Source organism: Cochlodiniinecator piscidefendens (genome assembly GCF_011326755.1).
Classification (GTDB): domain Bacteria; phylum Pseudomonadota; class Alphaproteobacteria; order Rhodobacterales; family Rhodobacteraceae; genus Cochlodiniinecator; species Cochlodiniinecator piscidefendens.
The window spans coordinates 56,482-113,373 of sequence record NZ_JAAOIE010000007.1; the positions used below are offsets into that span (position 1 = coordinate 56,482).

At 51.7% G+C, this 56,892-nt stretch carries 57 protein-coding genes and 1 tRNA gene (2 of these 58 cut by a window edge); 28 read left to right on the top strand and 30 right to left on the bottom strand.

The window, feature by feature from the left end:
- Positions 1-711: the 3' portion of a DeoR/GlpR family DNA-binding transcription regulator gene (locus G9C99_RS15485; RefSeq protein ID WP_166418431.1), read on the top strand. It extends 48 nt beyond the left edge of the window; 711 of the gene's 759 nt are visible here — the last part of the coding sequence; its start codon lies beyond the left edge, outside the window; it ends in the stop codon at positions 709-711.
- Here G9C99_RS15485 and G9C99_RS15490 read toward each other — a convergent pair.
- Complete coding sequence (locus G9C99_RS15490) at positions 708-1,358, bottom strand: GntR family transcriptional regulator (RefSeq protein ID WP_166418432.1); 651 nt, start codon at positions 1,356-1,358, stop codon at positions 708-710. The two genes, G9C99_RS15485 and G9C99_RS15490, sit on opposite strands and share 4 nt — an antisense overlap.
- Before the next feature lie 31 nt (positions 1,359-1,389).
- A complete protein-coding gene (locus tag G9C99_RS15495; RefSeq protein WP_331460019.1) occupies positions 1,390-2,124 on the bottom strand; it encodes a M48 family metallopeptidase in 735 nt (244 codons plus the stop codon).
- Between the two features lie 121 nt (positions 2,125-2,245).
- Here G9C99_RS15495 and G9C99_RS15500 point away from each other — a divergent pair, with 121 nt between their 5' ends.
- The 5 genes from G9C99_RS15500 (at position 2,246) to G9C99_RS15520 (ending at position 6,400) form a co-directional block, all read left to right on the top strand.
- Positions 2,246-2,575, top strand: coding sequence for a TIGR02300 family protein (locus tag G9C99_RS15500; RefSeq protein WP_166418434.1), 330 nt, complete (start codon positions 2,246-2,248; stop codon positions 2,573-2,575).
- Between the two features lie 78 nt (positions 2,576-2,653).
- Positions 2,654-2,729 (top strand) — tRNA-Ala (locus tag G9C99_RS15505).
- Between the two features lie 457 nt (positions 2,730-3,186).
- On the top strand, positions 3,187-4,158 hold the full coding sequence (locus tag G9C99_RS15510) for an ABC transporter substrate-binding protein (protein ID WP_166418435.1): 972 nt from the start codon (positions 3,187-3,189) through the stop codon (positions 4,156-4,158).
- Between the two features lie 67 nt (positions 4,159-4,225).
- On the top strand, positions 4,226-5,119 hold the full coding sequence (locus G9C99_RS15515) for a TniQ family protein (RefSeq protein WP_166418436.1): 894 nt from the start codon (positions 4,226-4,228) through the stop codon (positions 5,117-5,119).
- 498 nt (positions 5,120-5,617) lie between these two features.
- Positions 5,618-6,400 carry a hypothetical protein gene (locus tag G9C99_RS15520; protein WP_166418437.1) on the top strand — a complete coding sequence of 261 codons (783 nt, stop codon included), beginning with the start codon at positions 5,618-5,620 and terminating at the stop codon, positions 6,398-6,400.
- 683 nt (positions 6,401-7,083) lie between these two features.
- Here the strand turns inward: G9C99_RS15520 and G9C99_RS15525 are convergent.
- Positions 7,084-7,422 carry a carboxymuconolactone decarboxylase family protein gene (locus G9C99_RS15525; protein ID WP_166418438.1) on the bottom strand — a complete coding sequence of 113 codons (339 nt, stop codon included), beginning with the start codon at positions 7,420-7,422 and terminating at the stop codon, positions 7,084-7,086.
- 201 nt (positions 7,423-7,623) lie between these two features.
- Between G9C99_RS15525 and G9C99_RS15530 the strand changes: the two genes are divergently transcribed.
- On the top strand, positions 7,624-8,589 hold the full coding sequence (locus G9C99_RS15530; RefSeq protein ID WP_166418439.1) for a permease: 966 nt from the start codon (positions 7,624-7,626) through the stop codon (positions 8,587-8,589).
- 102 nt (positions 8,590-8,691) lie between these two features.
- Here the strand turns inward: G9C99_RS15530 and G9C99_RS15535 are convergent, their stop codons facing one another.
- Genes G9C99_RS15535 through G9C99_RS15555 form a run of 5 tightly spaced genes read right to left on the bottom strand, consistent with a single transcriptional unit; the run spans position 8,692 to position 14,476 of the window.
- Positions 8,692-9,702, bottom strand: a complete 1,011-nt coding sequence (locus G9C99_RS15535) for an Ldh family oxidoreductase (RefSeq protein ID WP_166418440.1) — start codon at positions 9,700-9,702, stop codon at positions 8,692-8,694.
- Positions 9,703-9,712: 10 nt separating this feature from the next.
- Positions 9,713-10,360, bottom strand: a complete 648-nt coding sequence (locus G9C99_RS15540) for a DUF3726 domain-containing protein (protein WP_166418441.1) — start codon at positions 10,358-10,360, stop codon at positions 9,713-9,715.
- A complete protein-coding gene (locus G9C99_RS15545; protein ID WP_166418442.1) occupies positions 10,357-12,045 on the bottom strand; it encodes a hypothetical protein in 1,689 nt (562 codons plus the stop codon). Before G9C99_RS15545 ends, G9C99_RS15540 begins: the two co-directional genes overlap by 4 nt.
- Before the next feature lie 5 nt (positions 12,046-12,050).
- A complete protein-coding gene (locus tag G9C99_RS15550) occupies positions 12,051-13,025 on the bottom strand; it encodes a membrane dipeptidase (RefSeq protein WP_166418443.1) in 975 nt (324 codons plus the stop codon).
- Entirely contained in the window at positions 13,025-14,476 is a 1,452-nt protein-coding gene (locus tag G9C99_RS15555; RefSeq protein ID WP_166418444.1) for an aldehyde dehydrogenase family protein, read from the bottom strand. Before G9C99_RS15555 ends, G9C99_RS15550 begins: the two co-directional genes overlap by 1 nt.
- Before the next feature lie 95 nt (positions 14,477-14,571).
- On the opposite strand from G9C99_RS15555, the gene G9C99_RS15560 reads away from it, so the two are divergent.
- Both G9C99_RS15560 and G9C99_RS15565 read left to right on the top strand, forming a co-directional pair.
- On the top strand, positions 14,572-15,468 hold the full coding sequence (locus G9C99_RS15560; protein WP_166418445.1) for a LysR family transcriptional regulator: 897 nt from the start codon (positions 14,572-14,574) through the stop codon (positions 15,466-15,468).
- A gap of 41 nt (positions 15,469-15,509) precedes the next feature.
- Positions 15,510-16,505, top strand: a complete 996-nt coding sequence (locus G9C99_RS15565) for an aminoglycoside phosphotransferase family protein (protein ID WP_166418446.1) — start codon at positions 15,510-15,512, stop codon at positions 16,503-16,505.
- Between the two features lie 49 nt (positions 16,506-16,554).
- Here the strand turns inward: G9C99_RS15565 and G9C99_RS15570 are convergent, their stop codons facing one another.
- From G9C99_RS15570 to G9C99_RS15595, 6 genes are all read right to left on the bottom strand, one after another.
- A complete protein-coding gene (locus tag G9C99_RS15570; RefSeq protein ID WP_166418447.1) occupies positions 16,555-18,774 on the bottom strand; it encodes a DEAD/DEAH box helicase in 2,220 nt (739 codons plus the stop codon).
- A 125-nt stretch (positions 18,775-18,899) separates the two neighbouring features.
- Entirely contained in the window at positions 18,900-22,310 is a 3,411-nt protein-coding gene (locus tag G9C99_RS15575) for an efflux RND transporter permease subunit (protein WP_231704097.1), read from the bottom strand.
- Positions 22,282-23,607, bottom strand: a complete 1,326-nt coding sequence (locus G9C99_RS15580) for an efflux RND transporter periplasmic adaptor subunit (protein ID WP_166418449.1) — start codon at positions 23,605-23,607, stop codon at positions 22,282-22,284. Before G9C99_RS15580 ends, G9C99_RS15575 begins: the two co-directional genes overlap by 29 nt.
- 69 nt (positions 23,608-23,676) lie before the next feature.
- On the bottom strand, positions 23,677-24,207 hold the full coding sequence (moaB, locus tag G9C99_RS15585; RefSeq protein WP_166418450.1) for a molybdenum cofactor biosynthesis protein B: 531 nt from the start codon (positions 24,205-24,207) through the stop codon (positions 23,677-23,679).
- On the bottom strand, positions 24,207-24,830 hold the full coding sequence (locus G9C99_RS15590) for a LysE family translocator (RefSeq protein ID WP_166418451.1): 624 nt from the start codon (positions 24,828-24,830) through the stop codon (positions 24,207-24,209). Before G9C99_RS15590 ends, moaB begins: the two co-directional genes overlap by 1 nt.
- A gap of 4 nt (positions 24,831-24,834) precedes the next feature.
- Positions 24,835-25,617, bottom strand: a complete 783-nt coding sequence (locus G9C99_RS15595; RefSeq protein WP_166418452.1) for a uracil-DNA glycosylase — start codon at positions 25,615-25,617, stop codon at positions 24,835-24,837.
- Positions 25,618-25,718: 101 nt separating this feature from the next.
- On the opposite strand from G9C99_RS15595, the gene G9C99_RS15600 reads away from it, so the two are divergent.
- The 5 genes from G9C99_RS15600 to G9C99_RS15620 all read left to right on the top strand — a co-directional run bounded on the left by G9C99_RS15600 (position 25,719) and on the right by G9C99_RS15620 (position 29,382).
- Positions 25,719-26,669 carry an aspartate carbamoyltransferase catalytic subunit gene (locus G9C99_RS15600; protein WP_166418453.1) on the top strand — a complete coding sequence of 317 codons (951 nt, stop codon included), beginning with the start codon at positions 25,719-25,721 and terminating at the stop codon, positions 26,667-26,669.
- A 102-nt stretch (positions 26,670-26,771) separates the two neighbouring features.
- Positions 26,772-27,188: a hypothetical protein gene (locus tag G9C99_RS15605; RefSeq protein ID WP_166418454.1), complete on the top strand. Its 417-nt coding sequence runs from the start codon at positions 26,772-26,774 to the stop codon at positions 27,186-27,188.
- Positions 27,189-27,192: 4 nt separating this feature from the next.
- Positions 27,193-28,461 carry a dihydroorotase gene (pyrC, locus tag G9C99_RS15610; protein WP_166418455.1) on the top strand — a complete coding sequence of 423 codons (1,269 nt, stop codon included), beginning with the start codon at positions 27,193-27,195 and terminating at the stop codon, positions 28,459-28,461.
- On the top strand, positions 28,461-29,066 hold the full coding sequence (gene plsY, locus G9C99_RS15615) for a glycerol-3-phosphate 1-O-acyltransferase PlsY (protein WP_166418456.1): 606 nt from the start codon (positions 28,461-28,463) through the stop codon (positions 29,064-29,066). Before pyrC ends, plsY begins: the two co-directional genes overlap by 1 nt.
- A 4-nt stretch (positions 29,067-29,070) precedes the next feature.
- Positions 29,071-29,382: a hypothetical protein gene (locus G9C99_RS15620; protein WP_166418457.1), complete on the top strand. Its 312-nt coding sequence runs from the start codon at positions 29,071-29,073 to the stop codon at positions 29,380-29,382.
- Between the two features lie 157 nt (positions 29,383-29,539).
- Here the strand turns inward: G9C99_RS15620 and G9C99_RS15625 are convergent, their stop codons facing one another.
- The 3 genes from G9C99_RS15625 to G9C99_RS15635 form a co-directional block, all read right to left on the bottom strand.
- The gene (locus G9C99_RS15625) at positions 29,540-30,910 is read right to left on the bottom strand and encodes a glutamate--cysteine ligase (protein ID WP_166418458.1); all 1,371 of its coding nucleotides are present in this window, start codon (positions 30,908-30,910) and stop codon (positions 29,540-29,542) included.
- Between the two features lie 70 nt (positions 30,911-30,980).
- Positions 30,981-31,481: a hypothetical protein gene (locus G9C99_RS15630; protein ID WP_166418459.1), complete on the bottom strand. Its 501-nt coding sequence runs from the start codon at positions 31,479-31,481 to the stop codon at positions 30,981-30,983.
- Positions 31,478-32,203, bottom strand: coding sequence for a 16S rRNA (uracil(1498)-N(3))-methyltransferase (locus tag G9C99_RS15635; protein WP_166418460.1), 726 nt, complete (start codon positions 32,201-32,203; stop codon positions 31,478-31,480). Before G9C99_RS15635 ends, G9C99_RS15630 begins: the two co-directional genes overlap by 4 nt.
- A gap of 12 nt (positions 32,204-32,215) precedes the next feature.
- Between G9C99_RS15635 and ubiA the strand changes: the two genes are divergently transcribed.
- From ubiA to G9C99_RS15650, 3 genes are read left to right on the top strand one after another with little or no spacing between them, the layout of a single operon-like run.
- Positions 32,216-33,178 (top strand): 4-hydroxybenzoate octaprenyltransferase, encoded by a 963-nt coding sequence (gene ubiA / locus G9C99_RS15640; RefSeq protein ID WP_166418461.1) that lies wholly within the window; start codon positions 32,216-32,218, stop codon positions 33,176-33,178.
- 59 nt (positions 33,179-33,237) lie between these two features.
- Positions 33,238-35,154 (top strand): OmpA family protein, encoded by a 1,917-nt coding sequence (locus G9C99_RS15645; protein WP_166418462.1) that lies wholly within the window; start codon positions 33,238-33,240, stop codon positions 35,152-35,154.
- Positions 35,141-35,467 carry a hypothetical protein gene (locus G9C99_RS15650; protein WP_166418463.1) on the top strand — a complete coding sequence of 109 codons (327 nt, stop codon included), beginning with the start codon at positions 35,141-35,143 and terminating at the stop codon, positions 35,465-35,467. Before G9C99_RS15645 ends, G9C99_RS15650 begins: the two co-directional genes overlap by 14 nt.
- A gap of 30 nt (positions 35,468-35,497) precedes the next feature.
- Here G9C99_RS15650 and G9C99_RS15655 read toward each other — a convergent pair whose 3' ends face one another.
- Positions 35,498-36,016 (bottom strand): alkylphosphonate utilization protein, encoded by a 519-nt coding sequence (locus G9C99_RS15655; RefSeq protein ID WP_166418516.1) that lies wholly within the window; start codon positions 36,014-36,016, stop codon positions 35,498-35,500.
- A 130-nt stretch (positions 36,017-36,146) separates the two neighbouring features.
- Here G9C99_RS15655 and ttcA point away from each other — a divergent pair, with 130 nt between their 5' ends.
- From ttcA to G9C99_RS15705, 10 genes are all read left to right on the top strand, one after another.
- Entirely contained in the window at positions 36,147-37,016 is an 870-nt protein-coding gene (ttcA, locus tag G9C99_RS15660; protein ID WP_166418464.1) for a tRNA 2-thiocytidine(32) synthetase TtcA, read from the top strand.
- A gap of 76 nt (positions 37,017-37,092) precedes the next feature.
- Positions 37,093-38,628 (top strand): putative bifunctional diguanylate cyclase/phosphodiesterase, encoded by a 1,536-nt coding sequence (locus tag G9C99_RS15665; RefSeq protein WP_166418465.1) that lies wholly within the window; start codon positions 37,093-37,095, stop codon positions 38,626-38,628.
- A gap of 152 nt (positions 38,629-38,780) precedes the next feature.
- Positions 38,781-40,580: a membrane protein insertase YidC gene (yidC, locus tag G9C99_RS15670; RefSeq protein ID WP_166418466.1), complete on the top strand. Its 1,800-nt coding sequence runs from the start codon at positions 38,781-38,783 to the stop codon at positions 40,578-40,580.
- A complete protein-coding gene (locus G9C99_RS15675; protein WP_166418467.1) occupies positions 40,577-41,317 on the top strand; it encodes an MOSC domain-containing protein in 741 nt (246 codons plus the stop codon). The genes yidC and G9C99_RS15675 overlap by 4 nt, the downstream gene beginning before the upstream one ends.
- The gene (gene yihA / locus G9C99_RS15680) at positions 41,317-41,967 is read left to right on the top strand and encodes a ribosome biogenesis GTP-binding protein YihA/YsxC (RefSeq protein WP_166418468.1); all 651 of its coding nucleotides are present in this window, start codon (positions 41,317-41,319) and stop codon (positions 41,965-41,967) included. The genes G9C99_RS15675 and yihA overlap by 1 nt, the downstream gene beginning before the upstream one ends.
- A gap of 72 nt (positions 41,968-42,039) precedes the next feature.
- Positions 42,040-42,912 (top strand): acetylglutamate kinase, encoded by an 873-nt coding sequence (argB, locus tag G9C99_RS15685; RefSeq protein ID WP_166418469.1) that lies wholly within the window; start codon positions 42,040-42,042, stop codon positions 42,910-42,912.
- 71 nt (positions 42,913-42,983) lie between these two features.
- A complete protein-coding gene (locus tag G9C99_RS15690; protein ID WP_166418470.1) occupies positions 42,984-43,289 on the top strand; it encodes a hypothetical protein in 306 nt (101 codons plus the stop codon).
- Between the two features lie 40 nt (positions 43,290-43,329).
- On the top strand, positions 43,330-44,121 hold the full coding sequence (locus G9C99_RS15695; RefSeq protein ID WP_166418471.1) for a sterol desaturase family protein: 792 nt from the start codon (positions 43,330-43,332) through the stop codon (positions 44,119-44,121).
- Entirely contained in the window at positions 44,100-44,768 is a 669-nt protein-coding gene (locus G9C99_RS15700; protein WP_331460020.1) for a ferredoxin, read from the top strand. Before G9C99_RS15695 ends, G9C99_RS15700 begins: the two co-directional genes overlap by 22 nt.
- Positions 44,765-45,265 (top strand): SixA phosphatase family protein, encoded by a 501-nt coding sequence (locus tag G9C99_RS15705; protein ID WP_166418472.1) that lies wholly within the window; start codon positions 44,765-44,767, stop codon positions 45,263-45,265. Before G9C99_RS15700 ends, G9C99_RS15705 begins: the two co-directional genes overlap by 4 nt.
- A 96-nt stretch (positions 45,266-45,361) precedes the next feature.
- On the opposite strand, the gene G9C99_RS15710 is transcribed toward G9C99_RS15705, so the two are convergent.
- The 10 genes from G9C99_RS15710 to G9C99_RS15755 all read right to left on the bottom strand — a co-directional run bounded on the left by G9C99_RS15710 (position 45,362) and on the right by G9C99_RS15755 (position 55,286).
- The gene (locus tag G9C99_RS15710; RefSeq protein ID WP_166418473.1) at positions 45,362-46,153 is read right to left on the bottom strand and encodes an amino acid ABC transporter ATP-binding protein; all 792 of its coding nucleotides are present in this window, start codon (positions 46,151-46,153) and stop codon (positions 45,362-45,364) included.
- A 12-nt stretch (positions 46,154-46,165) separates the two neighbouring features.
- Positions 46,166-47,473, bottom strand: a complete 1,308-nt coding sequence (locus G9C99_RS15715; RefSeq protein ID WP_166418474.1) for an amino acid ABC transporter permease — start codon at positions 47,471-47,473, stop codon at positions 46,166-46,168.
- A 1-nt stretch (position 47,474) separates the two neighbouring features.
- Positions 47,475-48,734 carry an amino acid ABC transporter permease gene (locus G9C99_RS15720; protein ID WP_166418475.1) on the bottom strand — a complete coding sequence of 420 codons (1,260 nt, stop codon included), beginning with the start codon at positions 48,732-48,734 and terminating at the stop codon, positions 47,475-47,477.
- A 121-nt stretch (positions 48,735-48,855) separates the two neighbouring features.
- Entirely contained in the window at positions 48,856-49,875 is a 1,020-nt protein-coding gene (locus G9C99_RS15725) for an amino acid ABC transporter substrate-binding protein (RefSeq protein ID WP_166418476.1), read from the bottom strand.
- Positions 49,876-50,116: 241 nt separating this feature from the next.
- The gene (locus tag G9C99_RS15730) at positions 50,117-50,821 is read right to left on the bottom strand and encodes an ATP12 family chaperone protein (protein ID WP_166418477.1); all 705 of its coding nucleotides are present in this window, start codon (positions 50,819-50,821) and stop codon (positions 50,117-50,119) included.
- The gene (locus G9C99_RS15735) at positions 50,814-51,506 is read right to left on the bottom strand and encodes an HAD-IA family hydrolase (protein ID WP_166418478.1); all 693 of its coding nucleotides are present in this window, start codon (positions 51,504-51,506) and stop codon (positions 50,814-50,816) included. The genes G9C99_RS15730 and G9C99_RS15735 overlap by 8 nt, the downstream gene beginning before the upstream one ends.
- Positions 51,503-52,558, bottom strand: a complete 1,056-nt coding sequence (locus tag G9C99_RS15740) for an RluA family pseudouridine synthase (protein ID WP_166418479.1) — start codon at positions 52,556-52,558, stop codon at positions 51,503-51,505. Before G9C99_RS15740 ends, G9C99_RS15735 begins: the two co-directional genes overlap by 4 nt.
- A 79-nt stretch (positions 52,559-52,637) precedes the next feature.
- Entirely contained in the window at positions 52,638-53,966 is a 1,329-nt protein-coding gene (locus tag G9C99_RS15745) for a replication-associated recombination protein A (protein WP_166418480.1), read from the bottom strand.
- A gap of 61 nt (positions 53,967-54,027) precedes the next feature.
- Entirely contained in the window at positions 54,028-54,615 is a 588-nt protein-coding gene (locus G9C99_RS15750; RefSeq protein WP_166418481.1) for an acyl-homoserine-lactone synthase, read from the bottom strand.
- A 59-nt stretch (positions 54,616-54,674) separates the two neighbouring features.
- The gene (locus G9C99_RS15755; RefSeq protein WP_166418482.1) at positions 54,675-55,286 is read right to left on the bottom strand and encodes a helix-turn-helix transcriptional regulator; all 612 of its coding nucleotides are present in this window, start codon (positions 55,284-55,286) and stop codon (positions 54,675-54,677) included.
- A gap of 77 nt (positions 55,287-55,363) precedes the next feature.
- Between G9C99_RS15755 and G9C99_RS15760 the strand changes: the two genes are divergently transcribed.
- On the top strand, positions 55,364-55,546 hold the full coding sequence (locus G9C99_RS15760) for a hypothetical protein (RefSeq protein WP_166418483.1): 183 nt from the start codon (positions 55,364-55,366) through the stop codon (positions 55,544-55,546).
- 63 nt (positions 55,547-55,609) lie between these two features.
- On the opposite strand, the gene rplQ is transcribed toward G9C99_RS15760, so the two are convergent.
- The gene (gene rplQ / locus G9C99_RS15765; protein WP_166418484.1) at positions 55,610-56,029 is read right to left on the bottom strand and encodes a 50S ribosomal protein L17; all 420 of its coding nucleotides are present in this window, start codon (positions 56,027-56,029) and stop codon (positions 55,610-55,612) included.
- 142 nt (positions 56,030-56,171) lie between these two features.
- Positions 56,172-56,892: the 3' portion of a DNA-directed RNA polymerase subunit alpha gene (locus tag G9C99_RS15770; RefSeq protein ID WP_166418485.1), read on the bottom strand. Its footprint extends 296 nt past the window's final position; 721 of the gene's 1,017 nt are visible here — the last part of the coding sequence; its start codon lies off the right edge, out of view; it ends in the stop codon at positions 56,172-56,174.

The window sequence follows — 56,892 nt, forward strand, 5'->3', positions numbered from 1 at the left end:
GGACGCGTAGATGTTGATACATTGGCCCAAAAATTTCGCGTCACGGTACAAACCATACGACGTGATTTGGGGGCATTGTGTGACAGCGGTGTGTTGATGCGCACGCACGGCGGGGCGGTGCTGCGATCTGGTGTTGTGAACATCGGATACGAAGATCGCCGCAGTTTAAACGCACAAGCAAAGGACAAAATCGCCGCAATGGTCGCACAAAAGGTGCCCGACGCGGCATCTGTTTTTCTAGACATCGGCACAACAGCCGAAGCCGTCGCACGCGCCTTACTTTCGCACCGCGATTTAATGGTCGTCACCAATAACCTACATGTTGCCAATATCCTATCTATGAACACCAGCACCGAGGTCATCGTTGCGGGCGGCACGCTGCGCCATGCCGACGGTGGAATGGTTGGCGATTTCACAGCTGAATTCATGAAGAACTTTAAAGTCGATATCGCCATTATCAGCGCATCTGCCTTGGACGGCGATGGGGATCTTCTCGACTATGATATCCGCGAAATTCGCGCCACGCGCGCAGTTTTAGCATCAGCCAGAAGAAAGTTCACCGTTATGGATAACGCAAAGCTTTCCCGTACAGCGCCTGTACGCGTTGCCTCTTTGACTGAGTTTGACATTCTATTCACAGACACTCAGCCGAACGAGGCCATCAGTCAGATTTGCGCAGATGCTCAAACCGACATCAGGCTACCTGACTAGCCCGCCAAAAGCCGCAGGCCTTGCGTCACGTCCGTTCTAATCGCAAGGCGCAAACCTGGCTCGTCCCCTGCTCTCAAAGCCGCCAGAATAAGCCGATGATTGTGAGGCGCATCTGTCTGTCGCAAACGTCCATATAATGCACGCATAGTGGGCCCCAACTGCAACCAAACCGTTTCCACCATCGCCAGCATTGCGGGTGCTTGCGCCCGCAAGTAGAGGGTCCGGTGAAATTCCAGATTTGTCCGGATGTATCCGACCGCATCTTGCTTTACAACGGCCTCTGCGATTGCCCCGTTGATGGTTTGCAAACGATCGATCAATGCTAAATGTGCACGCGGCAGCGCGCGAGAAGACAGCTCAGGTTCCAACAAAGCACGCAACGCCGCCAGTTCCTCAATCCGATCGTGCGACAAGGCCGGCGTTGTAACCCGACCAGATGACGACAGAGTGAGCGCACCTTCTGCAACCAAACGCCGAACAGCCTCTCGCGCTGGTGTCATGGAAACACCATGCACCTCTCCAATACCGCGCAGTGTCAAGGCCTGCGCCGGGGCCAACTGACCGTACATAATTTGGCTTCGCAAAGCACGATACACCCGCTCATGCGCGGATGTCAGTTGGTCAGATGGTTTTGTGGTTGAAAGCATGCGTTATGTGATCACAAATTTTTAACTGGGGTCAATCGCTGAAACGATACCGGTGCAAGGATGAACCGTTTTGCCGCAGCCAGAGTCTATGCGTAGCGTAATCCGGCATGAGCTTTTCCACCACCGCCCAAAACGCAGAAGAATGATTCATTTCCACCAAATGGGCCACTTCATGGGCAGCGACATAGTTTAACACGTCAGCTGGTGCCATCACCAGACGCCATGAATACATCAAATGCCCTTCATGGCTGCACGACCCCCAACGTGATCGTGTGTCGCGCAATGTGATTTTCCCATAAGGCCGCCCAACCTGCGAAGCATAAAAATCGGACGCAGCGACCAACCTATCTCGTGCAAGGGTTTTCAGGTAGCCTTGGACTTTCGCAGCTGTTACTTCACTTGATCCCGGCACGTACAAAGTGTTCTCGTCTCTTACAACGCTTCGTCCGCTCCCCTTAGAGATGAGGCAAGAAATGCCCTCAATATGAACGTGCCCATCAAAAGCAACCTGCTCAGTCACACTTCGCTTTGCCACATGCCCACGTATCCAATCCGCCTTTTCCAACGCAAATGAATCCAAAGCTCTCTGAGCGATACCGTTTGGGGCCGTCAGCGTAACGCGACCATCTAAATGTGACACCCGCAAACTCAATCGCCTCGACCGCGATGACCGTTTAATAGCCACCCGAATCTCTGGCTCTCCAGCCAATACTATGTGATCACGTTTCCCCTTAAACATGGCCCTGTTGTATACGTCACACATCATCAGGAAACCCCAAAACGGCTTGAACTGCGAATTTTGGGCAAAAGCCTTTGACAGCATGGCCTGAGTGTGGCAGTTGGCTTCGACTCTCAGATATGCATATCGACGACGGAAGGGAAATGTAATGCCCAAGGAAGAATGGGGCGTAAAGCGCCTGTGCCCAACAACCGGCAAACGCTTCTATGACCTGAACAAATCACCAATTGTCAGCCCCTATACTGGCGAAGTTGTGAACATTGATGCCGGCAATAAGTCCCGCTCTCTGGTTGCAGATAAACCCGATGCCAACAGCAAGACCGAAGATGATCTGGTCGATGAAGAAGTGGTATTGGACGATGATGAAGACACCGCAGACGTAGATCTCGGTGATGATGTTCTGGACGACGATGATGACGAGGATACAGTATCCTTGGATGAATTGGCTGACGTTCCAGCAAACGACGACGAAAGTTAAGTGAGTTCGGGGATTTTTCACTTGAACTCATCCCCGAACGAACATAGATAGCGGCTCACAGACAGTGACCGCTGTTTTGGGGCCTTAGCTCAGCTGGGAGAGCGCCTGCATGGCATGCAGGAGGTCAGGGGTTCGATCCCCCTAGGCTCCACCAAACACCCTGTGTTAAGCACCCCATAATAGTTCCTCTATGGCAGCATATTCTTTCCTTTTTGAGAAAGTTGCCGCGTAGCGGACGCTCGTACAAACCGCAGCGAATGCGCCTGAAGAGCCCAAATCTACCGATGCTGCAGCTAGTTCGAATGGGCGTGATGATCACAGAACGGACGCCCTCGGGTGTGGTCACTCCACCTGCCGCCTTTTGGGAAGAGTCAAAAATACACACGCATAAACCACCTAGGGATTTACATTTGAGAAGCTTTCGTTGGAACGAAAGTCACTAAATTCGCGCCCGCTTCATCCGCCACCTGTAAGCAATTGTACATGATTCAAAATTCTTTTCAGTTTTTTTGCTCATAAGCCTGTCGGTACAAATCATCCCTACAAACAAGGCGGATTTTGGCTTGGAGCGTTTCTCCGTCCCTGTTTCGCCGATAACAAGGAGGAAAGAAATGTTCAAGATTTCAACGGGACTCGGGTGTGTATTTGCTGCGGCAATCACCGCCTCGGCGGCCCAGGCAGACGACTGCGGTGAAGTATCTATCATGCAAGGCGACTGGGGGTCAGCGCAAATTGTGACCGCGGTCTCGAAGTTCCTGATGGAGCAAGGCTATGGTTGCGAAGTGACGACGGTTCCGCTCTCGAGCAACCCTGCGCTGGCATCCGTATCCGAGACCGGAGAGCCCGATATTCTGACTGAAATCTGGACAAACGGCGCGCCGGCTTACCAAGGGCTGGTTGACTCAGGTGCAATCATTCCTGTGACCGAAGTTCTATCAGATGGCGGTGTCGAAGGGTTCTTTGTTCCGAACTACCTTGTGGAGGAGCATCCGGAACTGGCAACAATTGAAGGCATCGCAGCCAATCCCGAACTTGTCGGAAATCGCTTTCACAACTGCCCCGAGGGATGGACTTGTCTGAATGCCAGCACCAACCTGTTGATGGCAGGCGGGTTGATTGATGCAGGCATTGAGAACTTCGTGCATGGATCAGGCGAAACCCTTGCGGCTTCGATCGCTGCCGCCTTTGAGAACCAAGAGCCGTGGTTCGGCTTTTATTGGGCGCCGACATCGGTACTGGGCAAATACCCGATGACACTGGTCGAAATGGGCCCCCATGACCCTGAAACGCACGCCTGTAACATCACGGCGGAATGCGAGACGCCAGCAATGAGCGCCTTCCCCCGCAGCGAAGTGGTGACAGTCCTTTCTAAGGAATTCATGGCTGAAAACGCAGAAATCTCTGAGCTGATGACAAATCTGTCCTTCACCAACGCACAGATGGGCGAAACGCTGGCGTGGGTCGAGGACAACAATGCCTCCTACGATGAAGGTGCTGTGCATTTCCTGACAACCTACAATGATGTTTGGGGGGCGTGGCTTAACGATGCTGCGCGCGACAGGCTTTCCGCATTGCTACAGTAAACTGCATGGACAGGGGCATCCTCAGCGATGCCCCTGACGCACTGAAGTAGAACGGAAAGTGGGATAAATGGCCTTCTATGACAAGTTATTCAGCGCATTGGGTTTGAGCGAATGGTGTGGCACGTCAGACGATAAAGCGCCTCTTTCGCTGGCGGACCTTGCGGCGCAAGCAGGAGGAGAAGAGGTCTCTGGGCCGTTAGTTCCGATTCCTTCCTTCGATAATCTGCACGAAAGCTGCAACCGCATATGGCAGTCACGTGATGTAACCAACGGGATAGAAGAGGGGTTTCTGGCAGCCAAGCCGGCTCTAAAAACTGTTCTGGACCCGATCACACAGCCACTGAGCTGGATGTTGGATGGCGCACTTTGGCTGTTTGAAGCGATGCCGTGGTTCATCATGGTCCCTCTTCTGGTGGCGATTTCCTGGTACGCGTCGCGTTCGCGCCCTGTGACGATCTTTGTCGCCGTCTCGATTATGCTGCTGGCCCTCGTAGACCACTACGATGTGGCGATGCAGACCCTGTCGATAATTTTTGTATGTACGACGATATCGGTGCTGTTCGGTGTGCCCAAGGCACTAACCAATGGGTGTCCGAACGAAATTGAACGAATGGTAGGACTTGCCGGTTGCAATCCAGAACCAGTTTTATTTTGGACACCACAACTCGACGCAACAGGCCATTTTCGCCTCGGGAAAGAGATACTCAAGTTTACCTGTTTCGACCGTACGCATGTCCGCGCGTGCCCATGCTGTGTCACGGAAGCACGCTCGCGAGACGGAACAACAGGTCCAACCCACCAAGGCATATGGCAATTATCCAGCATGCGTACTTGTCATCGCCACCAATGCTTACTGGTTGACATCCTTGGCCCCGAAAACCAATCCGATGTCTTTGACTACGCCCGCGTTCTAGACGATACGCCAACTGATCGCGTGCTACCCGTAGGGATATCTGACTAAAAGTTGGAACTTTGGTTGTTGGCTCGTCTTAAAAACGGTGCGGCCCATACCTGGCTCGACAACTTGCCAGTGCACGTCGCAACACAGACCTGCGAAAACTTCGGGTTGCTACTTACCCTTGGCCCTCAGATTGCACGGTCAAAAATAACTGCAGAGCAGTGGCTTAAAGCAGGTTCTAAGGGATTTGATGTCCTGCAACACGGCCCGATGCGCTAACAGGTACACTGAAAGAAATTCAGCTACAGTCTCCAGTAGATGTTAAACAGTATCGAGAACGCTACGGGATCTTCTTCAATTGGCTTCGTGATCGCAACAAGGATCCGGCGTTTGACGACATCCGTAATCTGGTTCGCTCGTTCATCTGGTCGAATTTTCCAGTGTCTAAAGGTAGCGTAGTTTTAGGCGAGGTCTGCCCCAAACAGCACGTTTTTTACACCACGAACTGCCGAGAAAAAATTTGGAGTAAGTCGCTGGAAATTTGAACAACGGCTAATCGAAATGGGCTTCGCACCAAAACCTCCGGACGGAAGCCGCCCCGTCTTTCCTGACTATCCAAGTTTGGAACTAATAAAACAGATAGTAAACGATATTGAGAAGCTACAAGATGCAAAAAGTACTGCAAGTTTCTTGGGCATTGAACGCGGGACATTACTTATTCTAGCAAAAGCCGGTGTACTTCACGTTGAGCTGAAACTTGACACAAAAACACCCTACTATGACAGTCGTAAAGTTTCCGCATTTCTTGCTCAACTAAGAAGACAATGCATCCAAAGTGACGGCTCAGTTGGCGCCTGCAGCGATCCATTCTCAAAGGTGGCCGCTAGGTCTCAGTGGGGACTGGGTGAGCTACTAAAGCTCATACTTTCTGAAAAATTACCTCTTCACGCCGACAATCCCAAAACTGCCAAGTTCCATGAATTTAGGGTATCACTTCCGGTGGTGCAAAAAGCAATGGCACGACAACAGGACACCTTTTGCAACCTCAGTGACGCCGCAGAAAGTCTAGCGATTGACACCAAAACTGTTCGCGCTCTGATTAGTTCAGGTTTCATCGACACCGTCTTGCGTTCACCCCAAGAAACACGTCAACGCTGGCATATCGTATCAAAGAAATCCGTTGCCAAGTTCAACAGAAAATACATCTCGTTGAAAAAGCTCTGTTTTTTAAGGGGCGAAAGCGTCCAACGCGTGACACAGGATCTTATCCAAGCCAAGCATTCGCCATTGCCTCTTGGTCCTAAGACACAACGAATTTTTCGGCGGTCCGACGTGCTAAAATGAGATAGCATGTCGCCTATCGCCACGTCGAGACAGAGCCAGCGTTCCGCTGGCTTTTTCTTTGGCGTTGAAAGGAATATTTATGGTGCCGAAAGGGAAGCTTTGCTGCACAGTTCAAACGTGGATGCATTGATTTCATTACATTTTAGGACCTGAAAAAGGAACTATTATGGGTTCCTGATCACCCTATCCAAGCTCAAAATAAGTTACTCTCCTGCTACGGTGGGTTTTACTGCGAATTGAGTATGCTTCGCCCTCATACCGCACCCAAAATATACCGCCAAAATGACACATGGTATATCCGCACTTATGTACCCAAAGCGGTGTGCATTTAGCTGAGGCCAATCGTGGGCAGCACTCAAGGCTGCGATCAGATTTATATGTTTGGCTTAGTGAGCTTCTTGAACAGGATACACAGGTATCACATCGGGTAGGTGGACTAGCTGATGTTGAGACCGCAGAGCTGCCAAATTCCTCATCAATTGAGATACCCGCACAAGAGTAACAGCTTTGAGGTATTAAATCGATGACTTGAGCGCAGTTAACTGCCTCCGTCGCCAAATCAATCCCGATATCCTTCGCTCTTACCCCATTCGGATGCCAGTGAAACAAGATTGTGTAAATAGTCATTTACACAAGAGAGCACCGGCTTAGGCCGGGGCTCTCAATTAGATCTAAGGAACAAACTACCCTGCGCTGAATGTATCAAAGGCATTGAGCGCCTTTGCACCATAAGCCAAAGAAGGCCCGCCGCCCATGTAGGCCGTCATCGAAAGCGCTTCGCAAACTTCTTCCCGGGATGCCCCCAAACGAACAAGAGATTTTGCATGAAACCCAATGCAGCTATCGCAACGTGTAGATACGGCTATACCAAGCGCGATTAGCTCTTTGGTTTTTTCGTCAAGAGCTCCATCTTTTTTGGCCGCTTTGCCCATTTTATCGAAACCTGCCATCGTATCGGGCATTTCTTTTGCAAGAGTGGTGATATTCCCAACAGTTTCGCCTAAAAATTCATCCCAATTCATATTCTTACCTTTTGTCTGCACATATGAACATAAAATATAACTCATTGGCGAGCAGTGCAAGGATGCTAATTAATCTGCATATTTGGATCGTTGAGCAACACCTATTAGCATTTAATAATACTAATATACCGGTAATATGTTGATAATTGAGTTCCTTCACTCTAGATAACCAATAACCGCAACACACAATGGATTAGACACATGTCTCCCGAACTTCTCACAGGCGTCGAGAACGCGCTAAATATGTTCCTTTTCTTAGCTGTCGAACTGACACTTCTATTTTTGCTCATCAGTTATGGTGTTGGAGTGTTGCAAGAATTCATTTCACCCGAACGCATTCAATCAATCTTGAGCTCACGCAACGGGAAAGGTTACATCATGGCCGCATTGCTGGGCGCAATAACGCCATTTTGCTCCTGCTCAACCATTCCATTCTTGAAAGGTCTGTTACGGGCCTGCGCTGGATTTGGTCCAATGATGGTTTTTCTTTTCTCAAGTCCGCTGCTGAACCCAATTATCATCGGCCTCTTTGTCGTTACATTTGGGCTTCAGGTCGCGCTCGTATACTTCACAATTGCTTTGGGGGTTTCGATTATGGCCGGAGTGATATTAGAAAAACTAGGCTTTGAACAATACATTGAACCAAACGCGTACCACCCCCCCGCTGCCAATACTTGTGGGTCAACTTGCTCATCCTCGCTTTCAAAACCTGAAAACCGCTGGGTCCGCATTTGGAAAATCACTTGGAAAGATTTCAAAGGCGTGTTGCCCTTTTTATTGGCCGGCATTTTAATAGGCTCGGCCATCTATGGGTTTTTACCAACCGAGCTTATCAGCAAATACGCCGGTAACGACAACTTAATGGCTATTCCAATATCGGCTGTCATTGGCATACCACTTTATATCCGCGCCGAGGCTGTTATTCCACTTAGCGCAGCATTGGCAGCAAAGGGGATGTCTTTGGGGGCAGTAATGGCCCTGATTATAGGCAGCGCAGGTGCCAGTTTAACCGAGGTAATTTTACTGAGGTCTATCTTCAAAATGAAAATGATCGCGGCATTTCTGTTCGTTATTATCAGCATGGCGATGCTGGCAGGTTTTGTATACGCGTTAACTCCTCTCGGCGATAACATCGCCACCCAATTCGGGTTACCGGAGGCCAGCTAACAGCTGTGTTTACAAACAAAAAAGGGGAAGGACCGTCAAACAGCCCTTCCCTTTGACCTATTCCGTCTGCGCATTACCAATCACAGAAGGATAGAAAGCCCATCAACCGATCAAGGCCTCAATGCGTTGCAAGGTCGCTGTGTTTACAGCGACACCTTCGCTGGCAGAACGAATGCGTTTTTGTCCTCGTCCATCACCAGGTAGGTGCGCACCATCCTGATTATGAATTGCTCCAACCAAATCAGCCATACGCGCAGCAAAATCCCCGCCTGACGTCGCTGCAGGATCAATGGCAATAAAGAACTGACCCGTTTTTGGTGGCCCACCAGCGGTCCCGGAAAACGGTGCCGCATTAATACCAAGTGTTGCGCCTGTCATCGCCGCTGCCAGCATTTCAACCAGCAATGCAACACCAACGCCCTTATAGCCACCTGATGGAGCCATAGAGCCTTTGAGGCCCACATTAGGATCAGTTGTAGGGTTTCCTTGATCATCAAGTGCCCAACCCTCAGGAATCGGCTTACCTTCACGGGCATGTTTCATCACTTCGCTTTTCGCGATTGTGCTTGCACTTTGGTCAATCAAAATTGCAGGCTCGCCCTGTTCATTTGGGGCAGCGATCGAAAACGGATTGGTACCAACAACGGGCTTTGCACCACCAGATGGGGCAATAGATGCCGGGGCGTTGGTGAAACCCATACCCAATAACCCAGCCTGTGCCAGACGGTAGGTATGATACCCAAGGACACCACAGTTATAGCTGTTTTTGATCGCCAAAACGGCTACGCCTTGCTCGCGCGCAAGCGGAATAAGTTTCTCAAATCCGGCATCGATGGCGGCGTGGGCAAAGCCTGTTCCGGCATCAACTGTCAACACACTAGGGCGCGGTTGACTTAGCGCTGATTCAGCCTGGCCATCGACCTTACCACACTGCACGTGTTCGCAATAAATCGGGATATAAGCCAATCCATGGCTCGCCACGCCGTCAGCTTCGGTTGCTGCGGTCGCCACGGCAAGCGGACGCGCATTTTTTTCAGATGTGCCAGAAGCGACAAGCGCACGGAAAGAAATGTCTTCAATTTCCGACAGGCTAAGTGTTTTATATTCGATCATGTGTCCTCGCTTAATCGTTGTCACCAAGCCCAGCACCCGCACCCAAGAGACGGGACTCTTCGGTGGCCGGAGCATATGTGCGCTCAGCAAATTCTGTTATTGTTTTGAAGCTACTTTCTTGGGGAACCGCGAATGTGTGCCGGGTGACGCGTTCACCGCTGGGTAGTGCCACCCGTTGAACCAAGACTTCTGCAGGATTGGCAGAAGTTAAGGCGCCGATTTCACAATTCAACCACAGGTCTGCCCCGTCGGTCATTGCAACAACATCGTTCCATTTCACAGAAACAACGCAATCCATTTCTTTTGCCGCAGCGGCAGCAAACGCCAATAAGAATACGGGGGCCACAACGCCCTGCAACCGGATAGGATCAGCCCGCAACATATAGGCATGATCGGAAAGCGTAGCGCCTGAAAGTAACGGACATAAACGACCCGACTGAGAAGACCAGTTTCCGGCACTATCCTGAACAACCATGTTAGATAGATCCGCCCCGGCTGTTTCGCGCAGATATGACGCAAGCACCTCACATCCACCCAAACCACGGCCGCAAAGCCACCGAACGGCTTTGGCAGATTCTTCGGCTATGCCCCAACTGTGCCCCAAGCCACGCGTTGCGCGTTTGGTTGCCGCCTGAATTTCATTTAATGAAAGGATCATAGCGTGCCCTCCGGATAAACCCACAGATCTGCGTTCTTCTGCGTCAGGTCTTCTGGATACGGCGCGCCAGCATACATACAGATACGCACCCAACGATCCGACCGCGGGTCGAAATGTGTCGCCCCGAAAAACGAAAGCTTTGCGCGCAGCATATCTATTGGCATCACAGTAGCACTAATCGTGTTGTCGTGAATTTCGCTATAGGGTGCCAAAGCACTTTGTTGAGCCCGACGAATGGTATGGCGATACTCCGGGTGCTTAAGTAAAAATGCAGCAATGGGCGTATCATTTGGCCAATCGTTTAACGCCTCGAAGGCCTTTGTAGCATCTCGTGCAGGTGCTAGCGGTTGTTCGTATTCCGTAATTGGTTCATCAAACCGTTCACCGAGACGTGGCTCTAGCTTTTCAGCAGAAACATACCAAGCGCGCGCGCAATGTTCATGATCGTCCCAGTCAAGTTCAAGTGCCCAGCCAAAACTGGATTTAATAAGGTCGCGCACGGTTTCAACAGAAGCAGAACCATCAATGCGAAATGCATCCCGATTGGTGTCGCCCATACAATCGGCTAATCCGTCAACGAGATCGCTGTAGGGTTCTAAGATGAGCGAGGCAACTTTTTCCTGCCCCTCTTCGCTCAGGTTGTCTTGCGACCACACCACGAGCTTATCCCAAGGATATTCGCCTGTCAGATCATTGCTGGCGAAGTATTCATCAAGCGCAACCAAATCTGCGCGCAATCCCGCGACCTTTTCAACCTGCACAGGATGCTGAGACCGCCAAAGAGCAACAGAAATCGCACTGCATTCAAATAACCGTTGAAAAGCGGCGATCTCTTCTGACGTCGCCTTTTCGACGGATCGTACACGCGCGATTGCCTCTTCGCGTGCCATAATCCAGTTACTAAACAACACTGGGTGATTGATAATGAAGGGTGCCATCCCCAAACCGGTAGAGTTGCCGATACCCAAACGACGTGCAATTGCCGGATCTAGCGTCGCTGTTTTATCACCACCAACAGCCTGCGCCATATGCTGAACAAGATCGCGCACAAATGTCCGCGTCAAATAGACAGACAGCATTTCAATCTGGAATGGTGCGTGCATTTCAGGGCGCTGCGCGATTAACTCGCGATCAGCAGCACCAAATTTTCCAGAGCCATAAACCGCTGTGGTGCGCATCAGATACCCGACATCACCAATTTGCGCGGCGTCAGGTTGGCGCCCGCTTGATAGGGCTTCGACCACATGCGCCCATAGACGCACAGATCGATTGGCACGCGACAGAGATAGCTCAGACTGGCTGACCCGCCCTGCTTCTTGGTAAGGTACATTTTTCGACAGGCGTTCGATATCATCCACAGTCGGAATACCATCAAACATCGCAAAGGTGGCATCCCATGCTTCGGCAATCACTCGATCTGACCGTTTATCCGCAGGCAAATCATGTGCAAAGGCGACCAATGAATATGCACGTTCAGGACCGTGAGCGGTATAAACAGCATGGCCAACGCCATTTTCATCGATGTTAAAAACAGGCCTGGAAAAGCTCCATTCCTCATTTGCCATACGACGCATCAATATCCGCATAAAGCTAAGCCGAGATTGATGCAAAGACCCCAACCGCGACAGGCGCATGACCTGTCCTGGTTCTCGTCTCGGGATGTGGGTCTGCGCGCCTGTCGCCATGTAGTTTATCCTTTTGGGGTAAAGTTTTCAGCGTAGAACCGATGCCAGTTCTTGCCCATGATCCCCGCCACTTCGTCAGAGTTCAGGCCGGTCGCGCGCAGCCCGTTTTCTATGTTGCCAAAGTCACGGTTGTCTTTGAACCACTTCGGCATATCCGGGAACCCCGGTGCGCTGGCGGATCCTTCGCCATAGTCGATTTCTTTGCTCCAGCGCCCAACACGCATCCACTCTACAACAGAGTCAGCATGATCTTGGCACAGATCAGTACCGATGCCCAAATGCTGCGCACCGTATTTCTCAGCCGTACGTGCGATCATCTCACAGAAGCCTTCGAGCGTGCAATCGCCTTTGTCTTTCAGATGATGAGGATAGACAGAGAACCCCATCATGCCGCCGTTTTGCGTAACAGCGCGGATGACGTCATCCTTTTTGTTACGCAGGGCTGGGGACCAATCATAAGGGTTGGCATGGGTGATCGCGATCGGACGCTCAGAAATATCTGCCGCCTCAATGGTTGATCTATCAGCCGAATGGCTCATATCAACAACCAAACCAACGCGGTTCATCTCTTTGATAACCTGCTTGCCCATCCGGGTAATACCGGGATCTTCGGCCTCATAGCACCCCGTCGCGAGCAGCGATTGGTTGTTATAAGTCAACTGCATGAACCGCGCGCCGAGGGTGTGCACGATTTCAACCAGCCCAATATCATCTTCGATCGGGCTCGGATTTTGGAACCCAAAGAAGATCGCAGTACGCCCGGTTTCGCGTGCCTTATCGACATCAGAGGCCCATTGCCCCTTCATGATCAAATCAGGATATTGTTCAAACCAGCGGTTCCACTGTTCAAAATTCAGAACAGTTTCACGGAAATTCTCGTGGTATGAAATGGTGACGTGGACAGCGTCCACGCCCCCTTCGCGCATTTGGCGGAAAATCTTTTCCGACCAGTTGGCATATTGCAGGTTATCAATCAGCATTAGAAAGGCTTTCCAGCGCTGATGTATGCTGTTTTCACTGTTGTGTAGAATTCAGCTGCTGCTTTACCCTGCTCGCGCGGACCGTAAGAGCTGTCACCGCGGCCACCGAATGGAACGTGGTAATCTGTACCGGCTGTCGGCAAGTTAACAGTCACAACACCTGTGCGCGCATTGCGACGGAAATGCGTTGCACGTGCTAGGCTTTGGGTCACGATGCCAGAGGTCAGGCCGAAACGAGTGTCGTTCACGGTTGCCAATGCTTCTTCATAGCCTGAAACTTTGATCACGGATGTCAGCGGCGCGAACATTTCTTCGCGGTTGATTTCCATCGCATTGTTGGTGTTCAGGAAAACGCCCGGTGACATGTAGTAACCATCGTGCGGCATATCGAGGCGCACACCACCACAGGCCAATTCAGCGCCTTCAGCTTTGCCTTTTTCAACCCATGCCAGGTTTTCGTTCAACTGAGTTTCGCTCACAACTGGGCCTAGCTGTGTGCCCGCCTCTTGGCCGTGGCCCACTTTCATCGCCTGTGTGCCAACAAGCAGTTTTTCAACAAACTGGTCATGAACAGCCGCATGAACGATCAAACGTGACGATGCAGTACATTTTTGACCTGTACCGCCAAATGCGCCACCCAAGGCAAGCGTAACAGCCAGATCAATGTCGGCATCATCCATAACGGCCAATGCGTTTTTAGAGCCCATTTCCATCTGCACTTTGGTCAGGTTTTGGATCGCAGCAGATGCGATACCTTTGCCCACTGGAACAGAACCGGTGAAAGAAATAGCGTTCACCTTTGGGCTTTCGACCAAACGCTGACCAACAGAGCGACCTGCGCCCATAACCAATGAAAACAGACCTTTTGGGATGTCTTGGCGGTTAATGATTTCTGTCAACGCAACAGCAGAGGCAGGCGTGATGTTTGCCGGCTTCCAAACCACGGCATTGCCGTAGCAAAGTGCAGGTGCAATTTTCCAAGACGCCGTTGCCGTAGGGAAGTTCCACGGTGAAATGATAGCAACAGTACCGATCGCTTCGCGGCGTACGTCGATTTCAACACCTTCGCGCACAGAATCCGCGTTTTCACCAAGCTGACGCAGGCATTCAGCTGCGTAATACGTGAAAAACTGGCCAGCGCGATAAACTTCGCCTTTGCCTTCTGCGATTGGTTTACCTTCTTCGCGCGATAGCAACGTTCCAAGTTCTTCAGCGCGGGACATCAGTTCATTACCAATGTTCATCAGGACCGCTTGTTTGCGCTCCATGCCATAGGCGGCCCATTCAGCTTGCGCCACTTGCGCCTGATCCAATGTCGCCTCAAGCTGATCAGAGCTTGCCTGCGCATAGATACCAACCAGATCGGTCAGGTCAGATGGATTACGGTTTTCGATTTCGCCTTCGCCAGAGAGCCATTCACCAGCGATCAAGTTCAGATTAAGTTCGGACATTTTGCTTCCCACGGTCAGAGTTGAAAAAGAATGGACTCAAGTTACAACATCAGTCAAATTCAAACTTCTGAACAAAATTACAGGAAAATTGAAATATGGCAATAAAGACGGAAATGTTGCGCTGCTTTTGCACAGTGGCGCAAACCGGAAACCTCTCTGAGGCCGCGACCAGATTGGGGCGCACGCAATCAGCCATATCAATGACCCTCAAACAACTAGAGAACCACCTCGGCCAACGACTGTTCGAAAGTGATCGCAAAAACCGGCTAACACCTCTGGGTGAACAGGTCTTTCATCTCGCCCGTTCCGAACTACGCCAATTTGACGATACTATTCGCGCCATTGAGGCGTCCGCGAATGCGCCGCAAGGGCTCATTCGGATTGCGTCTGTACCCTCTGTTGCCAGTTTAATTTTCCCCCGCATCATTACAAATTTTATGGAACAACATCACGGAACCAAAATCGAACTTCGCGACACCCACTCACAGCAAGTCATTGATGCCCTTACCACTGGCCAAGCAGATATCGGCATTGCATCTAGCCAACATCACATCAACGGCGTTCAACAAATTCCGCTGTTCTCTGACCAATTTGGTCTTATCTGTTCGCCTCATCACCCGCTCGCAACGCGGAAGCAACCGCCAACCCTTAACGAAATCACATCCGCAAATTTTATCCAAAACGATCTATGCCATTTAATCGAAGACCCCAACTTTCAAACCGCAATTGAGATGTCCCATTTATCAATCTTCAACACACTGTCCCTAATCGCGATGGTCAAAGCCGAGAACTGGGTCACAGTCTTACCGCAGGCCGTCATTCACATCGCTCAAAACGACCTGATTTTTCGTGAAATCTCTGGCTTACCGGATCGTCGTTATGTCAGCCTGATGATTGCCGAAAAAACACCATTTCGACGCCAAGTGGATGCGTTTTGCGATATGCTTTGTAAAATTAACTGGAATGATGCAATTCATCTTGCAGCCAACTAAGCCATTTCAAAAACTGGGAATATCAACCCAAAGGGAACCACGTGACCTCATCCAACAGACCTGACGACCGGCTTCGGTTTGCACGCAATTTTGGTTTTCGTAACGACCTAACTGCGCTTCCGGCCGACGCATCAGCACGCCAGTATTTCAGACTATCCACATCGGATTTTGGCCCCTGTATGTTGATGGATGTTCCACCGACCACTCCGGGGTTTTCTGAATACATTCAAATCGCAGAATATTTACGTGACAATCATTTTTCTGCCCCTAAGGTTTATGCTACGGACGCAAAAAAAGGCTTTGCCTTGATCGAAGATTTTGGAGACACGACCTACACCAATCTTCTAAAGCGTGGGCACGACGAAACGGAACTATACGAACTGGCCATTGACGTACTGGCCACATTCCACGACATGCCTTGCCCATTGCATCTAGAGGTTCCTAATTACGATGAAACGCGCCTATTAACCGAAGCAATGTTATTGCCTGAATGGTTTGCCCCGACGCTCCCACACGCGCAGGCGCTCCCTGAGTTTCACAATGCCTATCAGGCGCTGTGGCATACGGCTTTGCGGACCATATCAGAACGGCGCGATACATTGGTGTTTCGTGATTTTCATATCGACAACCTCATGCTTCTCGATGCCCGCGATGGTCATTCAAAATGCGGACTGCTCGACTTTCAAGATGCTATGATCGGGGGGGCAGCATACGACGTGATGTCATTACTTCAGGACGCTCGCCGTGATGTTCCGCCTGCCCTCGAAACAAAAATGATCGAACGCTATCTCGCGCAACGACCGAATATAGATGCCGAACAGTTTATGCTCGACTACCACCTATATGCGGCGCAGCGACATTCCAAGATCGCTGGTATTTTTCATCGCCTCAACAAACGGGATGGAAAATCGGTCTATCTGCATCACATGCCGCGCGTCTTGCGACAACTGCAAAATAGCCTGAAGCACGCAAATCTAAACGACATATCGGAACTGTTGGAACATCATTTAGGGGATTGGGCTCGCGCCGCAGATTAGTCCAATCCGTCATAAAAAAAGCGCCTGATCTCTCAGGCGCTTTTGAATTTTATTTCTTGCGGCGCGGCAGCGCATCGCCGCCCTTTGAACGCTTCATTTTTGCCTTTGGCGCAGGTGTCCCTGCAAAATCAATTTTGCCACCCGGCTTCTTTCCACCCGCTTTTGGTGCACGGAAAGATTTGCTCGCAGAAGACGCGCCACTGCGTTGCCCGCCACCTTCTGAACGCTCTGCGCGTTGCGGACGCTCTGAACGGTCAGCGCGTGGTTTGGAAAATGGTTTACCTTCAGAACGCGGACCATCTTTGCGGCCACCCTCTTTGCGCGGGCCACCTTTGCTAAAGCTTGGGCGATCACCGAAATCACGTTTTGGTTTGTCGCCGCGTGGGGCCTTACGATCGTCGCCGCCGCTGTACGGTTTATCACTTTTCGCACGGTAAGGTTTATCACCATCGCGATTTGGGCGATCTGATTTTGCTTTGTAAGGCTTTACGGCACCATCATGATCGCGGCGCTCTGGCTTCGCGTGATATGGTTTGTCACCATCACGTCGCTGAGGGCGCTCAGAACGATCATCGCGGTCACGTTGTGGGCGATCTGATTTCCCACGATGGCCACCACCACGTGGACCGCCACCTTTGAAATCAGGACGACCGCCGCCGCGTGGACCACCAAAGCTGGATTTGTCAAAGGTCGGGGCTTTATCAAGCATCGTAATGCCAACACCATCTTCGAGCTCCATGACAGCACCGATAGAATCGAGGAACCCTTTGACCGCGCCTTCGCGCAATTCAACGAAGGTTTCGTTCTGCTGTACGCGGATCGCGCCAAGATCTTGTTTATCAATCCGGCCTGCACGGCACATCATCGGCAACAACCAACGTGCTTCGGCGTTTTCCGAACGGCCAACAGATAGGGACATCCATTTGCTCGGGCCAAACTCTTCGCGTGGTTTACGCTCAGCTGCAGCATCACCGCTAACCGCTTGAATATCTTCTGGTGCAGACTGGCGTTGTTGATACAGACGCAAGTAAGCCGCAGCCAGTTTTTCTGGGCTGTGTAGCGCCACAAGCTTTTCAGCGAATGAACTTTCGTCAGCGGATACTTCTTGATCCCACAGAGGATCAGACAACAGGCGTTCTTCGTCACGTGCCCGCACTTCTTGTGCGGATGGCGCCGAACCCCAGTCCGCGGTCAATTTAGCGAACTTTAACAAACGCTTTGCTTTGCCTTGCGCCTTGGACGGAACGATCAACGCGCTCACACCTTTGCGGCCAGCACGTCCTGTTCGACCAGAACGGTGCAGCAATGTTTCAGAGCTAGACGGCAGATCCGCGTGTATCACCAATTCCAATTTTGGCAAATCAATCCCACGTGCTGCGACGTCGGTTGCAACACAAACACGCGCACGCCCGTCACGCATCGCCTGAAGCGCATGGCTACGTTCGGCCTGCGACAATTCACCAGACAACGCAACAACCTGCATACCCCGGTTTGAAAGACGCGCAGTCAAACGGTTTACAACAGCCCGTGTGTTACAGAACACAATCGCGTTCGGTGCTTCATAAAAACGGATCGCGTTAATGATCGCATTTTCGATATCACGCTGAGCCACGAGCAATGCACGGTATTCGATATCTGCGTGCTGTTCTTTGTCAGCCACAGTTGAAATACGCACCGCGTCTTTTTGGTAGCTGCGCGCCAGACCTTCGATAGCGCGCGGTACGGTCGCAGAGAACATCAAAGTCCGGCGTGTTTCAGGTGCTTCGCCCAGGATAAACTCAAGGTCTTCACGGAAACCAAGATCAAGCATCTCATCCGCCTCATCGAGCACAACAGCACGAATGTCAGATAGATCAATGCTTTGGCGTTGAATATGGTCGCGTAGACGACCCGGCGTCGCAACAACAATATGTGCACCACGTTCTAGGCTGCGACGTTCATCGCGCATGTCCATGCCACCAACACAAGACGCAACCTGAACGCCTGCAAATTCATAGAGCCAGTCCAATTCGCGTTTAACCTGCATTGCCAATTCACGTGTCGGCGCAATCACCAAACCCAACGGCAGCGCCGCGCGTTCAAAACGGTCGCTATCGCCCAATAGGGTCGGCGCGATAGCCAAACCGAAACCAACGGTTTTACCTGAACCAGTTTGCGCAGAAACCAGAAGGTCAGCTTCTGTAAGTTCGGGGTTTGTCACGGCCTCTTGAACAGGGGTCAACGTGTCATAGCTGCGCTTAGCAAGCGCGTCAGCGAGTGTCTTTATCATTGGAATGCCTCATGGGTCAGCGCATCAGGCTTTATCAGAGCGTCCCAGCTCAAAACCCATGTCGCGCGTTCAGTAAGCCGCCCCAATAAGCCTAAATCGTCCAAAGGGAAAGCAAAATAACTGAATTAACGCTGTTTTCGCGTGGATAGCAGCAATGCGCCTGACACATAGGTAACGATCACACAGCCCACCACCAACAGAATGAACGCACTAAAAGCAGCTAAATTTGGTGACATATTCCCAAGCATCGGCAGTATCGCAACCAAAGGCGCCCACACTGCGCCCGTCACAAACATCGTACCGAAACTCATGGCAAACGCCGCCGCAATTCCCAAACCCGCAATGATGCTCACGCGACCCGCGAGCCCTGTGCGCATAGGGTTTAACACCGCGCGTCGCATAGCTTGCACATGTCGGCGCACATCAAGTTGCATTGCCAAAAGCGCAGGCACCACAACCAACACTAAGAAAAACCCAAACCCGAGACCAAAGACCAACGTGATCACCGTTGGCTTCAAAAATTCTGCTTGGACAGATCGTTCAAACAACAGTGGCGTTAACCCCAAAACGGTGGTCAGTGTCGTCAGCAAAACCGGGCGCAATCGGTCTGCCGTTCCATCAATAATCGCCTGAACGCGCCCGCGATCTTCGGCATATTCGTCTATCGTTGTGACCAAAACGATAGAATCGTTGATGATGATCCCAGTCATTCCAATCAATCCCACGACGCTAAACATAGACAGTGGCACATCAAACAAATTGTGCCCATAGATCGCACCCACCAATCCAAACGGCACAATCGCAAGCACAACAGCCGGGCGGGTCCAGCTGGAAAATATCCACGCCAACACAAGGTAAATCCCAATCATGCACAACCCAAAGCCCACGGCTGCATCGGTCAAGAATTCGCTTTCTTGTTCCGCTAGCCCCGACAGTTGGGTTGCCACGCCAAACCGCGCTTCGATGTCTGGCAAAATCTCTTCTGAAATGGCGGTGCTAATTTCCGCAGCGCGTGTTGGTTCATCTTCTGATAAATCCCCGCTCACGCTTAAGACAACGATCCCGTTTTCCCGCAATACCGTCGAAAACCCAGAGCGGGTTTCGACACTAACAATATCAGACAGCGGGACATAGGCACCAGCAGGGGTCCGCATCAGGCTACGATCCAGAAAATCCGCACTGAGTTCCTGTTCGGGCAGTTCAACCCGAATAGCGGCGGACCGAGGCCCAACAGGGTAAGTCGCTGCCTCGATCCCGCTCAGTCGATCCCGCAGAACGCGCCCCAACCCGTCAATGGTAAAGCCTAACGCCTGGCCTTGTGGCGTGAGGTCAAGCACCAGTTCGTCCTTGTCAAACGCCATTGTATCCTCAAGCGCGGATACTTCAGGATACTGTGCCAGTGCTGTCTGCAATGCCTCAGACGCCGCCTTTAACGTCAAAGCATCAGCACCGTATAACTCAACCGCAATCGCATCCCCGCCCGGCCCGGAACGATGCCCGCGGAAACTGACAATCTCAGCCAACGGATGGCGCCGCACTTCGTCCTGCAGCTCAGCCACCACATCAAACGCGGTATAGGGGCGCAAATCCGCATCAATCAACTCAATCGCGATGGACCCAAGCAAATCCGCATTTTTACCGCTTACGCCCGAAAGGCCACGCCCCGTATTACCTCCAACTTCGGTCAAGACATAAAGCATAGGGTTTTCACCGAACTCATCGGCATAGCGCGCACCAACTGTGTCCGCGGCGCGTTGCAATTCACGCATCATCTCAAGACTATCGCTGCGTGTCGCCCCAGAGAGCATCGCAAAATTCCCCGAAATCGAAGAACGCTCAGGTGCGTTGAAAAACCGCCATCGCACGTCCCCACTCGCGAACACGGACATCTGTATCAGCAACAGCAGCACGGCACCCGCCATCAGAGGATATCGCGCGAACACGACAAACCGCATAAACTTGCGGAAAATATTATCACGGAACCAAGAAAACCCTTTGTTCACCGTACGGCTGGGCCAATCATACCATCGCCCCTCACCGACATGAGAAAGCGCATGAGACATATGATTGGGCAAGATCAAAAAACATTCCATCAGCGACGCCAATAGAACAACGATTACCGTGAATGGGATATCGCGAATTAAATTGCCAAAGGTGCCGCCAACAGCAACCAACCCCCAAAAAGCGATGATTGTCGTGATGGTTGACGAAAACACCGGTGCCGCCATGCGATAGGCTGCGTTTTCAGCAGCCACAACCGGGCCTTCCCCCAGTTGGCGCGCCCGAAAATCTGCGTGCTCCCCCACCACAATCGCATCATCAACAACGATGCCAAGCGTAATAATCAGCGCAAACAGCGACACCATATTAATCGTCAGTCCCGCGGCGTACATCAACGCAATCGCAGCTGTCATCGCAACAGGTATCCCTGCAGCCACCCAAAACGCTGTGCGTGCATTAAGGAACAAAAACAAAAGCAACACCACAAGCCCAAGCCCAACCAGCCCATTGTCGAGCAAGATATCAAGCCGCCCGGTGATCGCAGCCGCCCGCGTGCGGATTAGCTCAACAGTGACCCCATCAGGCAAAACGCTTTGCAACTCTGCGGCAACCTCTTCGACCTGACTTTGGATGCCAATGGCATCCCCCTGCGCAGAACGATCAACACGTACAGAAACAGCCGGGTGTTCCCCCACGAAATAACTGCGCGCACGATCAGCCCCATTCACACGAATGGTCGCAACATCCCCCACCGTTAACTGCGACCCATCAGGGTTTGATCGCAACGTAATCGCCGAGATCGCTTCGGCAGAGCGTTTGGCAACACCCGTGCGAACGCGCTGATTGGCCCCTTCGACATCGCCAGCGGGCGCGGTCGAGACCTCTTCGCCAATCGCAATTGCAATTTCACGCATCGTGACATCATGCCGGATAAGGTCCTGCGGCGTAATTTCAACGACGGTTTCAGGTGCTGCCACCCCCCGAATGCTGGCCCGTGTCACACCTTCGGCGAACAATCGTGTCACGAACTCATCCGCGAAACGGCCCAATTGATCGACGGACACCGGCCCACTGATCACAACATCGGTAACGCGATCTCGCCAGGCACCACGGCGAACCACCGGGTCTTCGGCATCTTCGGGTAAATTGGAAATGGCGCCAACCGCCGTTTCGACTTCATCCAAAGCCCGCGCCATATCCCAGCCCGGTTCAAAGTCCAGATCTATACTGGCACGCCCTTCGCGTGACGTAACAGATGACCCCTCGACACCTTCAACAGACAAAAGCGCAGGTTCCAGCAGTTGAACAATAGCCGTATCGACGTCTTCGGCCCCAGCCCCGGACCAATCCACAGTGACATAGATGTTATCGACAATGACATCCGGGAAAAATTGCGCACGCATACGCGGCACAGAGGCCAATCCCAGAACAATCATCACAACGAGCAATAAATTTGCCGCCGTTTTATGCCGGGTGAAATAGCCGATCAATCCACCGCCCAGCATATCAACCGCCGTTCTGGGTATTTGGGACATCAGCGATAGAACCAACATCCAATGCCGGTTCAGCTTCTATCATCCGTACTTTAATCCCCGCCCCGAGTATTGGCGAAACCTCACGTACGATACGACGTCCATCTAGACCATCGGCACCGATAATCACATCATCCCCTTGTCGGCGTAACAATGTCATCGGAATCGCCTCAAGCCGATCCTCTTCATTGATCGCTAGAACAGTTCCATCCGCACTAACCGCCGCCGAAGGTACAAGCACGACGCCCGCCAAAACAGGTTCGACCACATGAACAGACACAAAATCGCCCGGACGCAAACCACGCGCGTTGCTTAACCCTGCAAACAGCAGCCGCCCGGTCTGCCCTTCGCCGACGGATGCGCTTTCGCGCGAAATCACACCTTGGGCATTTAAATCGGAGCCCCCAACATCAAGGCTGACCGTCACAGGCGATGAAATCAATCCACCCCCGTCCATCAGCAACCGTGCATATTGGGCAGCGGACACACGAAACCGCACTTCTAATTGTAGCGGATCACTGAGCTGGGCCAACCGTTCATTATTGGCAACCAATCCGCCCTGAACCACAACGACATTGGCCAAGACACCTGAAAACTCCGCCCGTATTTCGGTTTCATCCAACGCCCGCTGTGCATCTGCTAGACTAATTTCCTGCCGGATGAGCCGGGTTTGTGCCAAATCTGTGCGCGCCTCGGCCTGTGCAATGGCCTGTCGCCTGCTCAAAACGGCTTGATCCGCCTGCGACGCGGCCAACTCAGCCGTTTCGACGGCAGCTTCTGTCCCAACGCCCCGCGTCCGCAAATCCCGCTGCCGGTCAACGGCCTGCAATCTTAGCCGCGCTTGGGCTTCCGCAGCGGCGCGTTCATCTTGCGCCAGTGAAAGCGCCCGCGCTGCATCTTGAACTTCGGCCTGTGCTTCCAACAAATCCGCCTCTGCGCGTGACAATGCCGACCGCGCTTCAGCTGGATCAATGCGCAGTAATACAGTCCCCTGTTGAACCCGCCCACCTTCAACAAACTGAGGTGCCAGAAAAACAACACGCCCCGATGACGTTGCTCTCACATCTAATGTGCGCTGGCTGGTCACTTCGCCAAACACCCGCAATTCAGGCGCTATGTCCTGCACCTCCACATCCAACGCATTCACCGCAAAAACCCGTTCTTGCGCAGCGCGCTCAAACCCGCCACCACTGCGCTGCGCTTCAATAGCGTTTAGCAAAAGCGATACGCCCAGCGCCAAAAACCCCACTGTCAAAGACAGCAGAAACACACCGGTGAGGCTACGTCCCAGAAACCGCATATCGTTCCTTTCTGAGGGGTCAGTCGTGCTGCACCCGTTGATCTCTACAGGCTTATACGCGCCTGCCGATCATTTCCGTCGCTTATGTTCTTCTAAACGTGGGAATATTTCGACAAAGTTGCAAGGCATGTGCCGATAATCGAGCTGTTTTACCAAAATTTCATCCCACGCGTCTTTGCACGCGCCGGGGCTGCCGGGCAGCGCAAACAAATAAGTTCCTTGGGCCACACCGCCTGTCGCGCGCGATTGCACCGCAGATGTCCCAATTTTCTGGAACGAAACCATTGTGAACAATGTCCCAAACGCATCTATTTCTTTTTCGTAGACATCTCTATGCGCTTCAACCGTTACATCACGACCTGTCAATCCAGTGCCGCCAGTTGAAATCACCACATCGATTTCAGGATTAGCGCTCCAAATCCGCAGTTGATCTGCAATCTGATTACGTTCGTCAGGTAATATTTTACGATCGACGACAACGTGCCCTGCTTTTTCAATACGCTCAACCAATGTGCGGCCTGATTTATCACCGGCTATTGCCCGCGTATCTGACACCGTTAAAACCGCGATACGGTTTGCGATAAATTCACGTTCTGACATTACTGTTTTGCCTCTGTTGCAATTTTAAGCGCCAGCGCACCAAACACCGTCGCTGAGACGAAACGCAGAATGCGATCGACGCGCGGATTTTGCAGCAGCACATGACCGACGCCGCTTGCAAATACCCCGACAAGCCCGTTCACGATAAACCCACCAATGGCCATGACCAAACCCAGCGTCAAAAACTGGGGCAGCACAGCGCGCGTCGGATCCACAAATTGTGGCAAAAACGCCAGAATGAACAAAATCACTTTGGGGTTCATTAAGTTGACCAACAAGCCATCTAAGTAGGCCCGCGCCGGACGCGCCACCTTGCTGCTTCCTCCGCTCAGCGGGGTGCGCAGCGTTTGAACCGCAAGATAAAGCAAATAACAAACGCCCGCCCAACGGATCACTTCAAATATCCATGGCATCGTTGCCAAAACAGCCGAAAGCCCCAGAGCGGCGATTGTCACATGCACGAATCCTCCCGTCGATATCCCAGCTGATGCCGCCAACGATGGACGCACGCCGCCACGCATGCCCTGACCAAGACAAAACATCATGTCCGCCCCTGGCGTCAGGTTTAACGCCAAAGCTGCTGGAATAAACGCAAGTAATACATGGAGCTCTACAGGCGACATTGGCCTATCCTTTTAATTTTTCCCGCAGCATGAGCAAATCATGCCACGCCTCGCGCTTGGCGGCAGGGTTACGCAGTAGATAGGCCGGGTGAAACATCGGAAGGCAAGGTTTGCCAAAGGCTTCTGCCCATTGGCCACGCAACCGCGTAATGCCGCGTTTCCCTAGGATCGCCTGACAGGAAACATTTCCCATCAATACAATCACACCCGGTTGCGCCAGTTCGACGTGCCGTTCGACAAACGGCCGCATCATCGCGATTTCTTCAGGACTTGGGTCTCGGTTTTGCGGGGGCCGCCATGGCAAAATATTGGTGATATAGATTGATTTTTCGGCGTCAACGGCATCGCGGCCCATATCTATCGCGCCGAACATCTTATCCAACAATTGACCAGCGCGCCCAACAAAAGGACGCCCGGCCATATCCTCGTCTCGTCCGGGGGCCTCACCAATGATCATCACCCGCGCCAACGGATTACCATCCGCAAACACAAAATTACGCGCACCACGTTTGATTTCACATAAATCAAACGCCTTTAACGTTGCCGCCAAACCATCCAATGCCCCAACGTTTTCGGCCACTTCCTTAGCGATAACCGCTGGATCGGGGGCCTCGGGTACTGGGGGCGCGGATTCTGTCTTGGCCTTTTGCACCGATGCGATTTTCGGCGCTTCAGCGGGGACTTCATAGCGGTCTACTGGGTCGTCACAGATCGCATCTGTCACCCCCATCTCAACCTGCCAATCGAGCATCGCCTTTAAGGCATAAAAATCCTGAGTCCCATCCATGGCGCAACGCTATGCTTTTGCGACAAGAAGGTAAAGCAGCAAGCCCATTGCCCCGTCCTCTCTCCCCGCCTATAACAGCGCAAATTCAAGGCGAGGCAACCATGACATTTCGCGCGAAACATCTCTTAGGCATTGAACACCTAGGACCTGATGAAATCGACACCATCCTAAATCTTGCTGACGACTACGTCGCGTTGAACCGCTCCAAAAACAAACGCTCTGATGTTTTGGCCGGTCTCACCCAGATCAATATGTTCTTTGAAAATTCAACCCGCACTCAGGCGAGCTTTGAATTGGCAGGCAAACGGCTTGGCGCGGACGTGATGAACATGGCCATGCAAGCCAGTTCCATCAAAAAGGGCGAAACCCTGATCGACACCGCCCTCACACTGAACGCGATGCACCCTGATCTCTTGGTCGTGCGCCACCCGCACTCTGGCGCGGTTGAATTGCTGGCCTCAAAAGTAAACTGTGCCGTGCTAAACGCAGGTGATGGCCGCCACGAACACCCGACGCAGGCCCTCTTAGATGCCCTCACCATTCGCCGTAAAAAGGGACGCCTTCACCGCTTGTCCATCGCGATTTGCGGCGATATCGCCCACAGCCGCGTGGCGCGTTCGAATCTGATCCTGCTTGGCAAAATGGAAAACCGCGTGCGCCTTGTTGGCCCACCAACCCTCATGCCCTCTGAAGTTTCCGAGCTCGGCGTCGAGGTCTATGATGACATGCGCGAAGGCCTTAAAGACGTTGATGTTGTCATGATGCTAAGATTGCAAAAAGAACGCATGGACGGCGGCTTTATTCCTTCTGAACGCGAATACTACCACCGCTACGGGCTGGACGCCGAAAAACTCAGCCACGCCAAACCCGATGCAATCGTCATGCACCCCGGCCCAATGAACCGTGGCGTTGAAATTGACGGCACCATCGCGGACGACATCAACCGCAGTGTGATCCAAGAACAAGTCGAAATGGGTGTCGCCGTGCGTATGGCCGCCATGGACTTGCTGGTCAGAAACATGCGTGCCAGCCGCGCAAGCGTCGAGGTTTAACATGGATGATCCCAAAGACCCCCGCATGAGCGGAAAAATCGCCACCTATGCGCTCCTTGTGATGTTCGCCCTTGTTGCATTGATGATCTGGGTGGCCTGATCATGCTGCACCCCAATCTCAACGAAGACGAAATGCTGACGAAAACCTTTGTGGCGAGTAAAGCGACCTACATCAAAGAACACGTGATGTTGGCCGCCATTGGGTCAGTGATCGCCACTGCCGTTTTGATGTTTATGGGGGACCCTAATCCATGGGTTGGCATTGTAGCCGCAATCATGGCTATCGGCATTCGTGGCTTTTACCTCGCATCTGAGCAGCTAAACCTGCACTGGCACCTCACCGACCGGCGCCTCATCCTGCCAGACGGCAGCGCGCTTGCCCTGCGTGACATTGCCAAAACCCGCACCATTCTATCTGCCGCCCAAGTCGTCGCGACCACCGGTGACAAATACATGATGAAATACATGGCCGACCCCGCCGCGATCTGCGCCGACATCGACCACCAGCGGAAAGCTTGACCTCATGACAACTCTTCTCAAAAATGCCCGCCTGATTGACCCTGAAACCGGCACTGAAACACGCGGGGCTGTGTTGATCCGCGATGGTATCATCGCCTCAGTTGGGCCCGAACTCTCTGCCGATACCGTTATTGATTGCAACGGCAAATGCCTCGCACCCGGTATCATCGACATCGGTGTCAAAATCGGTGAACCCGGCGAGCGCCACAAAGAAAGCTACCGCACCGCCGGGGCTGCCGCTGCCGCCGGCGGAATCACCACAATGGTCACCCGTCCTGACACAACCCCCGCGCTGGACACCCCCGAAGCGCTCGAATTCATCAACCGCCGCGCCAACGAAAGCGCACCAGTGAACGTATTGCCAATGTCTGCGCTGACCAAAGGCCGCGATGGGCGCGAAATGGTTGAAGTTGGGTTCATGAAAGACGCGGGCGCCGTCGCCTTTACCGATTGTGATCGCGTGGTCGAAGACACCAAGGTCTACACCCGCGCCATGTCCTACGCCAAATCGCTAGGCGCATTGATCATTGCCCACCCACAGGAACCGACCCTTTCCAAAGGCGCGGCTGTCACATCAGGCAAATTTGCCTCCCTCAAGGGGCTTCCGGCGGTGTCCGCCATGGCTGAACGCCTTGGGTTAGAACGCGACCTGACTCTCGTGGAAATGACTGGCGCGCGCTACCACGCGGACCAAATTACAACGGCCCGCGCCCTTCCCGTTTTGGAGCGCGCAAAGGCCAACGGTCTGGATGTCACGGCCGGTGTGTCCATCCATCACCTGACCCTGAACGAATTTGATGTGGGCGATTATCGCACGTTCTTTAAGGTCAAACCGCCGCTGCGTGCCGAAACTGATCGCATTGCTGTGGTCGAGGCCGTCGCCTCCGGTTTGATTGACATCATATCATCCTTCCACACCCCGCAAGACGAAGAAAGCAAACGTCTTCCCTTTGAAGAGGCCGCATCGGGCGCCGTTGCGCTTGAAACGCTTTTGCCCGCCGCCATGCGTTTGGTTCATGCGGAAATGATGGACCTGCCGACACTGTGGCGCGCCCTTTCGCTTAACCCCGCCAAGCGCCTCGGGTTGCCCGGCGGACGTCTGAGTGAAGGCGCACCTGCGGACCTCGTTTTGTTCGATCCAGATGCACCATTTTTACTCGATCGTTTCAAACTCAATTCAAAATCTAAAAATACCCCCTTTGATGGTCAGCGAATGCAGGGCAAAGTGATCGCGACCCTCGTTGCAGGCAAAACCGTTTTCGGAGACATCTAATGCCCCCAATTGACACCGCCCCTATGATTCTTGCACTTGTGGCGCTGGCTTCTTATCTGCTTGGGTCTGTTCCCTTTGGCATGGTCATGGCGCGTGTTATGGGCTTAGGCAATCTTCGCGAAATCGGGTCAGGCAACATCGGGGCCACCAATGTTTTGCGTACCGGCAATAAAACCGCTGCCTTTTTTACGCTTCTGTTTGATGCTGCCAAAGGCGGCGTTGCCGTCCTGATTGCGCAGGCATTATTTGGCGAAGATGCCGCGCAAATCGCCGGTCTATTCGCTTTTTTGGGTCACCTCTTCCCGGTTTGGCTTAAATTCAACGGCGGCAAAGGCGTTGCTACATTCTTGGGCGTGATCCTAGCCTTGAACTTCTACGTTGGCCTTGCCTGTTGCGCCACATGGCTTGTTGTTGCTCTTGCTCTGCGTGTTTCCTCATTAGCAGCACTACTGGCGGCTGGTTTATCGCCGGTCTGGATGATTGTCTTTGACTATGGTCAAGGATTGCTGGTTGGGGCGATCTTGACCCTCCTCGTTTACATCCGCCATAGCACCAACATCAAACGCCTCAAAGCGGGTACAGAGCCGAAAATCGGCCAGAAGTAGCCCAATGCCAAAGGCTTCCCCTGCGCCTGATTTTCTCTCTGCTTTTGACGATCTACCTTTTGGGACACATATCGGAACCTCGGGGGGGCGCAGTTATGTGTTTACCAAATCGTCCTTTTCCAATGGCAATAGTCTAAAGCTTGTCGCGGATGAACGCGGCGGCAACGACTACATCAGTCTCAACCTCTATCGCTTGCCCAGTGGCAAAGCTCTGCTAAAACCCTGCGAAATGCCTGAGACCAAAGTCATTGAATTCGTGCTTGATCTGTCCCTCTATGAACCGGTGACAAATAAGAACATAAAGGGAACGGATTAAAAATCCGTAAACGCCAAAAATCAATCAAACCGTTGCGCAAATCGTATGCACAAAAGTCATACGTTTGGCATACACTTTGTGCATGGTTGTCATACCCCACAAAAGCAAAAAAATCAGGGTGTTAATCCTGATTTTTCGTAAGCATATCGCGAATTGATCAGTAGCTATGTGCGGCGAAAATCTTTGTCAGATCCCCACCCCATTCGCCGTGATACTCATCCAACAATTCGTCAGCTGGTGTTTTCCCGCTGTCCAAGCTGTCTTTCAACGCGTTTAGGAAATGGGTTTCATCCGCAACCAAACCGCCTGCCCCCGGACGCGCACGCGCCTTTAGGCCAGCCTCAGCGATTTCCACGGACTGACGCGCAAGATCGTGCATTTTCAGGCCGTTCACCTCAGCCTGCAACCCGTCAACAGACGCCGCAATGCGCAGTTCTTCGCGTGTTTCAGCATCCCAACCTTTGACCATATCCCATGCCGCATCCAGTGCAGATTGATCATACATCAACCCGACCCAATATGCGGGCAATGCGCACAAACGACGCCAAGGTCCACCATCGGCCCCGCGCATCTCCATATATTTCTTAATACGCGCTTCTGGGAATGCTGTTGTCAAATGGTCCGCCCAATCGCTTAACGTTGGTGTTTCCCCCGGCAGCGCTGGCAATTTTCCCTCAAGAAAATCGCGGAAAGACATGCCTAATGCATTGATATATTTTCCATCTCGGTAGACAAAATACATCGGCACATCGAGCGCATATTCAGCATACCGTTCAAAGCCAAAACCCTCGTCAAACACAAAAGGCAACATGCCGGTACGCGCATCATCAAGGTCGCGCCACACCCGCGAACGCCATGATTTATGGCCGTTCGGTTTGCCTTCAAAGAACGGAGAATTCGCAAACAACGCCGTCGCGACAGGCTGCAACGCCAATGCAACGCGCAGCTTTTGCACCATGTCGGCCTCAGAACCAAAATCGATATTAACCTGCACGGTACAGGTCCGACGCATCATCGTGCGCCCCATGGTTCCAACCCGCTGCATGTAGTCGTTCATCAGCTTATAACGCCCTTTGGGCATCAAAGGCATTTCGTCATGTGTCCAAATCGGCGCAGCACCCAGCCCGATAAAGCCAACGCCGATTTTCTCAGCAATTTCTTTGACTTCACGCAGGTGCACATTCACTTCGTCGCAGGTCTCATGGATGGTTTCCAGAGGTGCTCCAGAAAGCTCAAGCGCGCCACCTGGCTCAAGCGAGACATTCGCACCGTCTTTTTCAAGTCCGATCAATTTGCCGCCTTCTTCGACCGGAGCCCAGCCAAATTGATCACGTAGCCCGCTTAGTACAGCTACGATTGACCGCTCACCTTCAAAGGGCAACGGTTTTAGGCTGTCTTTGCAATAGCCAAATTTTTCATGCTCGGTGCCAATGCGCCAATCTTCTTTGGGTTTACACCCATCCGCCATATATTGAGCAAGCTGGTCAAAATGTTCGATGGGGCCGCCACCGGATTGAGGAATGGACATTTCTATCACCCTTTTATTTTGCTGGCGGCTATGCGCGCTTAATCTCAGCTAATCTTTCGTCGCCTTGTGTTCAATCGCCTTTTTTCCAAATCAGAAAAAGGTGATGATCAGAAGTTTGTGACGCCTTGACGATATTATCGTAATTCACACCTGAAAAGCTCGCCAATGCATCAAGAAGTTGCTCCGCTCCCTGCGCGGTCGCGGGAATGCGGAGCGGCGCCTGCCCCGGAACATGGAAACACCAAAAGATCGAAACTCCGCTGCCTTGTAGCTCGATTTTGGTAACGTCATCCAGCGAAACCGCAGAACCACCGATGGGCGAGAAATAGGTCAGCTGCCGCTCAACGACTTCGATCACCCCAGGTCCGTTTCGGAAACTGCGCAATCGCCCACGAATAATCCCAGCAGAAACCAACGCACAACCCAAAATTATCAGCAGTAAGCCAAGCCAAACAACCCAACCCCGGCTTGATAGAAACACCCAAACACCCAGCGCGATAACACCGCCACCCTGCACGGATTCACGCCAACGCCACATCGCATCGCGCAGCTCTGGCCGGATAAAACTCACGTCCAATCCCCCAATGTAGTTTGCCACAAGGTCAAGGCAGCCACAGCAGCTGTATCTGCGCGTAAAATGCGCGGACCTAAGCTAATCCGCGTTACAAAGGGGAGGCTCGATAACCGTTCGCGCTCCCTCTCTGAAAATCCACCTTCGGGCCCGATCAATATCGCCCATTTTTCGCCACCCTCGGCGGTCAAAGCTTCGCGCGCACCAACAAGGCTTTCGTCACAAAACACCAGTTTGCGATCGTCTGGCCAGCGATCCAGCACAGCACCAAGCTTTTGTAAATCCACAACTTCAGGTACAAATGTCCCGCCGCATTGTTCGGCTGCTTCAACAGCATGGGTCTGCAGCCGATCACGCCGAATACGTTCTGAATTTGTAAAATCCGTTTGAACCGGGCAAATCTTAGCCGCGCCCATTTCAGCCGCTTTTTCAACGATAAAATCGGTCCGGGCTTTTTTAATTGGAGCAAAGAACAGCCATAAATCCGGCGGCATTTGCAATGGCTTACTTTGCGCAACTGCCTTCAGCACCCCGCCACGTTTACCGGTCTCGACCACCTCGGCACGCCATTCACCGTCTGCTCCGTTGAACAATGCAATATGGTCGCCAACCGACAACCGCATCACCCCAAAAAGATAATGCGCTTGATCCCGAGTGAGAGGAATGATTTGCCCCTCCCCCAATGCTTGTTCTACATAGAGCCGAATTTTTGTACTTTTCATGAGGCGGACAATATGCGCGACCCCCAAAAAACGCCAGAGGTGAAAGGCCAGGTCAAAGACGCCTATTTCAAAAACTGGGTAGATCACCGCGCCCCAGAATGGTCGCGACCTTACTTGCGCCTGTCACGAGCAGATCGCCCAATAGGCACATGGCTATTATTGCTGCCATGCTGGTGGGCGATTATGCTCGCGGCGGCGACTGACGGCTTTCGCGCCTTTGACCTGTGGATCATCATGGGCTGCGCGATCGGCGCCTTTGTCATGCGCGGGGCTGGGTGTACATGGAATGATATTACTGACAGAGATATCGACGCAGCCGTAGATCGTACCCGTTCACGCCCCTTACCTTCAGGCCAAGTCACAGTAAAACAAGCGACCCTTTGGATGGGAATTCAGGCACTCGTCGGCCTAGCGGTACTACTAACGTTTAATACAAACGCCATTGTGCTAGGCTTTCTCGCGGTGATCCCAGTATTGGTTTATCCCTTTGCAAAACGCTTTACATGGTGGCCCCAAGCCTTTTTGGGAATTGCGTTTAATTGGGGTGCGTTGTTGGCGTGGACAGCTCATCGCGGACAGCTCGAATGGCCCGCCATTTGGCTTTATGCTGCGGGGATTGTTTGGACATTGTTCTATGACACCATTTATGCCCACCAAGACAAAGAAGACGACGCGTTGATAGGCGTAAAATCAACAGCACGCTTGTTTGGCAACAACACCCACCGCTGGTTACGTTATTTCATGATGGCAACCGTCACATTTATGGCAATCGCCGCGATCACCGCATTGGGGGATGAAAATGTTCTTGGACTCACACTTGCGCTGGGGGCACCTTGGGCATTGGGGTGGCATTTGGTCTGGCAATTGCGCAATCTTGACATCGACGATACGGCAAAATGCCTTTCTCTTTTCCGGGCTAATCGAGACGCAGGCTTAATCCCTGTGCTGTTTTTCGCCGTCGCCGCAATCCTTTGATTGAACCCCAACCTGCCAAGCGTTAGAAAAGTCACGAAATTCGATAGACCAGAGGCCTTATGCGCTTATCATCTTCCCTGATTGTCCTAAGCGCCATCACCAGCGGTGCCATCCTTTCCTTTGTTGCGGCGACCGTTAGCGCAGGATTGGTTGAAAATGCTTCTCAATCCGCTATCGAACGCGCATTGACGCTTGATGGTATTGATTGGGCAGATGTTTCGGCTGACGGTCTTCAGGTCGAATTGATCGGTATTGCCCCGACAGAAGCAGAGCGTTTTCGCGCCCTTACCGTTGCGGGCACCGTCATTGATGCCCACCGCGTGTTGGATCATATGATGGTTCAGGCCGCCGCAGATATTGCCCCGCCCCGGTTTTCAGTTGAAATCCTGCGCAATGATACGGGTATTTCTCTAATAGGTCTGATCCCAGCTAACACCGACAGAGATGCGGTGGTGTCTTCGATAAGCGCCATAGCCGATGGTGCGACAGTTACAGACCTTTTGGAAACAGCCGATTACCCGACACCCCGTGATTGGGATGTTGCGCTTTCCTTCGGGATTGAAATGCTTGCAGATTTGCCGCGATCCAAAGTTTCAATTTCCCCAGACGAAATTGCAATCACAGCCATCAGCAATAGCCGCGAAGAACGCGCGGACCTCATCAATCAGGTGCAACGCAGTGCCCCTAGCAATGTCGCCCTTAATTTAAACATTTCTGCTCCGCGCCCCGTGATTACACCATTTACGCTTAGGTTTTTAATTGAAAACGGTGTGGGCCGCTTTGACGCGTGTTCAGCAGATACGCCTCAATCAAGCGACGATATTATCGCAGCCGCAAAACGTGCAGGACTTGAAGGCGAAGGAAGTTGCCGCATCGGTCTTGGCAATCCCTCACCACATTGGGGAACTGCTGTTACCCAAACAATCGCAGCACTTGCAGAACTCGGCGCAGGATCCATCACGTTTTCAGACGCTGACATCAGCCTTGTGACATCCCCTGATGTGAGTGAAGAAGACTTTGATCGCGTTATTTCCCACCTAGACGCAGACCTCCCAGATGTCTTTTCGCTCAGCGCCATCCGTCCAGAACCGGTAACAATTGACGGAACTGGGGAGAGCACAGGAATTCCTGAATTTATCGCGACCCTCTCCCCCGAAGGGCAAGTTCAATTGCGCGGACTTCTGACAAACGATCGCACACAGGCCGCGGTTGAAGGTTACGCTAGGGCCCGTTTCGGGGTCGATTCAACATATACGGCGACGCGCCTCAATCCAGAGCTACCCGATGGATGGCCCCTTCGTATTCTCACCGGGCTCGAAGCTTTGGCAGAACTCACCAACGGCAGCCTGGTTGTTCAACCCGATTTCGTTGAATTGCGCGGAACAACAGGCAACCCCGACGCCAGTGCAGAAGTCTCACGTATTTTATCTGCCAAACTTGGGCAGGCCGAAAACTTTAGTGTCGACGTAACCTACGACGAACGCCTTGATCCGGTGTTGTCCCTTCCGACTCCGGAAGAATGCGTAGCCAGCATCAATGCCATCCTTGCGGAAACCAAAATCGTCTTCGCGCCAGGCTCTACCGAAGTTGATCTCAGCGCCAGCGACACCATCGACGCCATTGCAGAACAAATTGAGCTTTGCGAAACGGTCCCAATGGAAATTGGTGGTCACACCGACAGTCAAGGCCGCGAAACGATGAACCAATCGCTTAGTCAACAGCGGGCACAATCCGTGGTCAATGCCCTCATGGGGCGTCGTGTGTTAACAGGCAACCTAACAGCACGCGGTTACGGCGAAACCGTTCCTATCGCGGACAATGACACAGACGCAGGCCGCGAAGCCAACCGCCGTATTGAATTTACTTTGATCGAATCAGAAACACCTGCCGAGGACACCGCAGAAGCGCCCGCCGAAGAGACCGCGCAAGAGGAAGCCTCAGAAACCCCAACAGGGACAGACAATGGACAGAACTAATCTTATCATTTCCACCGCAGGCATTCTTTTCGTAGCGTTTCTGCTCGGGTGGTTTGCACATTGGCTGGCCCATCGCTTTACCCGCGTGACTTCTGGTGATCTGAACGAACTCGACACCATGGCGCAACAATTGCACGAGGCCGAAGAAACCCGTGATCAAGCAATCACATATCTTCAGCAACGCGAGGCCGAGATATCCAATCAGCTGGCTCAAACAGAGGCTGAATTGCGCGCCGCAATGGACGGGCTGCGGGATGCACGACAAGAAGCCGAAGAATTGCGCACCTATATAGAGCAACAAAACCGGGGCTAAACCTGCCCCGATCTGGCTCAGAGAATCTGCTTAGCTTTTCTTCACGAACTGCGTCAGAATTACGATTCTCTGCCCTTCAACGCGACCTTCAATATGCGTTTCATTGTCCGAGACTAGGGAAATATTGCGCACAGCCGTTCCGCGTTTTGCGGTGAACCCGGCCCCTTTGACCGGAAGATCTTTGATCAAAACGACGCTATCCCCCGTCGATAGAATCACACCATTGCTGTCACGATGCACGACGGCATCATCCTCACTCATTCCGGCTTCTGCCCAAGCCAGTGTCTCAGGTTCAAGATAGGCAATATCTAAAATATCCCGCGCCCAAACCTCCGACGATAACCGATTCAATAAACGATAGGCTGTGACCTGCACTGCAGGCTCAGTCGACCAGATCGCGTCTGACAAACACCGCCAATGCGGCGCATCGCTGACTTCGCCTTCGATTCCGGTTTGACACGTAGTGCAAACTGTTACGGTTTCAGATTGCGGAGCAACGGTGATTTCCATCAAATCAGTTGCGGCACTACACAATTGGCACGAAGACATATCAGACCTTTCTTTGGACACCCCCCGCCTACGCCAATCTGCCAGATTTGCCCAGCCCCTGCTTTGCGCAATGGATTGCAGCGGCGTGCCTTATCTGGCATATCCGCCCGAACCCTAGCAGGATAAGCCAATGCTCGACGATCTTGATGACATCCATCCGCTATTTCACGGTGCTCCCAGTACCGCTGAGTTCAAAAAGCTGCGCAAGCGTATCGTGCGTTATACCCGCGAAGCGATTGAACAATACGGTATGATCGAACGAGGCGCAAAATGGCTGGTCTGCCTATCAGGCGGCAAAGACAGTTACACTTTGCTTGCTGTGTTACACGAACTGCAATGGCGTGGTCTACTACCGGTGGAAATTCTTGCCTGTAACCTCGATCAAGGTCAGCCAGGGTTTCCCGCGACAGTGTTACCAGAATTTCTTGATAAAATGGGTGTAAAAAACCGTATTGAATACCAAGATACCTATTCCATCGTGATGGATAAAGTCCCTGAGGGACGTACGTTTTGCGCTTTGTGTTCTCGTTTGCGTCGCGGCAACTTATACCGTCTTGCGCGCGAAGAAGGTTGTTCCGCCGTTGTATTAGGCCACCACCGCGACGATATTTTGGAAACCTTTTTTATGAACCTGTTTCATGGGGGGCGATTGGCGACAATGCCCCCGAAATTGGTAAACGAAGAAGGTGACCTATTCGTTTATCGCCCCCTCGCTCATGTGGCTGAGGTTGATTGCGAAAAATTTGCCCGCGCTATGAACTACCCCATTATTCCATGCGATCTGTGCGGCAGTCAGGATGGATTGCAGCGGCAGCAAGTCAAACAGATTCTCGACCAATGGGAAAAGAATAGTCCGGGTCGCCGTCAGGTCATGTTCCGTTCTCTGATGAATGCGCGCCCATCACACCTTTTGGATCCTAAACTGTTCGATTTCCTAGGGCTGCAAACATCGCAAGTTGAAAATAGTGAAAATCTGAATGAAATTCCAAAGCTGCGTTAACAGTCAGCTTACCAGATATCTCTACCGTCTTGATTGAATAGGGCGAAAAACGTTCGCCATAGACAGGACGAGATATATGTGGATTTGGGCCCAAAGAGCCGCGAACAGTTTGCGTGATGTTATCAACGGGCCAGAGCTTTTTGCCTTTCTCCCTGCGGCGACGCTTATCGCTTTTTGGGTAGGTGGCGAAACTGGGTTAATAGGCGTTGCCCTCCTAACTCCTGCACTTTTTTTGCTTCTTGGTCGCACATCAAAACCAGCAGCGCACCAATCGCGTCCCCAAGATGCGTTGACAGGATTTACCCTGCGCGACACGCTTCTATTAGACCTAGACGACGCCGTTACAGGTGCCGCTAAAACAGGGAAAACCACCGCGTGCTTGGTCGTTGAACTTAATGGCTTCAAAACCATTACCGACCGATTTGGGCATAGAGCATCCGAAGAAGTCCTGCGTCAAATGAGCAGTAGGCTCAGGGCCAGTACCCGCAGCATGGATACCATTGCCAGAACAGAAGCAGCAAGCTTCGCTATCGCTCTTGCGCCTGTTCAACGCGCCGACCTCGAAGCGCTCATTCAAATTGCCAGCCGTATTCAAGATGCAATAACCGCACCCTTTAATGTCGGCGCGGCCACTGCAGCAGTAAACTGTAGCATTGGATTTTGCCTTGCATCCCGCAGCCCCGAACCAAGCGGCGAATCAATGCTAAACGCAGCTGAAACAGCTCTCACCGAGGCAAACAGAGCTGGTCATGGCTCAATCCGTTCGTTCTCAAACGAAATGTATCGCGCCGCCCGCGCTCGAAATCTCATGTTTGAAGAAGTTGCAGAAGCCTTGGAGGCCGGCCAGATCATACCATGGTTTCAGCCGCAAATTTCCACTGATACTGGAGAGTTATCCGGACTAGAGGCACTTGCGCGCTGGCAACATCCCAAAAAGGGATTAGTCTCCCCGGGCGAATTTCTCCCCTCAATCGAAGAAGCCGGCTTAAGCGAACGTTTGGGCGAAGTTATATTGGGGCAAACCTTACGCGCCATACGGGATTGGGATACTGAAAACATCCGTGTTCCGATGGTTGGTGTGAATTTTTGCATGCAAGAACTTTCCAACCCTCAACTCGCGACTAAAATCCAATGGGAACTTGATCGCTACGAAATCGCCCCCGAAAGATTATGTATAGAAGTGTTAGAAACCGTCGTTGCTGGTCAAGGCGATGATATTGTTACCCGTAACATCGAAACGCTTGCAGGAATGGGCTGCAGTATAGATTTAGACGATTTTGGTACAGGACATGCGTCGATCTCCAACATCCGGCAGTTTGCAATCAGTCGCATCAAAATTGATCGCTCCTTTGTTTTACAGGTCGAAGACGACGCTGAACAACAGCGAATGATTTCTGCGGTCCTCACGATGGCTGAACGTTTAGGGCTCGACACTCTGGCCGAAGGTGTAGAAACGATAGGCGCACATGCAATGCTATCCCAATTGGGCTGTGCTCATGTCCAAGGCTTCGGAATCGCCCGACCTATGCCATTCGCAGATGTCGCACCTTGGCTAAACAAACATTCGGCGAAACTTGCGCGTGCACCTCAAATTGGGCGCAAAACCAATTAACTCGAAATCCTTAGCCCTTTGACGCGCAACGTAGCTTTTAATCGCCCATTCTTGGCGCTTCTCTAAGGTTTTCCCCCAAAACTGCTTGACCTTTCGCTCTCAGCGCTATTCAACCTCACTGACTTCAGAACATGATGGATGGACGGCCGCGGATGGACGATCAAAACAAAAACCTCATTCTTGCAATGGCGCTCAGTGGCCTTGTGCTGCTGGTCTGGCTAACTTGGTTTTCACCAGAACCACCTGTTGAGGATCCAAACACACTACCGAATGCGTCAACGACTGCTGCGTCTGATGGCGTTGCGCCTCCGGCTGAGGCCTCTGCAAGCGCGGCACCTGCTGTCGCATTGACAGAAGAAGCGCCCCGCATCTTGATCGAAACACCGCGTTTGTCCGGTTCAATGTCCCTTATCGGTGGTCGTATCGATACGCTTACATTGTCTGATTACCGTCTCACATTGGAACCTGATTCTGCCAACGTTGAATTGTTCCGTCCTTCCGGCGAAGCAGACGCATATTACACGCTATATGGCTGGACCTCCGCAGGTGAAACAGGCGGCGGCGCATTGCCCAATGGCCAAACCTTATGGCAAATTGAATCTGGCAATGTATTGACCCCGGAAACACCTGTTACCCTCGTATGGTCCAACGATGCGGGCCTGGTGTTTCGCCGCACTGTTTCTGTTGATGACAACTACATGTTCCAAGTTGAGCAATCGGTCGAAAACAACACCGGTGTCGAAGTTTCGTTGCGCCCTTATGGGCAAATCGTTCGCCATACGGAACCAGATGACCTCAAAGGGTTCTTCATCATTCACGAAGGCGCTATTCGTATGGCCGACGGTGAATTGGCTGAAACGGACTATGACGACATGGTCGATCTGGTTTATTCAGAACGCGAAGGCGCGCGTGTTTCCAGTACTCCGGTCGAAGCAAATGGTTGGATCGGTTTCACAGACCACTACTGGATGACCACTCTGATCCCAACTCCAGGCCAAGCATTTACGGCGGTTGAAAAATATTATTCCGCCGCAGATATTTATCTAACGGAAGTGCGCCAGCCGACCGTTTCAATTGCCCCGGGTACGGTAGCCACCGCGCAAAGTGGATTATTCGCAGGTGCAAAAGAATGGAGCACCATTCGCGATTATGAACGCTCCGGCATCCAAGGCTTTCTCGATTCAATCGACTGGGGTTGGTTCTTCTTCCTGACAAAGCCAATCTTTGCTGTATTGCATTGGCTAAACAGTGTCATCGGCAACATGGGTTGGTCAATCATTGCCCTAACCCTGCTGATCAAAGCGTTGCTTCTACCACTTGCATATAAATCATATGTTTCTATGGCGCGGATGAAAGAAATCCAACCCGAAATGGAAAAACTAAAAGAGCGCGCAGGCGATGATCGCCAAAAGCTCCAACAGGAAATGATGAAGCTCTACAAAGAGAAAAAGGTCAATCCAGCGGCGGGCTGCCTGCCCATCTTGCTACAGATTCCGATCTTCTTCTCCCTATACAAAGTGATTTTCGTAACCCTCGAATTGCGTCAAGCACCTTGGATTGGCTGGATCAAAGATCTGTCCGCACCTGATCCCTCGTCCTTCTATAACCTTTGGGGCATCTTGCCTTGGGCCGCACCGGAAGCCGGGACCATTCTTGCGACAATCTTTATCGGTATCCTCCCTTTGATTTTGGGTATCTCTATGTGGTTGCAGCAAAAACTGAACCCAGCCCCAACAGACGCAACACAAGCGATGGTTTTCGCATGGATGCCGTGGATATTTATGTTCATGCTCGGCAGCTTTCCATCTGGCTTGGTATTGTACTGGATTGCGAACAACACGATCACGTTTGGGCAGCAATACTTTATTATGCGCAGTCAAGGGTACAAACCCGACGTGCTAGGCAACGTCCTTAAGGCGTTTAAGCGTGATAAATCGGCCCCAACCAAATGATCACCGTTTCAAAAATTTACCGCCACCCCATCAAAGCGCATGGGGTGGAGGTACTTAGCAGCACACCATTAGAGATCGGAAAATGCCTGCCAATGGATCGTCATTGGGCGGTACTCCATGAAGCCGCAAAAACCACTGGCGGTGCTTGGGCTTCATGCGCTAACTTTTCTCGTGGTGCCAAAGCCCCCCATCTCATGGCCATCAAGGCTAAATATGACGAAGGCACAGGCCTTCTTACCTTGCGCCACCCCGACCTATCCGAAATCACCTTTGATCCTAACACGCAGTCCGCTGAGTTCATCAATTGGGTAACTCCCCTGATGCCGTCAGACCGCGCCGCCTCAACCGGGATCACCCATGCCAATGGCCGCGGTATCACCGACAGCGAATTTGCATCTGTGGCGATCACCAATACTGCGTCAAATGCGGCTCTTTCTGAATTACTGGGTCGGGAATTGTCGCCCCTCAGATGGCGCAGCAATATCTGGCTCGATAACCTTCCCGCTTGGGAAGAGGCCAGTATGGTTGGGAAAACGCTTCGCATTGGGTCAGCTGAACTCGAAATTCGCGAGCAAATCACACGCTGCCGCGCAACCACCGCCAACCCAGAAACCGGGGTTATCGATGCCGACACACTTGGTGCATTGAAATCCTTGGGTCATCAACAGTTTGGCGTTTATGGTGTCGTGACCAAAGCAGGCACCGTTGCCATCACTGATAGAGCAGAGATTCTGTAATGCAAATCCGCTTCCCCATCGCCGAAGAACCAGACACCATCACCGCAGAAAAAGGTCGCATGCTATTCGCAGGCGATACTGATTTCCTAAAGGGCGTGGTCGCGATGGACGGCCTTCCTCCCGCTGATCGAATCGAAGTTTGCTTTGCTGGTCGCTCTAATGTTGGGAAATCGTCCCTGATCAACGCCTTGACCGGCCGCAAAGGGTTGGCACGCGCGTCAAATACGCCTGGACGCACCCAAGAGATAAACTATTTTACCCAGGGTGAAGAACATTTTCTGGTCGATTTGCCCGGTTATGGCTTTGCCAATGCACCCGTGGCCGTCGTCGCCAAATGGCAGCGGCTGCTGAAATCATACCTATCAGGCCGCCAAACTCTGCGCCGGGCCTTCGTGTTGGTTGATACACGCCATGGGGTCAAAGACGTCGACAATGAAATCATGTCACTGTTGGATAAATCCGCGGTTGCGTTTCAAGTAGTCATGACCAAAGCCGACAAAGTTAAACCGCACGAGCGTGAGAAGACCATCGAAAAAACACGCGAAGCCTTGGCCAAGCACCCCGCCGCCTACCCCGAAATCGTTGTGACATCGTCAGAGAAAGGCGACGGCATTGCGACTTTGCGTGCGATCATTGCCACATTGATTTAAACTGCACACCCCTCGGAATTTTCTTGCGCATACTGCGCCGTTTGCCAACTCCGGTAAACCAAGGACACTAAGATGAAGAAACAGACCGCTATGAACCGTGATTGGATTGCCACCGCCCGTACTCTATCCGAAGCCCTGCCCTATTTGCAGCGCTACGATGGGGCCATCGTTGTTATCAAATTTGGCGGTCACGCCATGGGTGACGACGAAGCCATGAATACCTTTGCCCGTGACATCGTTTTGATGCAGCAAGTTGGTATCAACCCCGTGATCGTTCATGGCGGCGGCCCAATGATCAATGACATGCTATCGCGCCTCGATATCAAATCCGATTTCGTGAACGGAAAACGTGTCACCGATAAAGCCACAGTCGAAGTCGTCGAAATGGTGCTGTCCGGCCGGGTCAACAAACGTATTGTTCAAGCCATTAATGCCCAAGGAGGCAAGGCGGTTGGCCTTTCCGGTAAAGACGCCAATCTCATGATTTGTGATCAAACCAACCCGGACCTTGGTTTTGTCGGCACCCCTGCCGATATGAACCCCGAATTGCTACACGATCTTTTTGCCAACAACACCATTCCGGTGATTGCCCCCCTTGGCGCGGGCCGCAACGGCGAAACATTTAACGTCAATGGTGATACAGCCGCTGGCGCGATTGCAGCTGCACTAAACGCAGATCGCCTGCTTCTGTTAACGGATGTTGCCGGCGTGAAAGATGCCTCTGGCGAAGTCGTGACCGAACTCACCGCAGATCATGTCGTTGAACTCACCAAGGAAGGCGTCATCGCCGGTGGTATGATTCCCAAGACCGAAACCTGTCTCACGGCCATCAAAGGCGGTGTTCGCGCCGCAGTTATCCTCGATGGACGCGCACCAAATGCTTGCTTGCTCGAACTATTCACCGAGCATGGTGCAGGTTCTATCATTCGCGCGGATCACTCCTGACACAAGGCTGTCAGGAGCCCCCTGCTACTACGATCGCAGGCCACAACGGCCATGTGAATCGGAGTATCAAAATGACCAACACCCTTGAACGCGTAACCTTTCGCACGCTTCCCAATACAAACGAAGCAGACCTTATGGCCGCGGTGGAAACATCAGGCAATTGGATTAAGGCACAGCCCGGGTTTCACTACCGTACCCTAATTAAAACCGACGACGGTTGGGAAGATCTCGCATTTTGGTCAGACGAAGCCGCCGCGAAAGCCGCCTCAGAAACCTTCATGGATGCGCCAGAAAACGTCGACTACATTAAACTGATTGATCTTAACACAGTTGTGATGACCTATCTGCCCCAAAAGGTCAGCATGGCCGGCACCTAACCCATTGACCCGCAAGGCGAACCGAGCTTACCCTCTGTCCATGGAGAACGAAGCTACCATTCGCCTTGCGGTTTTTATTGGCCTGTTTGCTGTCTTTGCAGCTGCCGAAGCCTATGCACCTCGCCGCATCCGCACCCAATCCCGGGCGCGACGCTGGCTGACCAATTGGGCGATCATCGTTTTGGATTCCCTAACACTGCGCGCGGTGGCACTTGTTCTGCCTCTCCTGACAATTGGCGCGGCAATTGACGCTCAGGCCAACGGTTGGGGTCTATTAAATTTTCTCGACTTTCCACTGTGGGTCGAGGGCATATTCGCCGTTCTCTTTTTTGATTTTGCAATCTGGTTACAACATCTGATCACGCATAAGGTGCCCATTCTGTGGAAATTGCATCGCGTTCATCACGCCGACCGTGACATAGATGTATCCACTGCCATTCGGTTTCACCCGATTGAAATTGCATTGTCGATGATACTGAAAATCGGGCTTGTTTACATCATCGGTCCATCTGCAATTGCTATCCTCATTTTTGAAATCATGCTGAATGGCACTGCAATGTTTAATCACGCGAACATGCGTCTTCCGCTGGGCTTTGATCAGGTTTTACGCCGCATCCTTGTAACGCCTGATATGCACCGCGTTCACCATTCTGACAAACGCCATGAGGCAGACAGCAACTACGGCTTTGCACTATCAGTTTGGGATCGGCTTTTTGGCACCTATATTGCCCAACCAGAAGGCGGCCATGACAATATGACCATCGGCCTTCAATGGCAGGATGATCGCCCTTCTCGCTTGGGATGGAGCCTGTGGCTTCCGTTCAAAAAATGAATTACAGCGATGCCCTTGCTCAGGTTCAGGCCGTTGGCCTTGATATCGTTGCCGCACTTAACCCTGGCGCAGACACACCTGCCCCTAAAGGGTGTAAAACAATCCTGATGCTGGGGCCGAATGAGCCCGAATTCTGGCGTCTTTTTTCTACATCTCCAGAATATACAGACGGTCAGCCTGATCCAATGGATCGTTGGTCAAAACGCATCATTGCCCCCCTCGCTGACAAACTTGGCGGTTCACCTCAATTCCCAAGCGACGGGCCCTCTTATCCTGCGTTTTTCCAATGGGCCCTAAAATCTGGCCGGGCATGGGCGTCCCCGGTTAACTTAATGGTGCATGATTCCGCCGGCTTATTTGTGTCTTTTCGCGGCGCAATTACCCTGCCCACTCGGCTTTCCCTCCCCAAAGGCGGCCCATCTCCCTGTAATGCTTGCGCCGCACCTTGCACAACAGAATGCCCCGTCGACGCCCTAACACCTACCAGCTACGATGTACCACGCTGCAAGGCGTTTCTGCGGCGCCCTGAGGGCTACGAATGCCTCACCAGGGGCTGTCGCGCCCGGCGTATCTGCCCTATAAGCCAGACCTATCCTAGGCTTCCCCAACAATCCGAATTCCATATGAAAGCGTTCCTAGATTCATGACTTTACGCCTCATCCTCACACGTCACGCGAAATCAGATTGGGATGATCCTTTCGCCTCAGATCATGAACGCGTTCTAAATGAGCGCGGACGCTTAGCAGCACCTAAAGTTGGAGAATGGCTGAAGGAAAATGGGTATGTCCCAGATGAGGTGTTCTGCTCAGATGCCGCCCGCACGCGAGAAACATGGAAACGGCTCTCATCCACGTTTTCATCAGCGCCGGAACCTAGCTTTACGAGAAGACTCTATCTGGCTCCGGATTTCGCAATGTTCGATTTGTTGAAGGCCGCCACAGGGAAAACGGTCATGGTCGTTGCTCACAATCCGGGCATTGCAGAATTGGCCGACCTCATCACAATTACGCCCCCACAGCACTCACAATTTGGCCGGTATCCTACGTGCGCCACCATGGTTGCCGAATTTTCTGTAGACAATTGGACCGACATTAAACCGAAATCAGCACGTGTTTTAGATTTCGTCGTACCGCGTGACTTTTAGGTTTCCGCAAATTCGTATGCATAAAAAGTATACGTGATTTTTCAAACAAAAACCCCGGCGCATGGCCGGGATTTCTTTCGTTTTATGGGCTGGTATTTAGTGGCCCAAAATCTGGCTGAGGAACAATTTAGTCCGTTCGCTTTGTGGGTTGTTAAAGAACTCTTCTGGTTCATTTTGTTCAACAATTTGCCCCTGATCCATAAAGATCACGCGGTTCGCAACCTGACGGGCAAAGCCCATCTCGTGCGTTACGCAAAGCATGGTCATGCCCTCTTCCGCGAGTTCGATCATGGTGTCCAACACCTCTTTGATCATCTCAGGATCCAAAGCCGAAGTCGGTTCATCAAACAACATAATCCGCGGCTTCATGCACAACGAACGCGCAATCGCAACACGCTGTTGCTGACCACCCGAAAGCTGACCCGGATATTTGTTTGCTTGCTCAGGAATCTTAACTTTTTCAAGGAAGTGCATCGCAGTTTCAATCGCCTCTTTACGAGGCGTCTTACGCACCCAGATGGGGGCCAACGTGCAGTTTTCCAGAATGGTCAGATGCGGGAACAAGTTAAAGTGCTGGAAGCACATGCCAACTTCAGACCGAATTTTATCAATGTTTTTAAGGTCCGAGGTAAGTTCGATCCCGTCAACAATGATGTCGCCCTTTTGGTGCTCTTCCAAACGATTGATGCAACGGATCAGCGTTGATTTACCCGAACCCGAAGGCCCAGCAATAACGATACGCTCACCTTCATTAACCGTCAGGTTAATGTCGCGTAGCACGTGGAACGCGCCATACCATTTGTTCATGGCATTGATTTGGATCGCGACTTTATCAGAGACCTGCATTTTAGAACGGTCGATTTCGCGTGATGTGGAAAGTTCAGACATTTGGTGAACTCCTTATTTGTGACCAGTTTGAAGCTTACGCTCCAAGTACATGGAATAGCGGGCCATAGAAAAACAGAAGACGAAGAACAGTAGTGCTATGAAACCATAAAGTTCCCAAACAACGCCGTTCCATTCTGCATTCGCACGAATAGCGGTGGACAAGCCAAGTGGATCAAGCAAGCCAATCACAGACACAAGTGTTGTGTCTTTGAACAAACCGATAAAGTTTGACACGATCCCAGGGATCGAGATTTTCAACGCTTGCGGCATGATGATCAAGCGCTGCGCCTGCCAATAGTTGAGACCCAATGAATCTCCGCCTTCGTATTGGCCTTTGGGCAACGCTGCCAAACCACCCCGGATCACTTCGGCCATATAGGCAGATGAGAACAAGGTTGCCATGATGATGACCCGCATGATGATGTCAAAGTTCGTGCCCGGGGGCATGAAAATGTTCAACAAAGTTGACGCGACAAACAGCAGGGTAATCAATGGTACGCCACGAATGAATTCAATGAATCCAACGCAAAGTGCCTTTACGATCAACAGGTCTGATTGCCGGCCCAGTGCCAAAACAATCCCAAGTGGCAAGGAAAAACCAATCGCGACGATACCAATTGTCAGGGAGAGCATCAGCCCACCAAATTGACGACTAGATACTGGTTCCATCGCTAGCTCGAGAATCCCTGCTAGGCCGCTCGATACACTGGATGCAATAAACAACCACCAAATGGCAGCTGCGACAACCGCTGCGATCAACCCGAACAAGCTACCCATTGCCGCGGTGACGGTACGATAAACATATATCCCCACCACAAATCCAAGAAGCGCAACAACCGGTGTCCAAACTGTGCCGCCCCACAACAACCAAGGCATCACAAAAGGATACAGAACTGACACCCAGATCATTTTTGCAGGAGTCTTTTCTGCAAAAAGAACAGGGGCCAATGCGGCGAAGGTCAGGAAGAACGCTAATACTGGACGCCAGTAGTGTTCACTTGGGTAGAAGCCGAATAACAGCTGCACCCAACGGTCACGAACAACCCCCCAACAAGCGCCGGAAAAGTGTCCTTCTCTACCTAGGCTGTGCAATATATCACGGCATTCGCTTAGTGACGCCGCAGCCCATGTTGGTGAATATGCCCAAGGCAAAAACCCGTATAGCAACGAAAATACTGAAAACAGCGCAATAATCGTCAGCACAGAATTAAGTGCGTTCGAGAACAGATTCGCACGTAGCCAACCTATAACACCCACCGTGGAGGCTGGTGGTGCTTCTTGCTCCAACATTTCGGTGCGGACAAAAGAGACTTCATTCATATTACCGCTCCACCAACTTAAGACGATTATTATACCAGTTCATCACCGTAGAGATGCTGAGAGAAATCGTGAGATATATCAACATTCCGAGTAGAACCGTTTCCAATTCCCGACCCGTTTGGTTCAAAGTGATCCCCATCAAGGTCCCTGTGATATCCATATAACCAACTGCAATGGCCAAAGAGGAGTTCTTGGTCAAATTCAGATAGTTGGAAATCAACGGTGGAATGATAACGCGCATAGCTTGCGGAAGAACGACCAACCGCATGATACGGTTCGGACGAATGCCCAACGCGGCTGCGGCTTCGGTCTGACCATGAGAAACAGCCAAAATCCCTGCGCGCACAATCTCAGCGATAAACGCTGCAGTATAGAGCGAAAGCGCCAGCCACAAAGCAATCAAAGAGTTCCGAAGGTATGTCCCACCGGTAAAGTTAAACCCTTTGAGTTCAGGGTAGCCGAGGTAAAACCCAAGCGCATAGAGTAGTACGCCCAACGGGACGACAACCGCAGCGATCCGCTGATACCAAACTGTAGGACGCTCACCTGTTGCTTCTTGAATGCTATCTGCGCGCATACGGATGCGTTTAGATGCGTAGAAACCAGCGATAAGGACCGCAATAACCGCCATGAGATCCAGGCTAATTTCGAAAGTACCCCAAAAGACTGGTATGTCCCCTAGACCACGCGAGAATAGCGGCTCTGGAATATAAACACCGCGATTTGTAATCGCTACAGAGTTATCCAAAAGCATCGAAGCCGTAGCATTGTCACCCCGAAACGCGCGCGGCGCAGGCAGAGTTTCGATCAAAATGGCCATGGTGAAGACGATCCACAACAGCACAGGCACGTTCCGGAAAGTCTCAACGTAAACCGCCATCAGGCGAGAAACGATCCAGTTTTTTGAGAGGCGAAGAACACCGACAATAACACCGATTATTGTTGCGGTAATGCAACCCATCACGGCGATAACTAAAGTGTTCAGCACCCCAATTACAGCTGCGCGAATGTGTGGGCTTTGTGATGTGTAATCTAGTAAGCGTTGGTTGATGTCATATCCTGCTGGTTCCCATAGAAAGCGAAAGTTTGGTTCTTTCCCCAGGGTTTCAAGATTTGTCATCGTGTTATTAATTAGCCAGCCGATCAAAACTAAAAATCCGATCAACGCCACGACCTGAATGGTCAAAGATCTATAGCGTGTATCGTAAATTAGCATCGACAGCCGAAACGTCTCCTTCGGAGGCTCGGTCAATGTAGTCATGTAAGACTTCCCCGTCATCCCTAGCTCTTTCGGCGCTTAGGCGCTCATTCATGTCTAGGGTGTTTTTTCGGTCAATAAAAATACAAAGGGCGTGGAAAACCACGCCCTTTGCAGGATGTATTTAGCGGAAAGGAGGCGTGTAAAGTAGGCCGCCATCTGTCCACTGTGCGTTCAAGCCGCGCGACAAGCCAACCGGCGTATTCTCACCAATGTTGCCTTCAAACAGCTCGCCGTAGTTACCACCAGCTGCGATCGCGTTTTTAGCCCAATCTGCAGACAAACCAAGCATTTCGCCCAAGTTACCTTCGGTACCGAGCAAACGGTTGATTTCTGGGTTGTTACCGGCTTCCATTGACATCTCACCGATGTTTGCTGATGTCACGCCTAGCTCTTCTGCAGAGATAAGTGCATTCAGAGTCCAACGAACAACATCGCCCCATTCATTGTCGCCGTGGCGAACAAGCGGGCCGAGTGGCTCTTTTGAGATGATTTCAGGAAGAACAACGTGTGCGCCTGGATCTTCGAAGGTTGCACGTGTCGCGGCTAGGCCGGATGCATCAGTTGTGTAAACATCGCAAGCGCCAGCTAGGTACTGCTGTTGTGCTTCTGCGTTAGTTTCGATTGGCACTGGCTCATAGCTGATGCCGTTTGCACGGAAGAAGTCAGCCAAGTTCAGCTCTGTTGTTGTACCAGTTTGGATACATACAGTTGCGCCATCAAGATCTTTTGCAGATGTCACACCCAATTCAGCCGGAACCATAAAGCCCTGACCGTCATAGTAGTTTACACCAACAAATTCGAATTTAAGATCGACATCGCGTGAGAATGTCCATGTTGTGTTACGTGCCAACATGTCGATTTCGCCAGAAGCAAGCGCAGTGAAACGCGTTTTACCAGTGGTCGGGATAAATTCAACTGCTTGTGAGTCACCTAACACAGCAGCGGCAACAGCGCGGCAGATGCCAACGTCAAAGCCATCCCATACACCGTTTGCATCTGGCGCAGCGAAACCAACGAGACCTGTGGTCACACCACAGTTCAACGTGCCGCGTGCAACCACGTCATCAAGCGTACCAGCGGATGCTCCGCCAGCCGCGATACCAGCAACGGTTAGCGCGCCAAGAAATACGGATTTTTTCATTTTTACCTCTTCCTGATAGTCCGCTCTATGTGAGCGGTTTATTTGCCAATCAAGTTTGATTGGATACGAATTATCTGAAGGTTTTCCTTCTAGGTGAACAGAGTTTGGACAAATTAGCCCATAAAGGTCAAGGGCGCTATGCCAATCCGCCAACATGTTTCCCCAAGGTCAACCACGTAACGGGCGCCAGAAACTCCGTTCCCTCCTTGATTTATTAGCCAAGCGTTTGACTTTTGCCCACTCAGAGCAACGCACAATACTTTGCGGCCTGAATGAATGCTTCGCGCTTAAGGAGAGCTTGCTGGGTCGCTTCTTCGTCTTCACCCCATTGTTCCGCCTGCCATGATTCGTCGAGGCGACTCACTTCCCAAAGATTTTCGATCCCCATGTGACCATTCAGCGCAGCAAAACCAATTACGAGCGAACCGGATATTGCGACAAGGTCATGAAACCCCGCCAACATAAAAGAATCCAGCTCATGCACCCGACGCTTCAGGCTCTCCAGACTCGCTTTTGGTTGTGACGCGAACATGACACCAGAAATCTGTATCAGGGGTGCCTCTAACGCTTCAGCAGACCAAGCCAAAAGAGGATCCCAGGCTTCTGCCTGCCGCTGAATGAGCTCTTCAGGACTATCTGCACGATAGCAGAGCAAATCCGTTCCGCCGTAATCCGCGAGCATATCTGCAACTTCGGAGTGCTGCGGCGTAACTTTATCAATCGCTGAGTTGGCCGCGCGGGTAAAGGGCATCGTATTAGGGTTCACGACATCCGTCTGCGCATCCCATTCTTTGGCAATCTCTTCGGCTAAGCGTTCGCTTGGGACATAAAATGCTGTTTTTGCCGGAGTTTTAATCCGCCGGCCATCCAACAAAATCGTATAGCCTTCGTCAATTTTAGAAACCGTAACATCTGTCCAAAATCGCTTTTGCTTCCAATCAGACATAGGGCCCTCCCCATAAAGTGTTTAGCATCGTAGGCAGTTCATCAAAGTGATCAAGAATCTGATTTGCCCCTGCATGTTTTAACTGATCTCTAGTGTGGTATCCCCAAGAAACCCCAACCGTCTGAAAACCCGCTTTGATTCCCATTTCGATATCAAAGGATGTATCGCCAACCATAATCGCATTTTCGGGATCAACCCCAGTTTCCGACAACGCACTCAGCAACATTGATGGATGAGGCTTTGATGGATGATGATCTGACACCTGCTGCGTGATAAACACATCCCCAAAGCCATTCTCCGCCAACATATGATCCAATCCACGCCGGGATTTACCAGTTGCCACCCCCAACAAAACATCGGGTATGACCGACAGCTGATTTATAATTTCACGAGCATTGTCAAATAACGGAGACTGGGCTTTGGCATCGCCTGCTTCACGCATGGCAACAAAAGCTTGTTTGTATCCATTTTCCAACGCTAAATGAGTTTGCGCATTTAACTGCGGCGCAAGTCTCTCCATCATTTTCGGCAGCGACAGACCTACGCAAGCCAGCACATCCGATTGCCGAGGCACGTCTATCCCAGTTGCAATAAACGCAACCCGCGTTGCTTCCATTATATGCGTTTGACTATCAACAAGTGTGCCATCCACATCAAAAACAACCAACCGAAGAGGCTGCGTCACATCATGTCCTCAAATGGATCCTCTGGCACGTCCGTTTCATGCCAACCAACCGTTTCCCAGGTCCGCTCCATATGCTCAGGCATTGGCGCGGTGATCTTCAACATACGGCCCGTAATAGGGTGCGGGATACTGATAGAACGTGCATGCAAATGCAACTTACGGCTAATTTCTCCACCGAGCTGTGCACCCCAACCGTCACCCATGTTTTCCTGACCAGAGCCGCCGTATTTTCCATCACCAATAATGGGGTGGCCCAATTCAGCCATGTGCACCCGCAATTGGTGGGTCCGGCCAGTGATTGGGATAAGCGCCGTCCAAGCCGTCCGCTGGCCTAAATTTGAAAGAACCGCATAGTCTGTTGTTGCGCGTTTTGCACCAGGGGTACTGTCTACATCACGTGGATGAATGCAATGCATCTTTTCTGCTTCGCCATTAATTCCGTGACCGGGGGATTTTACCACGCCATAGCGTACTGTTCCCACTTTTGGATGAGGAACCCCGCCAACAGCAGCCCAGTAAATTTTACGTGTCTCACGCGAGCGGAACGCTGAAGTCAACGCACTGGCGATTGCCCGTGTACGTGCCAAGATCAAAACACCAGATGTGTCTTTATCCAAACGATGCACAAGGCGCGGTTTTTCTTCAAACCCAAACCTAAGCGCATCTGCCATACCATCGACGTGACGCAACTGTTTACTACCGCCTTGTGTTGGTAGGCCCGGTGGTTTGTTTAGCGCAATAATATGATCATCTCGATAAATCACACAGGATTGGATCAGCTTTGTATCCGCCTCACTAACGCGAGAATGCTGCGTTGGCTTTGGCTGATCTTTAAATTCGCTTGCATCAGGCAAAGGTGGAATCCGCATCACTTGGCCTGAGCCCAAACGGGTCGAAGGCTTAACGCGCGTGCCGTCCAGACGAATTTCACCTTTGCGGCACATTTTTTCAATGCGTCCCTGACTGATGTGGGGGAAGGTTCGCCGAAACCACCGGTCAAGCCGTTGATCTGCCGCGTCTGCATCAAGTGTTACGTTTTGAACGCCACTCATAGCGATATTCCTTCCGATTTTCTCAGCTAACGCACCTTTGCGCGCCGACCCGCGCTTTTTTCGTGTTGTTGGACAAGAGTCAACCGCCCTGCCGCTTAGAGCGCAATTTAACAAAGTAATCGAGCCGCCGTTTCAGCTCTCGTTCAAATCCACGCTCTACCGGATGGTAATACACGCCACGTTTCATACCGTCAGGAAAATAGTTCTGCCCGGAAAATCCATCTTCGGCATCATGGTCATAAGCATATCCTTTGCCATACCCCTGCTCTTCCATCAGCTTAGTTGGTGCATTCCGAATATGCTTTGGCGGTGGCTCCGATCCTGTTTCGCGTGCTGCCCGCATAGCTGCCTTATACCCGACATAAGCCCCATTGGATTTCGGGGCCAACGCCAAATACGTGACGGCCTGCGCCAACGCGAGTTCACCTTCAGGACTACCCAAGCGTTCATAGGTTTCCCACGATTGCAAACAGACCGCTTGGGCCTGCGGATCAGCAAGCCCGATATCTTCAACGGCCATTCGCGTTATACGTCGTGCTAAAAACCTAGGATCTTCTCCACCTGTTAGCATCCGCGCGAACCAATACAGCGCCGCGTCTGGATCGGACCCTCGCACCGACTTATGAAGTGCGGAAATCAGGTTATAGTGTTCTTCACCCGATTTATCGTATTTTGTCGCCCGTCGCATAAGCCGTGTTGAAAGAGCTTCGGCATCAAGTTTTTTATCAACTTTCCATGCCGCGACTTGTTCAATCAAATTCAACAACGCGCGCCCGTCACCGTCTGCCATTTCAAGCAACGCCTCGCGCGCATGGCCATCTAAAGGTAAACTGCGGTTCAGTTCTTTCTCTGCGCGCTGCGCAAGAAGCTCCATGTCGCCCAACGACAGACGCTCAAGCACCAAAACCTGCGCACGCGAAAGCACAGCAGCGTTTAACTCAAAAGATGGGTTTTCGGTTGTAGCGCCAACCAACAAAATGGTCCCATCTTCCATATGGGGCAAAAAACCGTCTTGTTGGGCTTTGTTAAAGCGATGGATCTCATCAACGAATAGCAAAGTACCCTGCCCATTTGCGCGCCGTATCTTTGCCGCTTCAAAAACCTTTCGCAGCTCAGGCACACCCGTAAAAATCGCGCTGATCTGAATAAATTTAAGATCAGTTTCGTCGGCCAACAATCGGGCGATCGTTGTCTTCCCAACACCTGGAGGGCCCCAAAATACCAACGACGACAAACTATTCGAAGACAGCATAACCCCAAGCGGAGCCTCAGGCCCCAATACTTGTTGTTGCCCGATTACCTCAGCCAGGGACTTAGGCCGCAAGCGATCCGCCAACGGCCTTGGTCCTGTTTCATTACCCTTTTCGGGTAAGTCGCGATCCGACGAGGATTGAAATAAATCAGTCATGTCGCGACTCTATGCGTTCGGCCCGTGAGTGAAAAGCAAAATGGGCAATTGCCCATCGCGCTTAGTGGAGCTTTGCGGACAGATCAATTGAAACGCATTGATAATCTCCATCACCAATATACATTTCACGGCCCATAGCACTGGCATCCAACCCACAGCGACCGAACCAACGCGGCCAATTTGCTGCCGTCAGCGCGATCAGGCGGGTAGCACCCTCCTCCCGGGCCGCTTTGGTCATCGCACCCACCATATAGGCGTGTACGCGCCGTCTAATACGTTCTGGTGTAGCGTGTGAGACAAATACACGGGTACATTCCCATGTATGTTCGTCTACTGGTGCCTTTTCATAGAGCAAATCTTGAGGGATTGTTCCCAGCAACCCACGTTGAGCATCCCGGATCATATAAGAATATATTCCACAACGCGCATTTGTTGGTGTTAAACGTATGCCTGCATAAACCTCCCCAAGGTTATGAATGGCAACCCAGCGACTGGCAGGGGTATCATATTGATCATACTCCATATCCAGAGCTTCAGGTAAATCCCAGTTTTTTTGGACGATAAAAGATTGCTTTCTTGCGCGAAAAAGGTTTGCGAACAACTCCCCATGGTTGTGCATATTTTCGAAAGATAGTGTGGTCGTTTGCATGGCAGTCTCCAGCTTGGTTGAAACCTAAAGCCCCGGCGGCAAACGGCGCCGATCCTTAGCTACAGCAATCGATAATCCTTCGCGCGCTGAATGGCCTCTGCGGTGGTCCGAGCGAGCAGTTTTTGCCGGGCCCCGTTCAAACGAGCTTTCAATGCGCTTTCTGAAATACCGAGTTTATCTGCTGCGGCCGCGTATCGGTCACCTTCTGCAATGCAGCGCAGAGCCTCGATCTGAGCCTTTGTCAGACTCTCCGGCGGCTCCGTAATATCGTGGAGCCGACGAACTAGAAGCGAGATTTCTTCAATCTCGCAATCTTCAAATTCACGTTCTTCCCTAGCAAAGCTCGCGATTGTACGGGAGCTAACCGGTCCACAGGACACGGATAGGCCAAAATTAAGCCCAAAGGATGAAGCCTCGGTAAACAAACCAAATGGATCAGGGATCGTGAATTCAGACCACCTACACGTACCCTCTGTACTGAAACCCCATGCAATTGTAGGATCTCGAAGTGCGAAAGCACGCTCTGTGTAATGGTCGAGCCATTCCTGACTGTATGTCGAAAACTGCAGCAGCGGTGCTGCATAACGAATATGTAGCCCCAAAAAATACCCATATGGTGCAAGAACACCGAGCTTTTGGAGCAAAATATCTACGCCTGCCTTATTGGTCATGTCTTTTTAGACAAGTTGATCATTCTGTCGTCAACCTTAAATTGTATGCACCACTGAATCATATAGGTGTTGAAAGCATGAAAGCGATAGATCCAGACCTCTTTACGAAACTGATGACGCTGCCCCAGGGTAAACGTATGGATTTGCTCGAGTTTCTCGGAGCGACGCCCGTCGGAAATGCCCAGTTAAACAGACTCATCGAGGATATCGAATCCTCTCTTACTAAAAAGCAGAATCGCGGGCACAGCGACAAGAACTAATTTGCCTCGCTCACAAAAAAACCCCGCTAAAAAGCGGGGTTTTTTGCATTCTAATCGAATTATTTATTCGTCAGCTGCAACTTCAGCAGCCAAACGCGCCTTATCAGCTGCGCCTTTTGCGTCTACGTCGCGTTCAACAAATTCGATGATCGCCATAGGCGCCATGTCACCGTAACGGAAGCCAGCTTTGAGAACACGAACGTAGCCACCCTGGCGTTCTTTGTAGCGCGGACCCAAAACTTCGAAAAGTTTCGCAACGTCTTTGTCTTCTTTCAATTGTGCAGCAGCCTGACGGCGTGCGTGCAAATCACCACGTTTGCCAAGGGTGATGAGTTTCTCAATCACGCGCTTAAGCTCTTTAGCTTTCGGCAAAGTTGTTTTGATCTGTTCGTGCTCAATGAGCGAGCCAGCCATATTTGAGAACAACGCTTTGCGGTGTTCGTGTGTACGGTTTAGGCGGCGGTAACCTCTTGAGTGACGCATAGTCTATCTCCTAAAATTCAACGTTTTGCTTTGTCTGGCGACCCATGCGTGTAGGCCACTCTCCTTGGGGCGATTGCCCGATATTCCCCGCCTGTGCGGGCATTTGGGGGCCGTTTAAAGGCGGCCCCCGAAACTGTCAACCTTAGAACTGGTCTTCGAATTTCTTAGCCAGATCGTCGATGTTCTCTGGTGGCCATTCTTCAACGTCCATACCCAGATGCAAGCCCATGCCAGACAGTACTTCTTTGATCTCGTTCAAAGATTTACGGCCAAAGTTAGGGGTACGCAGCATTTCAGCTTCTGTCTTCTGGATCAAGTCACCAATGTAAACGATGTTATCGTTTTTCAGGCAATTTGCAGAACGTACTGAAAGCTCAAGCTCATCCACTTTCTTCAACAGAAGTGGGTTGAACTCGAGACCATCGTCTTCTTCTTGGCGACCGGCGGCTTCTGGCTCGTCGAAGTTCACAAAGATCGACAGTTGATCTTGGAGAATGCGAGCAGCGAAAGCAACAGCGTCATCAGGGGTGATGGAACCGTCAGTTTCGATTTTCAAAGTTAGCTTATCGTAATCAAGAACCTGACCTTCACGTGTTGGCTGAACGTCATAAGACACTTTAGCAACTGGTGAATAGATTGCGTCGATTGGGATCAAACCGATTGGCGCATCTTCTGGTTTGTTTTTCTCAGCAGAAACATAACCTTTGCCAGTCGCTACTGTGATTTCCATGAACAAGTCAGCGCCATCGTCAAGGTGGCAGATCACGTGATCTTTGTTCAAAACTTCAATACCAGAAGAATCTGAAATATCCCCTGCAGTCACAACAGATGGACCCTTAGCAGAAATTGAAAGACGCTTCGGG

What these genes read in the sequence shown, in the direction of transcription:
- G9C99_RS15490 (WP_166418432.1), bottom strand. Translation starts at nt 1,358, where the DNA reads ATGCTTTCAACCACAAAACCATCTGACCAACTGACATCCGCGCATGAG.
- G9C99_RS15495 (WP_331460019.1), bottom strand. Translation starts at nt 2,124, where the DNA reads ATGATGTGTGACGTATACAACAGGGCCATGTTTAAGGGGAAACGTGAT.
- G9C99_RS15500 (WP_166418434.1), top strand. Translation starts at nt 2,246, where the DNA reads ATGCCCAAGGAAGAATGGGGCGTAAAGCGCCTGTGCCCAACAACCGGC.
- G9C99_RS15510 (WP_166418435.1), top strand. Translation starts at nt 3,187, where the DNA reads ATGTTCAAGATTTCAACGGGACTCGGGTGTGTATTTGCTGCGGCAATC.
- G9C99_RS15515 (WP_166418436.1), top strand. Translation starts at nt 4,226, where the DNA reads ATGGCCTTCTATGACAAGTTATTCAGCGCATTGGGTTTGAGCGAATGG.
- G9C99_RS15520 (WP_166418437.1), top strand. Translation starts at nt 5,618, where the DNA reads ATGGGCTTCGCACCAAAACCTCCGGACGGAAGCCGCCCCGTCTTTCCT.
- G9C99_RS15525 (WP_166418438.1), bottom strand. Translation starts at nt 7,422, where the DNA reads ATGAATTGGGATGAATTTTTAGGCGAAACTGTTGGGAATATCACCACT.
- G9C99_RS15530 (WP_166418439.1), top strand. Translation starts at nt 7,624, where the DNA reads ATGTCTCCCGAACTTCTCACAGGCGTCGAGAACGCGCTAAATATGTTC.
- G9C99_RS15535 (WP_166418440.1), bottom strand. Translation starts at nt 9,702, where the DNA reads ATGATCGAATATAAAACACTTAGCCTGTCGGAAATTGAAGACATTTCT.
- G9C99_RS15540 (WP_166418441.1), bottom strand. Translation starts at nt 10,360, where the DNA reads ATGATCCTTTCATTAAATGAAATTCAGGCGGCAACCAAACGCGCAACG.
- G9C99_RS15545 (WP_166418442.1), bottom strand. Translation starts at nt 12,045, where the DNA reads ATGGCGACAGGCGCGCAGACCCACATCCCGAGACGAGAACCAGGACAG.
- G9C99_RS15550 (WP_166418443.1), bottom strand. Translation starts at nt 13,025, where the DNA reads ATGCTGATTGATAACCTGCAATATGCCAACTGGTCGGAAAAGATTTTC.
- G9C99_RS15555 (WP_166418444.1), bottom strand. Translation starts at nt 14,476, where the DNA reads ATGTCCGAACTTAATCTGAACTTGATCGCTGGTGAATGGCTCTCTGGC.
- G9C99_RS15560 (WP_166418445.1), top strand. Translation starts at nt 14,572, where the DNA reads ATGGCAATAAAGACGGAAATGTTGCGCTGCTTTTGCACAGTGGCGCAA.
- G9C99_RS15570 (WP_166418447.1), bottom strand. Translation starts at nt 18,774, where the DNA reads ATGATAAAGACACTCGCTGACGCGCTTGCTAAGCGCAGCTATGACACG.
- G9C99_RS15575 (WP_231704097.1), bottom strand. Translation starts at nt 22,310, where the DNA reads ATGTCCCAAATACCCAGAACGGCGGTTGATATGCTGGGCGGTGGATTG.
- G9C99_RS15580 (WP_166418449.1), bottom strand. Translation starts at nt 23,607, where the DNA reads ATGCGGTTTCTGGGACGTAGCCTCACCGGTGTGTTTCTGCTGTCTTTG.
- moaB (WP_166418450.1), bottom strand. Translation starts at nt 24,207, where the DNA reads ATGTCAGAACGTGAATTTATCGCAAACCGTATCGCGGTTTTAACGGTG.
- G9C99_RS15590 (WP_166418451.1), bottom strand. Translation starts at nt 24,830, where the DNA reads ATGTCGCCTGTAGAGCTCCATGTATTACTTGCGTTTATTCCAGCAGCT.
- G9C99_RS15595 (WP_166418452.1), bottom strand. Translation starts at nt 25,617, where the DNA reads ATGGATGGGACTCAGGATTTTTATGCCTTAAAGGCGATGCTCGATTGG.
- G9C99_RS15600 (WP_166418453.1), top strand. Translation starts at nt 25,719, where the DNA reads ATGACATTTCGCGCGAAACATCTCTTAGGCATTGAACACCTAGGACCT.
- G9C99_RS15605 (WP_166418454.1), top strand. Translation starts at nt 26,772, where the DNA reads ATGCTGCACCCCAATCTCAACGAAGACGAAATGCTGACGAAAACCTTT.
- pyrC (WP_166418455.1), top strand. Translation starts at nt 27,193, where the DNA reads ATGACAACTCTTCTCAAAAATGCCCGCCTGATTGACCCTGAAACCGGC.
- plsY (WP_166418456.1), top strand. Translation starts at nt 28,461, where the DNA reads ATGCCCCCAATTGACACCGCCCCTATGATTCTTGCACTTGTGGCGCTG.
- G9C99_RS15620 (WP_166418457.1), top strand. Translation starts at nt 29,071, where the DNA reads ATGCCAAAGGCTTCCCCTGCGCCTGATTTTCTCTCTGCTTTTGACGAT.
- G9C99_RS15625 (WP_166418458.1), bottom strand. Translation starts at nt 30,910, where the DNA reads ATGTCCATTCCTCAATCCGGTGGCGGCCCCATCGAACATTTTGACCAG.
- G9C99_RS15635 (WP_166418460.1), bottom strand. Translation starts at nt 32,203, where the DNA reads ATGAAAAGTACAAAAATTCGGCTCTATGTAGAACAAGCATTGGGGGAG.
- ubiA (WP_166418461.1), top strand. Translation starts at nt 32,216, where the DNA reads ATGCGCGACCCCCAAAAAACGCCAGAGGTGAAAGGCCAGGTCAAAGAC.
- G9C99_RS15645 (WP_166418462.1), top strand. Translation starts at nt 33,238, where the DNA reads ATGCGCTTATCATCTTCCCTGATTGTCCTAAGCGCCATCACCAGCGGT.
- G9C99_RS15650 (WP_166418463.1), top strand. Translation starts at nt 35,141, where the DNA reads ATGGACAGAACTAATCTTATCATTTCCACCGCAGGCATTCTTTTCGTA.
- G9C99_RS15655 (WP_166418516.1), bottom strand. Translation starts at nt 36,016, where the DNA reads ATGTCTTCGTGCCAATTGTGTAGTGCCGCAACTGATTTGATGGAAATC.
- ttcA (WP_166418464.1), top strand. Translation starts at nt 36,147, where the DNA reads ATGCTCGACGATCTTGATGACATCCATCCGCTATTTCACGGTGCTCCC.
- G9C99_RS15665 (WP_166418465.1), top strand. Translation starts at nt 37,093, where the DNA reads ATGTGGATTTGGGCCCAAAGAGCCGCGAACAGTTTGCGTGATGTTATC.
- yidC (WP_166418466.1), top strand. Translation starts at nt 38,781, where the DNA reads ATGGACGATCAAAACAAAAACCTCATTCTTGCAATGGCGCTCAGTGGC.
- G9C99_RS15675 (WP_166418467.1), top strand. Translation starts at nt 40,577, where the DNA reads ATGATCACCGTTTCAAAAATTTACCGCCACCCCATCAAAGCGCATGGG.
- yihA (WP_166418468.1), top strand. Translation starts at nt 41,317, where the DNA reads ATGCAAATCCGCTTCCCCATCGCCGAAGAACCAGACACCATCACCGCA.
- argB (WP_166418469.1), top strand. Translation starts at nt 42,040, where the DNA reads ATGAAGAAACAGACCGCTATGAACCGTGATTGGATTGCCACCGCCCGT.
- G9C99_RS15690 (WP_166418470.1), top strand. Translation starts at nt 42,984, where the DNA reads ATGACCAACACCCTTGAACGCGTAACCTTTCGCACGCTTCCCAATACA.
- G9C99_RS15695 (WP_166418471.1), top strand. Translation starts at nt 43,330, where the DNA reads ATGGAGAACGAAGCTACCATTCGCCTTGCGGTTTTTATTGGCCTGTTT.
- G9C99_RS15705 (WP_166418472.1), top strand. Translation starts at nt 44,765, where the DNA reads ATGACTTTACGCCTCATCCTCACACGTCACGCGAAATCAGATTGGGAT.
- G9C99_RS15710 (WP_166418473.1), bottom strand. Translation starts at nt 46,153, where the DNA reads ATGTCTGAACTTTCCACATCACGCGAAATCGACCGTTCTAAAATGCAG.
- G9C99_RS15715 (WP_166418474.1), bottom strand. Translation starts at nt 47,473, where the DNA reads ATGAATGAAGTCTCTTTTGTCCGCACCGAAATGTTGGAGCAAGAAGCA.
- G9C99_RS15720 (WP_166418475.1), bottom strand. Translation starts at nt 48,734, where the DNA reads ATGACTACATTGACCGAGCCTCCGAAGGAGACGTTTCGGCTGTCGATG.
- G9C99_RS15725 (WP_166418476.1), bottom strand. Translation starts at nt 49,875, where the DNA reads ATGAAAAAATCCGTATTTCTTGGCGCGCTAACCGTTGCTGGTATCGCG.
- G9C99_RS15730 (WP_166418477.1), bottom strand. Translation starts at nt 50,821, where the DNA reads ATGTCTGATTGGAAGCAAAAGCGATTTTGGACAGATGTTACGGTTTCT.
- G9C99_RS15740 (WP_166418479.1), bottom strand. Translation starts at nt 52,558, where the DNA reads ATGAGTGGCGTTCAAAACGTAACACTTGATGCAGACGCGGCAGATCAA.
- G9C99_RS15745 (WP_166418480.1), bottom strand. Translation starts at nt 53,966, where the DNA reads ATGACTGATTTATTTCAATCCTCGTCGGATCGCGACTTACCCGAAAAG.
- G9C99_RS15750 (WP_166418481.1), bottom strand. Translation starts at nt 54,615, where the DNA reads ATGCAAACGACCACACTATCTTTCGAAAATATGCACAACCATGGGGAG.
- G9C99_RS15755 (WP_166418482.1), bottom strand. Translation starts at nt 55,286, where the DNA reads ATGACCAATAAGGCAGGCGTAGATATTTTGCTCCAAAAGCTCGGTGTT.
- G9C99_RS15760 (WP_166418483.1), top strand. Translation starts at nt 55,364, where the DNA reads ATGAAAGCGATAGATCCAGACCTCTTTACGAAACTGATGACGCTGCCC.
- rplQ (WP_166418484.1), bottom strand. Translation starts at nt 56,029, where the DNA reads ATGCGTCACTCAAGAGGTTACCGCCGCCTAAACCGTACACACGAACAC.